The following is a 54981-nucleotide window of genomic DNA, read 5'->3' as shown; positions in this document are numbered from 1 at the left end:
TGGTGGTGGATGACATGGACAGCGGCATCACCGAGATAGTGCGCGGCGCCGACCTGCTGGAGCCCACGGTGCGCCAGATAGCCCTCTACCAGACCCTGGGAGCGCCGGTCCCCGCCTGGGTGCACCTGCCGCTGGCGGTGCTGGCGGATGGCAACAAGCTCTCCAAGCAGAACCACGCGCCGGCCCTGGCGCGCGACGAGCGCAGGCAGGCCCTGTGGCAGGCGCTGGCGTTTCTTGGCCAGTGCCCGCCTCCCGAGCTCAAGGCGGGGTCGGTGGACGAGATCATCGCCTGGGGTATCACCCACTGGCGGCTGGAGAGGGTCCCCCGCCAGCAGAAGATCCCGCAGGGGCAGGACTAGCCCCCGCTGCATTTCTTGCCCCAAAGGACCCAATCAAGGGGAAGCAGGCCACACCGTTTCTCATTTGGTTGGGGCTGAGCTATGATAGGCCGCTATTTTTTTGGCCTCCCGTCAATTTGAAGTCATAACGAGGTGTACCATTTTTTCCCAGATCGCAAACTTTTGCCGCAAAGTGCTCGGCAAGGAAGACGGCGAGCAGTCGGTGGAGTCCCCTATTCCGGCCCGAGTAGCCGGACAACGCCGTACCTTGAGCCGTGACCAGCACCCGATTTCGCGCAAAGAGATCAGCGAGAATGCCCTCAAGGTGCTCTATCGCCTGAACAAGGGGGGCTATGAGGCCTACCTGGTCGGCGGCGGCGTCCGTGACCTGCTGCTCGGGAAGACCCCCAAGGATTTCGACATCGCCACCGACGCGACGCCGGAACAGATCAAGGCGCTGTTCAGCAACTGCCGCCTCATCGGCCGCCGCTTCCGCCTGGCCCACATCGTCTTTGGTCGTGACGTGATCGAAGTGGCCACCTTCCGGGGTCACCACCATCAGGTCAATACCAGCAAGCACGTGTCGGCCCAGTCGGATGAAGGCATGCTGCTGCGCGACAACGTCTACGGCACCATAGAAGAAGACGCCGAGCGCCGCGACTTCACCGTCAACGCCCTCTACTACAGCGCCAAGGACTTCACCCTGCACGACTTCGAGGGCGGGCTGGAAGACTTGGCCGAGCGCAGACTGGAGCTCATCGGCGATCCCGAGACCCGTTACCGGGAAGACCCGGTGCGGATGCTGCGCGCCGTGCGTTTCGCCGCCAAGCTGGACATGACCATCAGCCCGCGCACCGCCGCCCCCATCCGGGAGCTGGCGCCGCTGCTGCAGGACATCCCGGCCGCCCGCCTGTTTGAGGAGACCCTCAAGCTGTTCCTGGCCGGCGACGGTCTCGCCACCTACAAGCTGCTGCGCGAATACGGGCTGTTCCAGCCCCTGTTCCCCCAGGTCGCGGCCCTGTTCACCCCGCACGGCAACTCGCCCTACGAGCAGTTCATCGAGCAGGCGCTGATGGACACCGACACCCGGGTCCGTGAAGAGAAACGCGTTACCCCCGCCTTCCTCTACGCCACCCTGCTGTGGGGTGCCGTCGAGGCCCGTGCACGGGTGCTGGAAAACGAGAGCGGCCTGCCCTGGTACGACGCCTTCATGCTGGCCATCAACGAGGTGCTGGACGCCCAGGTGCGGATCATCGCCGTGCCGCGCCGCTTCACCACGGACGTGCGCGACATCTGGGCCCTGCAACAGCGGCTGACCCGCCGCCAGGGCAAGCATCCCGAGCGCGCCATGGAGCACCCGAAATTCCGCGCGGCGTTCGACTTCCTGCTGCTGCGCAACCGGGTCGAGCGCGGCCTCGGCGAGCTGGCCAGCTGGTGGGAGCGCTATGTGGCCTCCAACCCGGATGTGCGCCCGCAGCTGCAGCGGGAGGCGACCCGCCGCCCTGCGAGCGGCGAACGCGCCGAATCCCGCAGCGGTGATGGCGAGAAGCGCAGCGGCAATGGCCGCAACCGTCGTCGCCCCCGCCGCCGCAAGCCGAAATCGGCAGAGTAAGGATCCGTCGATGATCGAGGTCTTCGTCGCCATCGGTTCCAACCTGGCCGAGCCCCTCGGCCAGGCTCGCCGCGCCATCGCCGCGCTGGCGACCCTGCCGGAGTCCGAACTGCTGCAGACCTCCCACCTTTACGGCAGCCGCCCCATGGGCCCTGCGGATCAGCCTGACTACGTCAATGCCGTGGCGCGGCTCCACACCCGGCTCGGCCCTCTGGCGCTGCTGGATGAGCTGCAGCGCATCGAGCTGGCGCAGGGACGGGTGCGCAAGGATGAGCGCTGGGGCCCGCGGACCCTGGATCTCGATCTGCTGCTGTACGGCGAAGAGATCATCCGGCATGAGCGCCTGACGGTGCCTCACTACGGCATGAAGGAGCGGGAGTTCGTGCTGCTGCCCCTGGCCGAAATAGCCCCCTCCCTGGTGCTGCCCTGCGGCACCCCGCTCACCGAACTGGTTGCCCGCTGCCCGCGCAATGGACTCGAGATCCTGGCCGGCGCGGCAGGCGAGTAGAGAAGAGTAGGAACAACGTCATGAGCAAAATCACCACCACCGGCCTGTTGAAAATGAAACAGGACGGCCAGAAAATCACCGCCATCACCGCCTATGATGCCACCTTTGCCAAGCTGTTTGACGACGAGGGCGCCCAGGTGCTGCTCATCGGTGACTCCCTCGGCATGGTACTGCAAGGGGGGGACGACACCCTGGCGGTGAGCATGGACGAGATGGTCTATCACACCCGCTGCGTGGCCCGCGGCACCAGCAAGGCCCTGGTCGTGGCTGACATGCCGTTCATGAGCTATGCCACCCCGGAGCAGACCTACCAGAACGCGGCGCGCCTGATGGCCGCCGGCGCCCGCATGGTGAAGATGGAAGGGGGCGACTGGCTGTGCGAGAGCATTCGCCACCTGACCCGCAACGGGGTGCCGGTGTGCGGTCACCTGGGACTGACGCCCCAGTCCGTCCATGTGTTCGGTGGCTTCAAGGTGCAGGGCCGTGACGAGTTCCACGCCCAGGAGATCTACCGCCAGGCCCTGGAGCTGCAGGCCGCCGGCATCCAGCTGCTGGTGCTGGAGTGCGTGCCCGTCGCCCTGGCCGAGCGCATCACCAAGGCGCTGCGCATTCCGGTGATCGGCATCGGCGCCGGTCCGGCTACCGACGGCCAGATCCTGGTGATGCACGACGCCTTCGGCATCACCTCCGGCTATGTGCCCAAGTTCACCAAGAACTTCCTGGCCGAGACCGGTGACATGCGTGCCGCCATTCGTCTCTATGTGCAGCAGGTGAGCGACGGGACCTTCCCGGGACCGGAGCACTGTTTCAACTGATGTGATGCCGTCATGCACGCGGGGGCCTGCGCCCCCGCGTCGCCCTCCCCTCTGACTGCATGACCCCTCTCTTTTTTGATTCCTCTGAAGGTGAACTGCCGATGTTGGTTGTGAACAATCCCGCCGCGCTGCGCGAACAGACAGGTCAATGGCATCGCGAAGGCCGTGCCATCGCATTCGTGCCCACCATGGGCAATCTGCACCAGGGCCATCTCACTCTGGTTGAAGAGGCCCGCCGCCATGGCGACAAGGTGGTGGTCAGCATCTTCGTGAACCCCTTGCAGTTCGACAAAGCCGAGGATCTCGCCAACTATCCGCGCACCCTGGAGCAGGACTGCGCCGCTCTGGAGGCCGCCGGGGTGGACATGGTCTTTACCCCGACCCCGGAAATCATGTATCCCCAGGGGCTCGCGAGCCAGACCTTCGTCGAGGTGCCCGGCCTCTCCAGCCTGCTGGAAGGGGCGCTGCGCCCGGGGCACTTCCGCGGGGTCAGCACCGTCGTCACCAAGCTCTTCAACCTGGTGCAGCCTGACGTGGCCTGCTTCGGCCAGAAGGACTACCAGCAGCTCGCACTCATTCGCAAGATGGTGGCCGACATGGCCATGCCCATCGAGATCGTGGGCGTGCCCACGGTGCGTGCCGAGGATGGCCTGGCGCTCTCCTCGCGCAACGGCTACCTGACCGCCGCCGAGCGCGCCCTGGCCCCCGAGCTCGCGCGCACCATGAACTGGATCGCCGAGCAGATCGAAGGGGGGGATCGTCACCTCCCCTCCCTGGTGGCCCGCGCCAGCCAGCGCCTAGACAACGCTGGCTTTCGGACCGATGCCATCGACATCGTCGATGCCGATACCCTGGAGTCCGCCAGCGCCGAGAGCCAGCGCCTGGTGATCCTGATGGCCGCGTATCTGGGCAAGGCCCGCCTTATCGACAACCGCGTGGTCACCCTCAGGGGCTGATCGCGGCAAGGAGAGAAGATGTCCAAGAAGGTTTATTGCATCGCCCAGTTCCAGCCCAAGCCGGGCCAGGAGCAGGCCCTGTTCCGGGTCCTGCAGGGGCTCGAGCCCAACACCCTGCGCGAGGATGGCTGTCTGCAGTACATCGTTACCCGCCACCTCCAGAGCCCCTTCGCCGAGGGGGAGAGTTTCCCCATCGTCTTCAACGAGATCTGGCGCGACATGGCGAGCTTCGAGGCCCACTGCCAGCGCAGCGAAATCAAGGGGTTCTTCGAGCGTTATTGCCTCGCCGATGACGGCCTGGCCGCCAAGTGGAACGTCTGCGTCTACAGCGACGAACCGGCAGACTATGACGCCCCGGCGATCTGACGCCGAACGTGCAAATAAAAAGGCGCCCGAGGGCGCCTTTTTGCTGGCCGGTTTGCGCCTCAGTGGCGCAGACCGGTGCCGCGGGAGATGAGCCACCAGGCCAGCCCGTACAGCACCAGGATGAAGCCGATGATGATGAGATAGGCGGTGCCGAGCGGCACGTCGGAGATGCCGAGGAAGCCGTAGCGGAACGCGTTCACCATGTAGATGATGGGGTTCACCTGGGAGACGCCCTGCCAGAACGGCGGCAGCAGGCTGATGGAGTAGAAGACGCCCCCCAGATAGGTCAGGGGTGTCAGGATGAAGGTCGGGATGATGCTGATGTCGTCGAACGACTTCGCGAACACCGCGTTGATGAGCCCCCCCAGGGAGAACAGGATGGAGGTCAGCAGCACGGTCACGCAGACGCTGAACAGATGGTGGATCTGCAGCGGCACGAAGAACAGCGACACCAGGGTGACGATGAGGCCGACGCAGAGGCCGCGTGCCACGCCACCGCCCACATAGCCGGCGATGATGATGTAGTTCGGCACCGGGGCCACCAGCAGCTCCTCCACGTTGCGCTGGAACTTGGCGCTGTAGAAGGAGGAGGCGACGTTGGAGTAGGAGTTGGTGATGACCGACATCATGATGAGGCCGGGCACGATGAACTCCATGTAGCTGAAACCCCCCATGTCACCGATGCGCGACCCGATGAGGTTGCCGAAGATGACGAAGTAGAGGCTCATGGTGATGGCCGGCGGCACCAGGGTCTGGATCCAGATCCGGGTGAAGCGGCTCACCTCCTTGGCCAGGATGCTCTTGAAGGCGATGTAATAGGTCATGGGGTTCATGCTTTGCGACCCTCCTCTACCAGATTGACGAACAGCTCTTCCAGCCGGTTTGCCTTGTTGCGCATGCTCAGCACCTGCACCCCCTGGGCGGAGAGCTGCTCGAACAGGCTGTTGAGGGACTGGCTCTTCTCCAGCTCCACTTCCAGGGTGTGCTCGTCCTGCATCCGGCCGTTGAACTCGGGCAGGTTCGGCGCCCGGCTGCCCGGCACCAGATCCAGCAGGAAGGTCTCGCGGCCCAGCTTGCCGAGCAGGCTCTTCATGCTGGTGTTCTCGATGAGGCGGCCCTTGTCGATGATGCCGATGTTGCGGCACAGCATCTCCGCCTCTTCCAGGTAGTGGGTGGTGAGGATGATGGTCACCCCCTGCTCGTTGAGCTCCTTGAGGAAGCTCCACATGGAGCGGCGGATCTCGATGTCGACCCCGGCGGTCGGCTCATCCAGGATCAGCAGCTTGGGTTCGTGCATCAGGGCACGGGCGATCATCAGCCGGCGCTTCATGCCGCCGGAGAGGGTACGGGCCGCCATGTCGCGCTTGTCCCAGAGATCGAGCTGGCGCAGGCACTTCTCGGCGCGCACCTTGGCCTCGGCCTTCGGCACACCGTAGAAGCCGGCCTGGTGAGTCACTATCTGGCTCACCTTCTCGAACATGCTGAAGTTGAACTCCTGGGGCACCAGGCCGAGCTGGGCCTTGGCCATCTCCAGATCGGTGTCGATGTCGTAGCCAAACACCTTCACCTTGCCCTGGGTCTTGTTGACCAGGGAGCTGATCACACCGATGGTGGTGGACTTGCCGGCCCCGTTCGGACCGAGCAGGGCGAAGAAATCCCCCTGCTTGACGGTGAGATCGATACCCTTGAGGGCTTCGACGCCCCCCTGATAGGTCTTCTTCAGACCGCTGATTTCCAATGCGTTCATTGCAACCCCTGTGATGGATGAGCCCATCCCGAGACAGAAAAGGCGGCCAAGGCCGCCTGCAAGCAGTCGATGGTGAAACGCCATCCTGCTTTCGCCACTGTGAGCCTGGCTTATTCCTGCGGAACGACCTTGCCGATGAACGGCAGATTACGATATTTCTGGGCGTAGTCGATACCACAGCCCACCACAAATTCGTCCGGAATGGAGAAACCTATCCAGTCTACCGGAACCTGCACCTCGCGGCGGGACGGTTTGTCCAGCAGGGTGCAGATGGCCAGGGACCTGGGTTCGCGCAGGGAGAGGATCTCGCGCACCTTGTTGAGGGTGTAGCCGGTGTCGATGATGTCCTCGACGATCACCACGTCCTTGCCTTTGATGTCGTCATCCAGATCCTTGAGGATGCGCACGTCGCGGGTGCTGTGCATGCCGGAGCCATAGCTGGAGGCGGTCATGAAGTCCAGGGTGATGGGCAACTGGCACTGGCGGCAGAGGTCGGCCAGGAAGACGCAGGAGCCGCGCAGGAGGCCGATCATGACCACTTCTTCGGAGCCCTGGTAACGGGCGGTGATCTCTTCACCCAGTTTGGCGATGCGGGCTGCGACTTCGGCCTCGGGGATCATCACCTCGACAATGTGTTTCATCACATACTCCAATAATGGCCAAAGGGTTATTGGCCGTTCATTAACACCAAAACCGAGGATTCTACCACTCCAACCGAGAGGCGTCAGGCATACGTGATGCTTTTATCGGCTTATTTTACTTGATAGAGTTAGCAAGCCTTCGGGCATTATCGGTGACAATACTATAAACACCATAATCAATAACTATTAGATGAAAATACTATGGAACCACGCGCAGAAATAAGACGTCGAACCCGGCTGTCGCCGGAGGCTCGTCGGGATCAATTGATGGAGTGTGCCGTCGAGGTATTTTCCCGCCGCGGCATCGGCCGTGCGGGGCATGCCGAGATTGCCGAACAGGCCAAGGTCTCCGTCGCCACTGTTTTCAACTATTTCAATACCCGTGAAGATCTGGTCGATGAAGTACTGACGGAGATCGAAGCCTACGTCCAGCAGATCCTTGATCAGGCCTACAACGGCCAGGGATCCGCCAGGGAGTGCATCCACCGCCATGTGAAACTCGCCGTCGATGCGGCCTATGACATGCCGGACCATGCCAGCATCTGGCTGGAATGGAGCTCCTCGGTGCGGGAAGAGGTGTGGCCCCGCTACACCCGGTTGCTGGACAAGATGATGGCCATGATCACCCCCCGTCTCCAGACCGCCATGGACAACGGCGAGATCAAGAGCGTGCTGTCGGCTCAGGATCTGGCCCGCTCCCTGACCGGCTTTGGCTACGTCATGATGCAGATGATCAATCAACCCCAGCGTCCGAACCGGGAAGAGGTGACCGATTTCCTGTTCAAGTATGTGACGGCCCCCATCCAGGCCTGATGTTCCCCCTAACAGAAGCGGCGCCGACCTTCGCAGGTCGGCGCCGCTTCTTTTTATCCGCCTCGCGCCCTATCAGGGCTGGGCATAGCCCCAGCGGTGGGTCAGCTCGTGGGCGATCCCGAGGTGATCCAGGATCCGCGCCACCATGAAGTCCACCAGATCCTCGATGCGCTTCGGCTCGTGATAGAAGCCGGGCGCCGCAGGCATGATGGTCACTCCAAGACGGGCGAGCTTGAGCATGTTTTCCAGGTGGATCGCCGAGAAGGGGCTCTCGCGGGGCACCAGGATGAGCTGGCCGCGCTCCTTGATCACCACGTCCGCCGCCCGCTCCAGCAGGTTGTCCGAGGCGCCGCTGGCGATCGCCGAGACAGTGCCCATGGAGCAGGGACAGACCACCATCTGTTTTGGCGCTGCCGAGCCAGAAGCGACCGGAGAGAACCACTCCGCCGATCCGCAGGCCACTATCTGTCCCTCCTTGGCGCCGTATTGACGACAGAGATAGGCAGACAACTCCTTGGGACCGCCCGGCCAATCCTGCTGCTGCTCGGTCTTGAGCACCACGCGGGCGGCGGAGGAGGCGAGCAGGTAGACCTTGTAGTCCGCCTGCACCAGACACTCCAGCAGGCGCAGGGCATAGGGAGCGCCGGAGGCGCCGGTCAGCGCCAGGGTAATGGCCTTGTTCATCATGCCCCTTGCCGTTCCTGGAGGCGGGCGATCAGCTTGCCATGGATGCCGCCGAAGCCGCCGTTGCTCATGATCAGAATATGATCCCCCGCGCGGCTCTCGGCCACCAGGGTGTCAATCAGCCCATCCAGCTCGTCGAAGACCCGGGCCGGACGGCGCATGTGGGCGGTCACCTCGCCGAGATCCCAGCCGATGTTGGGCGGCTGGAAGAAGAGCACCTCGTCGGCACCCTCGAAGCAGCCCGCCAGCTCCTCCTTGTGCACCCCCAGCTTCATGGTGTTGGAACGCGGCTCCAGCACCGCCAGGATGCGGGCCTTGCCTACCTTGGCGCGCAGGCCGCCGAGGGTAGTCTCGATGGCGGTGGGGTGGTGCGCGAAGTCGTCATAGACGCTGACACCCGCGACCTCGCCCTTGAGTTCCATCCGTCGCTTGGGGGACTTGAACCGGCACAGGGCCGCAATGCCGTGCTCCACCATGACGCCCGCATGACGTGCGGCGGCGATGGCCATCAGGCCGTTGTTGACGTTGTGCTCGCCGATGCACTCCCAGCGCACCTCCCCCTGCTTCTCGCCATCCAGCCACACCTCGAAGGCGGAGCCGTCGTCGGCCAGCTTGACCGCCTTCCACTTGGCGTCGTCCTGACCCACCAGCTCCACCTCGCTCCAGCAGCCCATCTCCCGCACGGCGGTGAGGTTGTCATCTGCCTGGGGGAACAGCACCCGGCCGTTGCTCGGCACGGTGCGCATCAGGTGGTGGAACTGGCGCTGGATGGCGGCGAGATCCGGGAAGATGTCCGCATGGTCGAACTCCAGGTTGTTCATCACCAGGGTGCGCGGATGGTAGTGGACGAACTTGGAGCGCTTGTCGAAGAAGGCGCAGTCGTACTCGTCCGCCTCGATGACGAAGAAGGGGGCAGAGCCCAGGCGCGCGGAGACCGGGAAGTTGCCCGGGACGCCGCCGATGAGGAAACCGGGTTCGAGCTTGGCGTACTCCAGCACCCAGGCCAGCATGCTGGCGGTGGTGGTCTTGCCATGGGTGCCCGCCACGGCCAGCACCCAGCGATCCTGCAGCACGTGCTCCAGCAGCCACTGGGGGCCGGAGATATAGGGCAGGTTGCGATCCAGCACATACTCCACGCAGGGGTTGCCACGGCTCATGGCATTGCCGATGACCACCAGATCCGGGGCCGGGTCGAGCTGGGAGGGATCATACCCTTCGGTCAGTTCGATGCCCTGCTGCTCGAGCTGGGTGCTCATGGGGGGGTAGACGTTGGCGTCCGAGCCGGTGACCCGATAGCCAAGCTGCTTTGCCAACACCGCCAAACCACCCATGAAGGTGCCGCAGATCCCGAGAATGTGAATGTGCATACCACTGCCTTTTCCAGTAAAGGGAGTGCGCATTCTAGGATCTGTTGACCTGATGGCACAAGCCGCGACCATGGCGAGAGGAGAGTCGGCCATGGCAAGACGACAGAAATCGGACAATGCCGGGAGAGATGGCATCCCTGTACCCGGCTCCCTGCCCTCGAAATATGGTCATTTCACGGGACATCGCTATAATGTCGGCCTGCAAACTTGACTCCAACACTCAAAGGAAACGTCATGAGCCTGAACCTGGTACCGGCCGGCAAGAGCCTGCCTGACGACATCTACGTCATCATCGAAATCCCGCAGAACGCCGACCCGATCAAATACGAAGTCGACAAGGACAGCGGCGCCATCTTCGTTGACCGCTTCATGTCCACCCCGATGTTCTACCCGTGCAACTACGGTTATGTGAACGCCACCCTGTCCCTGGACGGGGATCCGGTCGACGTGCTGGTTCCGACTCCCTACCCGCTGCTGGCCGGCTCCGTCATTCGCTGCCGCCCGGTCGGCGTGCTGAAGATGACCGACGAATCTGGTGAAGACGCCAAGATCGTGGCCGTACCGCACTCCAAGCTGACCAAGCAGTACGACCACATCCAGGATGTGAACGATCTGCCCGAGCTGCTGAAAGCCCAGATCCAGCACTTCTTCGAGCGCTACAAAGAGCTGGAAGCGGGCAAGTGGGTCAAGGTCGAAGGCTGGGGCGACAAGGCCGCTGCCGAAGCAGAGATCAAGACCTCTGCCGAGCGTTACGCTGCAAAATAAGCGTATCCTTCGTGAAAAAGGCGCCTCAGGGCGCCTTTTTTATTGGTCGTTGCGGGGACGGACCGGGAGGATCCCCCTGAATGTAGAGGTCGCGCCCGTTTTGCCGATAGGGGCGGTAATAGTCGTCACCACAGCGGTACTCCTGCCCGGCGCCCCCCACCACCTCGCAATTGACCGGCAGCACCTCCAGCCACTTGACGGCCTGCTGGAAGCGCAGCCACTCCTGCCACTCATGCTCCCGCGCCAGTTTATCCCGCAGCGCGAAGGTGTCCGCACTGGAGAGCCCCTGATTGACGATGACCTGCCCCGCCTGTGCCGACGACGTTCCCAACACCAGCAGAAGCACTGGAACCAGCTTCATGATCATTTCCCGCATGACTTATTTCCCAAATTAAATTTAAAACCAAATCAGACTATTACCAATATTCCCATCACCAGACCAATCCAAATGCCAGTCACTCACCTAGTTGTTTATTATCGACCCTGGCTGGACGCACACCATGAAACTGGCATTAGGGCTGCTATGGAGCCTGCTTCTCGGTTCCACTGCGGGGGCCAACGAGATCAATCTGAGCTGGCAGTGGCAATCCGCCGACGGGCAGCGCAAGCACCTGCAACTGACCAAGGATGAGCGCGTCTTCTCCGCCAGCCGCCACGAGATGACGCAACTCGATACCGCCCTCAACTTCCCGCTGGAGACGCTCTACTCCTACATCAGCCCGCGCCTCTACAACAGCATCAACCAGATCAACGAGCACAGCCCCGAGACCGCGACCAAGTTCCGCAACCTGGAGCAGGCCTTCACCCTGCACGACAGCAGCTTCGAATCCATCCAGTTCTGGCAGGCCTACCGGCAATATCAGGAGGATGCCTTCTACCAGATGCGCGTCCAGCCCTGCATCCACCCGGCCAATCAGAAACTGCCCTGCGTGCGTCCCAACTATTCCCAGCTGTTCTACCAGTTCAAGGGGGATCTCAAACCCCTGGCCCGGCAGTTTCTGGCCAAGGACCTCGCCACCAGCGTCGCCCTGGTGCAGGAGTGGCTGAGCGGCATCCCCACCCCACCCGAGCAGATGGACCACTTCGCGCCGCCCTTGCAAGCCTTGCAGGCCAACAAGGCCGACAGCGACGAGAAGGCGCTGCTGATGGCCAGCCTCCTGGCCGAGCTCGCGCCACAATACAGTCTCAGCATCATCTACCCGAACATCAGCATCGGCAGCGTCTCGCCGGCCTGGCTCGCCATCACGGCGGACAGCGGCCTGCAAGGGGATACCCTGGTGATCGGCAACCAGCGCCACGTGCTGCTGACCGGCTCCCCCCTGTTGGCCCAGCAGATGACCATGGCCCAGATCCCCCTGGTGAGTGAACCCCTCTACTGAACACCGCCATCAATATTTGATTTTCACCGGCATCGTGCCATCCTTGCCGCCCTCCTTCGGGGGTGGGAAAAATCACTGGCACAGCCACCACCCCACCCTCGAGGATTTAACACTTTTTAAACAGATCCGATCAGTTTAGGATGTCCAGGGTCCCATTCCCTCGATCCAAAAATCGTTATAACATCACAAAGGAGTGTCATACGGATGAAACATCTCGTGCTTACTCTGGCGCTGCTGCCAACCCTGGCCATGGCTCACAACTTCAAGGAGTCGGCCCAGGTGCCGCTGGTCAATATCAGCGACAGCGGGGAGCTGGTGCTCAAAGAGAAAGAGATCGGCTATCAACCCTGGCAGAGCAAGGTGTTGAACGGCAAGGTCTTCCTGATCCAGCACATCGCGGGTCGCTCCAGCGCCAAGGAGCTGAACGCCCCCATGATCGAGGCGATCAAGGCGGCCAAGCTGCCCCACGACAAGTACCAGACCGTGACCATCATCAACAGCAATGATGCCATCTGGGGCACGTCCGGCTTTGTGAAGAGCAGCGCCGAGGACAGCAAGAAGGAGTTCCCCTGGTCCTCCATGGTGCTGGATGCCAAGGGCATGGCCCGCAACGCCTGGGATCTCGCGCCGGAGAGTTCGGCCATCATACTGCTGGATAAAGAGGGCAAGGTGCTGTTTGCCAAAGATGGCCAGCTCGATGCCACCGAGATAACCAAGGTGATGGGGCTCATTCAGTCCCACATCTGAGTCAGAGAAGAGGGGCGCTGATGGCGCCCCTTTCATAGGGGTCTATGGGTCGTACCAAGCTGAAGATCTGGTTGTTGCTGCTGGGCTGGTTGTGGTTGCAACCGGTGCTGGCACAGCATCCGCTCGAAGCCGACCTGCCCGGTCACAGCCACGCCTGCATCCTCTGCGCCCTGCATCTGGATGGCAAGCTGGCGCTGACCCCGACCCTGCCCGCCCCGCTTTTGCAGATTACCGCCGGCCTGCTCGCCGATGCGCGTCTGCCCGCCATAGCGTCCACCCCGTCGACCCGCTGCCGCATTCGTGCCCCGCCACTGCTTCATCCCTTCTCCGGTTAAATCTATTTCTTCCAATTTTTTCAAAGGATTAACGATGAAAGCAGTCACCCTGTTGCTGGCCGCCGCCGCTTTTGGCGCCCAGGCTAACCACGATGAACACGACAGTCACGGCCACGGTGCCCACGAACACGGCCACGGCCACCTCAATCTGGTGCTCGACGGCAAGCAGCTGATGATCGAGTTGCAGGCCCCCGCCGCCGACCTGGTGGGTTTCGAACACGCTGCCAGAAGCGACGAGGAGAAGGCCCGCTATGCCGAGGCCATGACCCTGCTCAAGCAGCCCGACGCCCTCTTTCGCCTCGACCCGGCCGCCGGTTGCACCCTGACCCAGCAGGAGCTCAATGTCCCCAAGGAAGATCACGACCATGACCATGACCATGACCATGACCATGACCATGACCATGACCATGACAAGGCTGCCAGCGATCACGATGACCACCATCACGATGACGCCGGTCATGCCGATCTCGGGGCCATGTATACCTACACCTGCGAGACCCCGGCCAAGCTGACCGGCCTGGAGGCCACCCTGTTTGGCCGCTACCCGAGCCTGGAGAAGCTGAGCGTGCAGGGCATACTGCCCACCGGCCAGACTGCGGCCGAGCTCACCCCGTCCGCCAACAAGCTGAGCTGGTAACGCCATGAACAATGCCGTGGTTGAGATCCGCGATCTGGCCTTTGCCTGGCCGGGTCACGAGGCTGTCCTCGATCTGCCCGCCCTTCGTATCCAGGAGGGGGAGCGCGTCTTCATCAAGGGGCCGTCGGGCTGTGGCAAGTCCACCCTGCTCGGCCTGCTGGCCGGGATCCAGACCGCCGACCACGGCACCCTGGAGGTGCTGGGCCAGCCCCTGGCCCGGCTCTGTGGCCGTGCCCGCGACCAGTTCCGAGCGGCCAATCTGGGATACATCTTCCAGCAGTTCAACCTGCTGCCGTTTTTATCCGTGCAGGACAACGTGACCGCTGCCCTCACCTTCTCCCCCGCCAAGCGGGCTCGCCTCAAAGGGAGCCCGGAGCAGGAGGCCCGCCGCCTGCTGGGGGAACTGCAATTACCAGCCGAAGCGCTGCATCGCCCCGTCCATGCCCTCAGCATCGGCCAGCAGCAGCGGGTGGCCGCCGCCCGGGCGCTCATCGGCTCGCCGCCGCTGGTGATCGCCGACGAGCCCACCTCGGCCCTCGACACCGACAACCGGGCCGCCTTCATCAAGCTGTTGTTCGAGGAGTGCGACCGGCAGGGCTCGACCCTGATCTTCGTGAGCCACGACCCCTATCTGGAGCCGCTCTTCCCCCGGGTGGAGAACCTGCAACAGCTCAACCGGAGGGCCGCATGATGACCCGCACCTGTTTGTCCGCCTTCCCCCGCCACGCCTCGCCGCGGAGGTGCCTATGCTGACCCTCGCCCTCAAGAGCCTCTGGGCCCGCCGCCTCACCGCCGGGCTCACCCTGCTGGCGGTCGCCATCAGCGTCACCCTGCTGCTCGGGGTGGAGCGGGTGCGCAGCCAGGCGCGCGACAGCTTCGCCAATACGGTATCGGGGACCGATCTCATCGTCGGCGCCCGCTCCGGCCAGGTGAACCTGCTGCTCTACTCGGTGTTTCGCATCGGCAACCCCACCAACAACGTGGGGTGGGAGGCCTATCAGGCCATCAAGGCCAGGCCCGGCATCGCCTGGACCATTCCCCTCTCCCTTGGCGACTCCCACAAGGGGTTCCGGGTGCTCGGCACCAACGGGGACTACTTCACCCACCTGAAGTACGGCCAGCAGCAGTCCCTGCAGCTGCGCGAGGGGCGGCCGTTCGAGACGCCGTTCGAGGCGGTGCTCGGTGCCCAGGTGGCCGAAAAGCTCGGCTACAAGCTGGATCAAGCCATCGTCATCGCCCACGGCGCCGGCAGCACCTCGTTCAGCCAGCACGACAACCTGCCGTTCAAGGTGGTGGGGATACTGGCGCCGACCGGCACTCCCATCGATCGCACCATCCATGTGCCGCTGGCGGGGATAGAGGCGATCCATCTGGGCTGGGACACCGGCCGCCACAGCAAGAACGTCACCCCCGAGCAGGCGCTGGCGCAGGATCTGACCCCCAAGACCATCACCGCCTTTATGGTGGGCCTCAGCAACCGGATATTGGCGTTCCAGCTGCAACGCGGCATCAACACCTACCCGCAGGAGCCCCTGATGGCGATTTTGCCGGGGGCCGCCCTGCAGGAGCTCTGGGGGCTGATGAGCGTGGCGGAGACCGCGCTCTCGGTCATCGCGGGCTTTGTGGTGGTGGCGGGGCTCATCGGCATGTTGACCACCCTGCTCGCCGGCCTCAACGAGCGGCGCCGCGAGCTCGCCATCCTGCGTTCCCTGGGGGCTGGCCCCGGCCACCTCTTCCTGCTGCTGGCGCTGGAAGCCATGGCCCTCACCGCCGCAGGCATCGCCCTCGGGGTAGCCGCGCTCTATCTCGGCCAGGGGCTTGCCACCCCCTGGCTGCTCAGCCACTATGGCCTGCAACTGAGCCTGGGGTTGCCGAGCGCCTACGAATGGCAGCTGCTGGGGCTGGTCTGGCTGGCGGGCATGGTCATCGGCCTGCTCCCCGCCGCCCGCGCCTACCGCTACAGCCTGAGCGATGGCATGAGCATCCGGATATGACGATGACACGATGAACGGGGGCTGCACTGCCGCCCGCGTCCACTCTGCAATACAGCCCGCGCGATGGCATGAGCATCCGGATATGACGATGACACGATGGACGAGGGCAGCCCCCCCGCCCGCGTCCACTCTGCGATACCGCCCGCGCGATGGCATGCGCATCCGCGTCTGACCCTGGACGCACCCGACAAGAGAAAGAAGGACAGAAAAATGAAGTGGAACATAGTGGCGCTGCTGGCCAGCCTGCTGGTACTGCCCGCCATGGCAGCCGATTACAAGACCATCGACTGGGATGTGCTCATCCCGGAAGGGGAAAAACTGCTGCCCCCGCCCCAGGTGAGCCATGACGGCAACCTGGCCTCGGTGCCCCAGCCCGTGGGAGGCGTCAACAAGAAGCTCGACCAGCAGGAGGTGCGCATCCCCGGCTTCGTGGTGCCCCTGGAAGGGGATGCCAAGACGGTCACCGCCTTCCTGCTGGTGCCCTACTTCGGCGCCTGCATCCACGTGCCGCCGCCCCCCACCAACCAGGTGATCTACGTGAGCTACCCCAAGGGAGCGCCGGTGGATGACCTCTGGGACGCCATCTGGGTCAAGGGCAAGATGCGCACGGTCAGCTCCAGCCACGAGATGGCCACCGCCTCCTACTCCATGGAAGCGGTCGACGTCAGCGTCTACGAAGAGTAAGCCCCTGATGGCCTCCTGCAGGAGGCCATTTTCTTTGCCGTGGTCACCCCGCCAAGGGGATTGTCCGGGCGCACGGTTGGAGTAACATTCACTACCGGACCCCGCGATCACGGAGCCAGCATGGCTGACCTGCCCCCCAAGAAAGAGAGTTCCATCCTGAGCAGCCAGGAGCAGACCCTGCGCCTGGCCCGCAGCCGTGGCATCGATGGCATGCTCACCCGCAACAGCGACAGCACCTTCGAGCAGCGCGCCCAGTTTCGCCAGCTGGCGGAACAGGCCGCCCGCCAGCGCAACCTGGAAGCCATCATGGTGATGGCCACCCGCCACTGCGCAGAGACGGCCGCCGGCGGCGAGATGGACGGCGACTGGCTGACCCGCTTCCTGCAACTGGCGGAAGACATCAGCATGGTGCCCATGCAGCAGCTGTGGGGGCGGATCTTCGCCCTGGAGGTGGCGACCCCGGGTCGCTTCTCCATCCGGGCCCTCAATACCCTCAAGGAGATGACCCAGCGGGAGGCCCAGCTGTTCCAGCGGATCTGCGCCCTCTCCTGCCACTACGAGGGGAGCGACGAGCAGCGCCTGCTGCTCGGCATGCACAAGGGGGCGGGGCTGCTGAGCCGCGCCAAGGTCACCCGCATGGGGCTCGGCAAATACCGGGTGCCCTACAGCGCCCTGCTGCTGCTGTGCGATCTCGGCCTGCTGCACCGTGGCGAACTCGAATCCGGTCCCCTGCCCGCCGAGGGCGTCGAACTGGCCTTCGGCAACCAGCGCTGGCGCCTGCGCCTGCGCCAGAGCAACCTCACCCTGCTCTACTACCGGCTCACCCCCATCGGCAACGAGCTCGCCCTCTTGCTGGAGGAGCCGCCTCTCGAAGAGTACCTGCAGGATCTCAAGACCCTGCTCTCCACCCACCTCCAGATCGAGACCCAGATCCCCGCGAGCACGGCCGACACGCCCGCCTGATCTCTTCGGTACCCCGGGCGGCCCCTTGCCAAATTGCGAAACCGCCCCCGCCGTTGCCAAAATGGCTCTCAAAAAGCGAATCGATTCAACCCGCTACCGAGACCCTGCCGCCCCTTTTGGCTCTTTACGGACCTTGGTCGAACATTATTCGCCTTGAGCGCCTTTTGAGCGTTTTCGACCACTCTGGTGCACGACTTGCAACGGGACTCATCACCTCGTCACAGTCGGACACTGCCATGAGAATCAACCAACCCGTTACCCAGCGTGAGCGCCTCTACCCCGAGCACCAGAACCTCATCTCCACCACGGATCTGGATAGTCGCATCACCTATGCCAACGACGAGTTCTGCCAGATAGCCGGCTTCACCCTGGCGGAGCTGCAGGGCGCGCCGCACAACCTGGTACGCCACCCCGACATGCCGCCCCAGGCCTTCGCCGACATGTGGGCCCACCTGCGGCAGAGGAAGAGCTGGATGGGCCCGGTCAAGAACCGCTGCAAGAACGGGGATCACTACTGGGTCAATGCCTTCGTGACCCCCATTCAGGACGCGAGCGGCAAGGTGGTGGAGTACCAGTCCGTGCGCACGGCGCCGGACGAGGGGGTCAAGCAGCGGGCAGAACGCGTCTACGCCGCCCTGCGCGAGGGCAAGACCCCCCTGCCCCTGCGCCTGCCCCCTTTCTCCCACACCCTGGGGATCCTCCTCTGCCTGCTGTTGGGCCTCGCAGCCCTGCTTGCCTTCGGCTACCAACAGGGCATCGGTTGGCCCCTTGGCCTCGGCGCTCTGCCCCTGGTGCTGGCGCTCGTCATCAACCAGGTCCTCTCCCGCCGCCTCGCGCGACTCGACAACCTGGCCCGCAGCCGCTTCGACAATCCCTTGATGCAGCTGCTCTACACCGGCCGGGTCGATCGCCTGGCCGCCGTCGAGCTCGCCATGAAGATGAACCAGGCGGAGTTCAATGCGGTGCTGGCCCGCACCCAGCAGACCTGCCAGCAGATCCTGACTTCCGCCCAGACGGATCTGCACAACGCCGAGACCATCACTGGCAACCTGCAGCAACAGCAGGCCCAGACCAGCCAGGTGGCGACCGCCATCACCCAGATGGCGGAGTCCATCCGCGAGGTCTCCCACAGCTCGACCGCCGCCTCCGACCGGCTGGACGAGACCGCCGACCTGTTCCGGGAGGGCAATCGCAGCGTGCAGGCCACCATCGAAGAGGTGGAGGGGATGCACGGCGAGCTCATCACCTCCCGCGCCGTGATCGAGGCCCTGGCCGGCCAGTGCCGGGCCATCGACGGCATCCTGGACGTCATCAACAACATCGCCAACCAGACCAACCTGCTGGCCCTCAACGCCGCCATCGAGGCGGCCCGGGCCGGCGAGGCGGGCCGCGGCTTCTCGGTGGTGGCGGACGAGATCCGTTCCCTGGCCATCAAGACCCAGTCCTCCACCGGCGAGATCCAGAAGATGATAAGCCTCTTGCAGGCCAGTGCCGGGGATGCGGAGCAGGCCATGGCGCAAGGGGAGAAGCTCTCCGCCAGCTGCCGCCTCAAGGCCGCCGCCACCGGCGACGTGCTGCAACAGATCAGCGATCGCCTGCTGCAGGTGGCCGCCGGCAGCAACCAGATCGCCCAGGCGGTGCAGGAGCAATCCCAGGTCACGGCCGACATAGACCGCAGCGTGCTCAGCATCAAGACCCTGGCGGACGACTCCAGCCAGGGCAGCCGTCACGCCGTGCAGGGCATAGTCCAGCTGGTGCGCCAACTCGGCGAGCTGGAGCGGCTGGTGCGCCAGTTCCAGCCACACCCGGCCCCGCCCTCCCCTGCCGGCGGCCCCGAGCTGACCCTGAAAGCCCCCGCGGCCCTCGCCGCCCGCTGACCCGCTCCCGAGAAGACGAAGGGGCCCGGCATCATGACCGATACCGGGCCCCTTGCGCGAAAGTCCCCCTGATAGCGCCGACAGCAGCCCTTGTCCCAGCGCCCTGGCGTACCGGCCATGGCATAGCGCCCTCGCAGGGTCGAGGGGCGCATCACCGAGCACGTCGGCCCCCCATCAATGCCCGACCAGATTCTCACTCCAGGATTCTCACTCCAGATAGCAACCGCCCCATTCCCATGCACCCTGGGCGCGGGGACGCCCCATCACCCCACCATGTCACTCAATTTATTGATCTTGCCCGAGAAACGACCAATTTCCCCTTCCCTACCCGGCCCCGTTCGGTAACATTATCGTTTGGAAACCCTCTCGTCGGAGTCAGCCATGAGCCAGACCAGAGCTACACCGCAGGGAAAGCGCAGCAGGCTGGAGGCTGAGATTCAGGGGCGGTAGCCTTGCCGGTGCTTTCCTCGGCCCACTCCCTCACTGTTTCTTTTTTCGCTGGTAATGATTGTGCTCAAAGGGGAAATCAAGCGAATGCGTCAAGCTTCAGAGGCAGAAACATAACTCATTGATTTTTAATATTATATTTATTATCTGTATCTGGACGGAGCGGAGTTAGATGGCCATAGGGAATCGCATGGAAGTAGATAATATAAAGCTATACATAGATGGACGTTGGGAACTCACTGACCTGAATGTTCTTACGAGAGTCTATATTCAGCTCTACGGCTTGCTCTATTCCCTTGATGTGGCTGATGACTATCTAGATGACGAGATTCAGTACATTTATGGGAAATATCCTTGGCGTGGTGGGTTTAGCGCAGTTAACTTCTATCAAAACTTATTCGCCAAAATGCCACGTGAATACAAGCCTAGTATTAAATCAATTCAGTATGCTTCTCCCGGATTTATAGAGCTATCCCAGATAGTAGAAGTAGCGAAAGATGTTGCTCAAATTGTTGGGTATGTCTCGGCCGCTCTCCTTGCAGGAAACAAAACCTACAGTGTTATTCACAAAGGAATGAGCGAAAGAAAACTAATGAGACTTAATCTTCGAAGTGAAGAACTCAGTCTTTTAGAGAAGGAAAAGACATTTATTCATAATTCAGTTGTGGAAATATCTAATTTAATGGGTGTAAAAAAAGAAACTCTAGCTACACTTTATTTTCGCAATGAAAACAATGAACTTGCGGTTTTAAAAATACTTGCCTCAGTGTATCGGCGCGCACGAGAATTAGCGAAATTGCAAAATAAACAGAAACTAGACTTGCAGCAAGCGCATCGTGAGCGGTCGTCAACTAACAAGCAAAGGTAGTCGGACGCGTAAACGCGCCTCTGCTTTGAGCATTAGATTACTTGTTCTTTATCTATAGCAATTTAGGGCTTTTTATGGATCATGAGTTCGATGAGAAAAATCCCAAAATGGCCGTTGAGTTCTCGAACTCTAATCGTGAAAAAATGATTAGACTGTTCCCTTCCTCCCTGTCTAAAAAAGAAGAAGGCTTATATCTTAGAATAACAAAAAGCAAGACTAATTACCTAAATAAGTTATCTTCCTTGTTCTCAGAAATGAATGAGATTTATGCTTATGTAGATAAATTCACACCTTGCAAAAAAGGTTGCTCTCATTGTTGCCATATTCCAGTATCAGTTTCCGAGCTAGAAGCGGAGTACATAGAGAAATCCTTAAAGATCAAGAGAAAAGCATTCTCTGCATATGACATAACGCAGAATAAACCATGCCCCTTCCTAAAGGACAACGGTTGTAGCATATACAATGTGCGACCATTTGTTTGTAGAAGGCATGTTGTGTTAACAAAAACATCCTATTGGTGCGAACTTGAGCGTTGCAACCAAGAAACAATGCCACTATTAAATTTCACTGAAACCCAGAAAAGCTTTGAACATTTAATTTACGAGTCGGGTAAAAATATATTCTTTGATATACGAGAAATATTTTGACATCTTACAACACAACAAGTCATTGGTGTTAAACAGTCACGCAGCCTAAAAATTGAAACTTATACCTCAGCATGTGAGTCAAACCGTTACGCATGTATTACAACAATTGGATGTAGCCGATGAACTCTATAGCAAAAAAAGAACTGATCATTCTTATTATATCGATTATGGAAAATGCATTAAATAATTTAGCAAAAGATCCAGAGCTAATGGCGGATATTTTGGATAAAGCCAAGAGCATTGATGATTGGCTTCAGGAAAAGTTAGGTTGCATCAATAAACCAAATACTGAAGAAAGTATACAACTAGCAATTGAGACATCAATTGCTCGTGATAAAGAAACTATATGCTCTATTATTGCCGTCATTACTACACTTTATGCGACCAGAAGTGTTGTGAGAGGCGCGAATATTGGCGGAACCCTTCTTAAAGAATTTGGAGAGGACGTATTCCCCCACATCGCCGAACATGAGTTAAGATATGCAAAGCATGTAAACTCTCAGATTAAAGAGCATATCCAGATATCTGTACTGGACTCGTTCGATGAGACAATGTCAAAGTATGACTTTGATAAACATGTAGACTTTTCAAATTTAGGTATTCAGGCAGGATATAGTTATTGGGCGTCAGCATCTTGCGTTAGCGTTCATGGATTAACAAAAATCCTATTAAGTCATGGCCCACGAGCATTGAAGGCAATTAAGTCTTTGCTGCGGATGTCTGTTACATAAAAGTTTAAGAGTAACTCCAAACGCTTGGAATTTTTAGTTCATTCACTAAATTAGAGAGCAGCCTTTGGCCACCCCCTCTAATCAGCCGAGGGAAACCGCGCAGCGGTCGGATTGACGGGGGTTGTACTGCTCGATTGGCGACTTTTCTTTAGCCACGTAAAGATAAGTAGCCCACCACAGCCCGCTGTGATTGTAATGAGATCCATATGCCATGGGCTTGGCTCCTCATAGCGTAGAGAGGGGACAAACACCCCCTCCGATATAAATATTCAGTGCGGACAATCTACCTTAATCGATCAACCCCCGCTGCCTTAGAGCAGTAAGCAACTCATCTACCAGCGCTTCCACCGGCTTGCCGGCGTTCAGCAGATGGATTTCTGGCTGCTCGGGGGCCTCGTAGGCGGAGTCGATACCGGTAAAATTCGTGATCTCCCCTGCCCGTGCCTTCTTGTAGAGCCCCTTGGGGTCGCGCTCTTCACAGACGGCGAGCGGCGCATCCACAAATACCTCGACGAACTCCCCTTCACCCACGAGATTGCGCACCAGCTCCCGCTCGGCACGGAACGGCGAGATAAAGGCGGTGAGGACGATAAGTCCCGCATCCACCATCAGTTTCGCCACCTCGCCAACCCGGCGGATGTTCTCCTGACGGGCGGCGTCATCGAAGCCGAGATCCCCGCACAGGCCGTGGCGCACATTGTCCCCATCCAGCAGATAGGTGTGCTTGCCCGCAGCAGCCAGCGCCTGCTCCAGCGCCCCCGCCAGGGTGGACTTGCCCGCCCCCGAGAGCCCGGTGAACCAGATCACCAGGGGCTTTTGCCCTTTCAGTTCGGCCCTACGCTCTTTGACCACGGCATGGTCGTGCCACACGATATTGCTCATTTAACACTCCTTGTGACGCTCACGCCTTTACGCCAGCGCCTTGGCTTTCTGCCTTAACATAAGCGGCCTTAGCGACCTTAACACGGCCCCGATATCAGCCCTTAAAACGGAAACAGCAGGGGCACCATGACGATCACCCCGATGCTGTACGCCAGGGAGACCGGCAGGGCCAGCTTGAGGTAGTCCGGCATCTTGTAGTTGCCCGCCGCATAGACCATCAGATTGGTCTGGTAGCCGTAGGGCAAAATAAAACTGGAACTCGCCCCGAACAGCACCGCCAGAATGAACGGCATGGTAGAGACGTCCATGCTGAGCGCCAGCTGGTATCCCATGGGGAAGGCCAGGGCCGCCGCGGCGTTGTTGCTCATCAGCTCCGTCAACACCAGGGTGAACAGGTAGATGCCGATAAAGGCGACGAAGGGGCTGGCGCCGTTGAACTCCCCCATCAGCCAGTCGGCGATGAGCTTGGCCAGGCCGCTCTGCTCCAGCTGATCGGCGATGGCCAGCGCCCCGCCCACCACCAGCCAGATATCCAGCGGAAAGCGGCGGCGGATCTCGTCCAGGGTCAGGATGCGGGTAAACAACAGCACCACCAGCATCACCAGCAGCCCCTTGAAGAGCGGCACCAGCTCGAATACCGACAGCGCCAGCACCCCGAGGAAACCCAGCACCACGGCGGCGCTGCGCTTGCCATCGAGCCGTGTCGAGGCCTCCAGCCCGCTCACCACCACGAACTCCCGGGAGAGGGACTTGTTGCCCGCAAACTTGGGGCCGGGGGCCAGCAGCAAGGTGTCCCCTGCGTGCAGTTCAATCTGGCCGAGGCCGCCGGTGAGCTGGGTCTCGCCCCGGCGCACCGCCAGCACCACCGCATCGAAGTGGGTACGAAACTCGGCGTCCTTGATGGTCTGACCCACCAGGCGCGAGCTGTGGCTGACGATCACCTCCACCAGGTGCTGGCCGTTGAGGCGGTGCTGGCCGTAGAGATCCAGCCCCTTGAGCTCCTGCAGCACGCCGACGCTCTCCACATCGCCGCAAAACAGCAGCATGTCCCCCTCGTGCAACTCGTGCTCCGGCTGCACCGGGCAGATCACCTGATCGCCCCGGATGATCTCTGCCAGATAGAGGCTCTTCAGGCTGCGCAGGCCGTTCTCCTTGACGCTGCGCCCGGCCATGGGGGAGCCGGGGCCCACCTTGGCCTCGAGAAAGTAGCCGGATTCCCGGCTCATCTCGGTGTCCTGCTCCGGCAGGTGGCGGGCAAACAGCAGCACGGCGACCAGGCCGGTCAGCAAAGTCCCCGCCCCCACCATGAAGAAGTCGAACATGCCGAGCGGCTTGGCCCCCATCTTGATGAGGAAGCTGTTGACGATAAGGTTGGTGGAGGTGCCGATCAGGGTCAGCACGCCGCCAAAGGTCGCCGCGAAGCACATGGGCAAGAGCAGCCGGGAGGGCGCATGGTTGGGGTTGCGTTTGACCGCCCCCAGCATGGAAGCCACCACGGCGGTGTTGTTGACGAAGGCCGACAGGAAGGCGGTGGAGAACCACACCTTCACCAGCACCTTGTTGAAGGAGCCGGTGCCCACCAGGTTGGCGAACCAGCTCATGACCCGGGTCTTCTCCACCGCGAGCGACACCAGCAGGAGCAACACCAGGGTCAGCAGGGCACTGTTGGTGTAGCCCGCCACCACGGCGTTGATGTCCGCCAGGCCGCTCAGGTAGGTGATGAGCACGGCGCCCGAAAAGAGCAGCGCCGGGCGGAGTCGGCCCTGGATCAGCAGGGCGACGAGGGCAGCCAGCAGACCCAGCACCAGGGATTGTTGCCAGGTCATGGGCTTATTCCTTGCTTGCGTCGTTGCTGATGGTCAGCGCCTGCCAGTGGGGGAAGTGCTTGCGCACCAGGGCGTTGAGCTCGATTTCGAACTCGCTGTATTGCCCTGCCACGGCCTTGGCCGCCAGCCCTTCCACTATCATGCCCGCGCCCACGGTGACGTTGGTCAGCCGGTCGATCAGGATGAAGCTGCCGGTATCGCGGATCTCCTGGTAGGGGTCGAACGCCACCGGGTCGGTCAGGCTGAATTCGCACAGGCCGATCTCGTTGAGCTTGAGCTCGGAGGCCGGCAGCTCGTCGAGCTTGTTGATCTCGATACGGTGGCGGATGGCCTCCACCTGGCCACGGCTCTTCTTGGTGGCCAGCTTGACGTCATAGACCCGACCCGGTTGCAGGGACTCCTCCCCCATCCAGACGATGTGAGCCAGCACGTTCTGGGTCACCTGGGGCTTTTTCGCTGCGTCCACCAGCAGGTCGCCCCGGCTGATGTCAATTTCGTCCGCGAAGGTGACCGTGATGGCCTGACCCGGCAGGGCGTATTCCAGATCCCCGTCGAAGGTGACGATGCGGGTCACCGTGCTCTCCTTGCCGGAGGGCAGCACCGCCAGGCGGTCGCCAACCCGCAGGATGCCGGAGGCGAGCGTGCCCGCAAAGCCGCGGAAGTCCAGATTCGGGCGATTCACGTACTGCACCGGCAGGCGCACCGGATGGCGCTCCAGCTCGCGCTCCACCTCGGCAGACTCCAGCAGGGAGAGCAGGGTCTCCCCCTCGTACCAGGCCAGCTTGTCGCTTTGGTTCACCACGTTGTCACCGTCCAGCGCCGAGACCGGCACGATGTGGATGGTGTCGACGCTGAGCTTCTTGGCGAACTCGCGATACTCGGCGCTGATGCGCTCGAACACCTCCTGGCTGAACCCCACCAGGTCCATCTTGTTCACCGCCACCACAAACTGTTTTATCCCCAACAAACTGGCGATAAAGCTGTGGCGACGGGTCTGATCCAGCACCCCCTTGCGGGCGTCGATCAGGATGATGGCGAGATCGCAGGTGGAGGCACCGGTGGCCATGTTGCGGGTGTACTGCTCGTGGCCCGGGGTGTCCGAGATGATGAACTTGCGCTTGGCGGTGGAGAAGTAGCGGTAGGCCACGTCGATGGTGATGCCCTGCTCGCGCTCCGCCTGCAGGCCGTCTACCAGCAATGCCAGGTCCAGCTTCTCGCCGGTGGTGCCGAGCTTCTGGCTGTCGGACTCCAGCGCCTTCAACTGATCTTCATAGATCTGCTGGGAGTCGTGCAGCAGGCGACCGATGAGGGTGCTTTTGCCGTCGTCCACGCTGCCGCAGGTGAGAAAGCGCAGCAGGCTCTTGTGTTGCTGGGCGTGCAGGTAGGCTTCGATGCCCTGTTCGCTGATGGCGGTCTGAATATGGTTGTTCATGATGCGATTCCTTAGAACATTTTTTTAGAAATAGCCCTGACGCTTCTTCTGCTCCATGGAGCCGGCCTGATCGTGGTCGATGAGCCGCCCTTGCCGCTCGCTCGAGGTAGTCAGCAGCATCTCTTCGATGATCTCCGGCAAGGTGGTGGCATTGGACTCGATGGCCCCGGTCAGCGGGTAGCAGCCGAGGGTACGGAAGCGCACCAGCTCCTGTTTCACTTCGTCGTCCGGGCCGATGGGCATGCGATCGTCATCCACCATGATCTTGATGCCGCCGCGCTCCACCACGGGGCGCATGGCCGCGAAATAGAGCGGCACTATGTCGATGTTCTCGAGATAGATGTATTGCCAGATGTCCAGCTCGGTCCAGTTGGAGAGCGGGAAGACCCGGATGCTCTCACCCTTGTTGACCTGGCTGTTGTAGACGCGCCACAGCTCGGGGCGCTGGTTCTTGGGATCCCAGCGGTGGGACTTGTCGCGGAAGGAGTAGACCCGCTCCTTGGCCCGGGACTTCTCCTCGTCGCGGCGGGCACCGCCGAAGGCGGCATCGAAGCCGTATTTGTTCAGCGCCTGCTTGAGCCCCTCGGTCTTCATGATGTCGGTGTGCTTGCTGCTGCCGTGCACGAAGGGGTTGATGTCCATGGCGAGCCCGTCCGGGTTCTTGTGAACGATGAGATCCAGTCCGTACTTCCTGGCGGTCTCGTCGCGGAACTTGATCATCTCCTTGAACTTCCAGTTGGTGTCCACATGGAGCAGGGGGAAGGGGATCTTGCCCGGATAGAAGGCCTTGCGGGCCAGGTGCAGCATGACGGAGGAGTCCTTGCCGATGGAGTACATCATCACCGGGTTTTCAAATTCGGCAGCCACCTCGCGGATGATGTGGATGCTCTCGGCTTCCAGTTGCTGCAGATGGGTCAATCTTTCACGGTCCATGTCTGGGTCCTCGGTTCATTGCTATCGCACCTGCTCGGGGCGCGGTGTTGGTTCAGTTCGGTGCCGCCTTGGCCGCACCGTCAAATCGATTCGTGTCTCGGCCTCAGGCCAGGCTCACCAGCTTGAGCTCGTGGCCGCTCTCGGCCCCCTGCCCTTCTGCCGCCTCGCCAAACCAGGCCAGCTGTTTGCGCAGGGAAACCACCTCGCCGATAACGATAAGGGAGGGGCTCACCGCCTGGGCGGCCAGTTCGGCCAGATCCGCCAGGGTGCCGGTCAGCACGCGCTGACGGGCCGTGGTGCCCCGCTCTATGATGGCGATGAGGGTGGCGGCGCTTCGGCCATGGTTCACCAGCTGCTGCTGGATATGCTCGGAGCGCATCAGCCCCATGTAGATAACCAGGGTCTGGCTGGTGGCGGCGAGCTGCTGCCAGTCCGGCTCCTTGCCCTCCTTCTGGCAGTGACCGGTGATGAAGACGGCGCTCTGGGCATGGTCGCGGTGGGTGAGCGGAATGCCCGCATAGGCGGTGGCACCGGCGGCCGCCGTGATGCCGGGCACCACGGAGAAGGGGATGCCTTCGTCTGCCAGCACTTCCAGCTCCTCGCCGCCACGGCCGAACATGAAGGGATCCCCCCCCTTGAGCCGCACCACCCGGTTGCCCGCCCTGGCGTATTCCACCAGCAGGCGGTTGGTCTCTTCCTGGGGCACGCTGTGGGCCCCCGCCTTCTTGCCGACCGACACCAGGGTCGCATCGCGGCGCACCAGGTCCAGGATCTCGGCGGAGACCAGCTGGTCATAGAGCACCACCTCGGCCTGTTGGATCTGTTGCAGCGCCTTGAGGGTCAGCAGGCCCGGATCGCCGGGGCCCGCCCCCACCAGTACCACTTCCCCCACCTCGGTCCGGGCCTTGTCCAGTCCCTCGTTCAGCCAGCTCTCGGCCCCTTGCCAATCTTCTTTCTCAATCAGACCGGCCAGGGTGTTGGAGGCAAACGCCCGCTCCCAGAAACGGCGGCGATCGGAGAGGGAGGCCAGCACCTGCTTGGCCCGGCTGCGCACCCGACCGGAGAGCTCGGCCAGACCGCCGAGGTGGCGGGGCAGCAGGCTCTCGAGCCGCTCGCGCAGCAGGCGCACCAGCACGGGGGCCTTGCCACCGCTGGAGACGGCCACGACGATGGGGCTGCGATCGATGATGGAGGGGAAGATAAAGCTGGAGCGCTCGGGGTCATCCACCAGGTTCACGAAGAGGCCGCGCTCGGTGGCGCTCTGATAGACCAGGGCGTTGACCGCGAGATCGTCGGTCGCCGCCACCACCAGGATCTGGCCCGCCAGATGGGCAGGCTCGAAGCGCTCGGCCAGATGGGTGAAGCGACCGGCAAATTCGTGGAAACCGGGGTCGAGCGCGGGAGAGACCAGGGTCAGGCGGGCACCTGCCGCCAGCAGCAGGCGCGCCTTGCGCAGGGCAACCTCGCCCCCGCCCACCAGCAGTACCGGGCGGCCTTCCAACCTGGCAAACATAGGTAAATAATCCATCAGGGCCCACTCCTCGGCATCGCGACATCTGGGGCGACTATAGGCAGGAGCGCTTATCCCTCAAAATAATAAAAAATGCTCTTTAATGCGTTTTGGTAATTAGTAAAACCGTATTGCGGCAAAGGGATATGAATCCCTTGTGGTGGATGGCGCCAGACCCTAGGCTAGTGAAAGTGTTTCATAAGGAGCTTAATCATGAATGAGTCATTGATTGTATTGGGGATCTTCATATTCCTGGTACTCGCCACCCTGAGCGCAGGCATCAAGATAGTGCCACAGGGTTTCAACTGGACCGTTGAGCGCTTCGGCCGCTACACCCGCACCCTCTCGCCGGGCCTCAACCTGCTGATCCCCTACATCGACCGCATCGGCCACAAGATCATCATGATGGAGCAGGTGCTGGACATCCCGGCCCAGGAGGTGATCTCCCGGGACAACGCCAACGTCACCATAGACGCCATCAGCTTCGTGCAGGTGGTGGATGCCCGCAAGGCGGGCTACGAGGTCAACGATCTCACCAGCGCCATCCGCAACCTGACCATGACCAATATGCGGACCGTGCTCGGCGCCATGGAGCTGGACGAAATGCTCTCCCAGCGCGACACCATCAACGAGAAGCTGCTGCGCACCATGGATGCCGCCACCGCCCCCTGGGGCATCAAGGTGACCCGGATCGAGATCAAAGACGTGCGCCCACCGCTCGCCCTGGTTGAGGCCATGAATGCCCAGATGAAGGCCGAGCGCCAGAAACGGGCCGAGGTGCTGGAGGCCGAAGGGGTGCGCCAGTCCAAGATCCTGAAAGCGGAGGGGGAGAAGCAGTCCCAGATCCTCAAAGCCGAGGGCGAGCGTCAGGCCGCCTTCCTCGCCGCCGAAGCGCGGGAGCGGGCCGCCGAGGCGGAAGCCAAGGCGACCCACATGGTGTCAAAAGCCATCGCCGAAGGGGATCTGCAGGCCATCAACTACTTCGTGGCCCAGAAATACACCGAGGCGCTGGCCCGCATCGGTGAAGGCCCCAACAGCAAGGTGGTGATGATGCCGCTGGAGGCGGGCAGCCTGATCGGCGCCGTGGCCGGCATGGCCGAGCTGTTCAAGGATGGCAAGGGCGGCAAATCATGACAGCCCTGTTCGAGGGGCTGACCCACTGGCACTGGCTGGGGCTCGGCTTCGTGCTGCTGGCCATCGAGGTGCTGGGGTCGGTGGGCTTTCTGCTCTGGACCGGCATCGCCGCCCTGGAGGTGGGGCTCCTGCTGCTGGTCTGGCCCTTCGGCTGGCAGGCGCAGCTGCTGCTGTTTGCGGTGCAGTCCCTGATCACCACCTGGGCCTGGTGGCGCTGGCAGCACCGCCGGGATCGCTCCGGGCAGGACGCCGCCGCCCCCATCAACGATCGGATGCAGAGCTATCTGGGACGGGAGCTGACCCTGCTGGATGACGTCAGCCAGGGGATGAGCCGGGTCCACCTGGACGACACCGTCTGGACGGTGCGCTGCAACCAGCCGTTCCCTGCAGGCACCAGGGTCAGGGTGACGGGGCATGACTCCCATATTCTGCTGGTGGAACCGCTGCCCTGAGCGGGCCCGCCTCCCGGCCATAAAAAAACGGGCCCGGCGCTCTCGCGCCGGGCCCGTTTTTCAATGAGGTGCTGGCTTAGTTGGCCTTGGCATCGCTCACTGCGGCTTCAGCCTTCTCGGCTACGTCAGCAGCAGCCTTCTCGACAGTAGCGGTCGCTTCGGAAGCAGCCTTCTCGACGGTAGCAGACGCTTCGCTAGCGGCGTTCTCAACAGTGGCAGCAACTTCTGCAGCCGGAGTAGCGGCCGGCGCGGCGGCTTCTTCTTTCTGACCACAGGCGGTCAACATCAGACCCAGGATACCGGCTACCAGTACTTTGTTCATGTGCATACCCTCAAAAAAAGATGGAGAGATGGTGTGAATGACCATCACAGCGCCCCGGCTCCCGGCAGAAAAACCACCGGCATGAGCCCGAAGGCGCGCGAAATATATCTCCATACGCGCCCGATGAAAACGCGTATCACAATGATATTTTCTCGTTGCCTTGATAAGAGAAACTACTTTAACGACAAATATTAATATAAAGCACCCACAAACTCGCAAGACGAGACAACAAAACACCAACTTAGAGTCGAATGATACTCAAAAATTGTCATTTTACCTTCCGCCCGTCGAGCCGTTAAATCGCCTCAATCAGACAGCTTCTGACAAGGAAGACGCCGCCCCTGGCTGTCGCTCTCCCTGGCCAGATCCAGCAGCGCCATCACCGCCAGCGCCTCGGGGGCGGGCACAGGGTTGGCCCCTTCTCCCTTGATGGCGGCACAGACCGCGCGGTAGTAGGCGCCGTAGTCCCCCGCCTCACCGGCCAGGGTCTGCTGCTGGAGCTGACCGTCCCGGATCCGGCTGAGCTGGCCGGGCTGCGGATCCGCACCCCAGTCCGCCGCCGGAGGGCGCTTGCCCTGCTTGAGCTGCTCTTCCTGCACGTCCATGCCGAACTTGATGAAGGAGCCCTCGCTGCCGTGCACCACGAAACGGGGCATGGTGGCGGAAACCAGACAGCTGCCGTGCAGAATGACCCGTTTCTCGCCGTAGCCCAGCACCACGTGGAAGTAGTCGTCGCTCAGCGCCCCCGGGCGCTGCCGGGCGAGATCGGCCTGGATCCAGTCAGGCTGGCCGAACAGCTGCAGGGACTGATCCAAGATATGGGGGCCGAGATCGAACCAGAGGCCGGAGCCCGGGCCACCCGCCTCGCGCCAGCGCTGGCGCACTTCGGGGCGATAACGGTCGAAATGGGATTCGAACTGGGCTATCTGTCCCAGCGCCCCCTCCGCCAGCAGGCGGCGCACGGTGAGAAAGTCCCCGTCCCAGCGCCGGTTGTGGAAGATGCTGAGCAGGCGCTGCTGCTCCTCGGCCAGCACCACCAGCGCCTCGGCCTCTGCCAGATCCAGGGCGAACGGCTTGTCGATCACCACGTGCTTGCCCGCCAGCAGAGCCTGGCGGGCGATGGGAGCATGGGTGTCGTTCGGCGTGGCGATCACCACCAGATCCACGGTCTCGTCCGCCAGCACCTCGTCAAGGGAACCGACGAGGCAACCGGGCAACTCGGCCTGCACCTTGGCGGCATCCCGGCTCACCACCCAACGCAGGGCGAGACCGGGGGTGGTAGTCAGAAAGGGGGCGTGAAAGGTCTGCCCTGCGAAGCCATAACCCACCAGGGCGGCGTTGATTGTGTGGCTCATGCGGTTGTCTCCACGGGTAGCGATGTCATGGGGAGCAGGCGAGCCATCGCCTGCATAATAGAGAAGGGGGCTCAAGGCCCCCTGAGTGTGCTCATCAGAGCACAGGATTTATTGCAAACACAAGCGCCGCCCCTGACGTGTCATCAGTACCAGCAAGGGGGGCAGCAACAGCCACATGTGCAGGGCCAGCTGGCTCAGGGGATCCGGCATCAAGGCACCGGTGAGCCCCACCAGGGCGCCAGAGCCGCTCATCTGGAACAGACCGAGCAGGGCCGCCGCCGTGCCAGCGCAGTGGCCGAAAGGAGCCAGGGCCATGCCGGCTGCGGCGCCCAGGATCATGGCGAAGCCGATGCTGGAGAGGAACACCGGCCCCATCATGGCCAGCGGATGCGGGATGTGCATGGCCAGCGTCAGGGAGATGGCGGAGATCAGCAGCACCAGCAGGCCGAGGCGCAGGGTCCGTCTCGGCCCCACCCTGGCGATGAAGCGCGGAGCCAGGAAGCAGGCCAGGATGTTGAGGACAGCGTTGGCGGTGAACCAGTAGCTGAACCCGTTCATGTCCAGACCCAGCTTCACCATCAGCTGCACCGGCGCCGCGGTGACATAGGCCAGGATCACCGCCATCGCCAGCATGCACAGCGCCGCGTTGAACAGGAAGCTCGGGGAGCGCAGCACCGGGCTGTAGCGGGACCAGCTGATGAGCGGGCCGCTGCTGCTGGTCTCTTCCGGGCGAGTCTCCGGCATCCGCCACAGCAGCCAGCTGCCGACCACGACGGCGTACCCGGCCATAAACCAGAAGTTCGCCGACCAGCCGGCCTTGGCGGTGAGCCAGCCACCCAGCAGAGGGGCCAGCGCCGGAATGAAGCAGATGGCGCCGTTCAGGTAGGAGATCATCTGGCCACTCTTCTTGGGGCCATAGCTGTCACGTACCACGGAGAAAGCGGCAACCGAGGTGGCACAGGCCCCCAGGCCTTGCAGCACCCGCGCCAGCATCAGCTCACCTAGGCTGGCGGCAAAACCGGCGCCCAGCGCGCTCAGGCCATAGAGCAGCACGCCGCCCAGGGCCACGGGCTTGCGGCCATAGCGATCGGCGAGCGGGCCCACCAGCAACTGTCCCATCCCCATGCTGAACAGGAACCAGGTAATGGTGCCCTGCATCAGGGTCACTTCGGCCCCCAGTTGCTCGGCCATCTGCGGGATGGCGGGCAGGTAGATGTCGATGGCCAGCGGGCTGAACAACACCAGGAGTACAAGCAGAAGAATCAATGGCATCAGTCACCTCAAGCCCTAGGAATATCGATTGGTGCGCGAGTCTACTGACTCACAGTAATGAATTGAAATGGTATTTAATCACTTCGGTTATTCCCTACAGGAAAGATGTATTTTATCTGCTTGTCACGCCGGACAGATTGTAGCCCGAACGGAACCCAACATCGGACAATTGCGCTTTTACTCGGCCCCGCCCCCGCATAGAATGCGCAGATTATTTTTGCGGAGGTGTGTGATGAACAAGCTTGTCCTGGCAACAGGGAACCAGAAAAAGGTGAAGGAATTGGCCGCCATGCTGGCCGATATGAAGATCCAGGTGATCCCGCAGAGCGAGTTTTCAGTCTCCGATGCCGATGAGACCGGCACCACCTTCGTCGAGAATGCCATCATCAAGGCCCGTCACGCCGCCCGCGTCACCGGCCTGCCCGCCGTGGCCGACGACTCCGGCCTGGAAGTGGACCTGCTGCACGGCCGTCCCGGCGTCTACTCCGCCCGCTTTGCCGGCGTTGGTGCCAGCGACAAGGAGAACATCGACAAGTTGCTGGCCGAGCTCAAGGGCGCCCCGGATTACCTGAAAAGCGCCCGCTTCTGGTGCGTGCTGGTCTACATGCGCCACGCCGACGACCCCACCCCCCTCATCTGCCAGGCGAGCTGGGAGGGGATGATCATCGACGAGCCCCGCGGTCAGCACGGCTTTGGCTATGATCCCGTGTTCTTCGTCCCCGACCACGACTGCACCTCGGCCCAGATGCCGGCCGAGCTGAAGAACCAGCTCAGCCACCGCGGCCAGGCCCTGGCCAAACTCAAAGCAGCCCTGGCGGCGGTCAACTAAAGCGCTGTCTCCCGCCGCGTTGTCATCTACAATGGGGGCCGTCGGCCCCCGTTTCGTTGGCGGCGCCTAGCCCGTTGTCATCGGCAACACAGGCCACCCGACCCCTTTTGATTGTTGAATACTGGAAACCCCATGCTGCAACTGCCGCCCCTCTCCCTCTATATCCACGTGCCCTGGTGTGTCCAGAAGTGCCCCTATTGCGACTTCAACTCCCACGCCCAGAAGGGGGAACTGCCCCACCTCGAGTACGTGACGGCCCTGCTGGAGGATCTGGAGCAGGATCTGCACTGGGCCCAGGGACGGCCGCTCTCCTCCATCTTTATCGGTGGCGGCACGCCGAGCCTGCTCTCCGTGGCGGCCATGCAGGCCCTGCTGGACGGGGTGCGCGCACGCATTCCCCTGACGGCGGACTGCGAGATCACCATGGAGGCCAACCCGGGCACGGTGGAGGCGGACAAGTTCGCCGGCTTCCAGCGGGCCGGCATCAACCGCATCTCCATCGGGGTGCAGAGCTTCCAGCAAGAGAAGCTGACCCGCCTCGGCCGCATCCACGGCCCCGAGGAGGCGCGCAAGGCCGCCGAACTGGCCCACGCCATCGCGCTTCCCACCTTCAACCTGGATCTGATGCACGGCCTGCCGGATCAGAGCCTGGACGATGCCCTCTACGATCTGCAGCAGGCCATCGACTGCGCGCCGCCGCACCTCTCCTGGTATCAGCTCACCATAGAGCCGAACACGGCGTTTGCCTCCAAGCCGCCCAAGCTGCCGGAAGATGACACCCTGTGGGACATCTACGAGCAGGGGCACGCCATGCTGACCGCCCAGGGCTATCAGCAGTACGAGATCTCGGCCTATGCCAAGGCGGGATATCAGTGCCGCCACAACCTCAACTACTGGCGCTTCGGCGACTACCTGGGGATCGGCTGCGGCGCCCACGGCAAGGTGACCGATCTGGCCAACGGCCAGATCCTGCGCACCGCCAAGGTGAAACACCCCAAGGGGTATCTGGACCCGAGCCGCCCCTATCTGGATGAGCAGTGGCAGGTGAGCGCGGACGATCTGCCGCTCGAGTACTTCATGAACCGGTTCAGATTGTTTGAACCGGCCCCCAAGGCGGAGTTCGAGGCCTATACCGGCCTGGCGCTGGAGCGGGTGGAGACGGTGCTGGACATTGCCCAGAGCAAGGAGCTGATCGAGGATCTCGGCGACAGCTGGCAGCTCACTCCCCTCGGCCATCGCTATCTGAACGTGCTGCTCGAACTCTTTATGGATGAATGAGGTAACCGCCTTTAACCAGATGGAACACAAGCGGGGCGCCATGAGCGCCCCGCTTGTTTTGGTTCCAAGAACCTGTTCACGGTCTGTCGCGAGAGGCTGTCAGCAAGGTGAAGAGCAGCGCAGGAACCGGAGTGTGTAAGTACACATGAGGATTCCGAGCAGCACATGAGCCTTGATCACGGCCTCGCAGCAAGATCGTGGACAGGCTCCAAAGCAGAAACCCGCTCAGCAGCAGACGCATACCATCTGCTGTTGGCCGGGCTCCCACCGCTTGCCGTGCTTGGCCTTGCGCTGATAGCTGCCCTTGCCCTTCTTGCTCGGTTCGACCCGGGCCTGGAACAGGGGCGAAGTGACCAATGCCTTGAGGTGATTGTCCTGGATGATGCCACGCTGGTGGGCGTGGGTGAGTTCTGCGGTGACGGCGGTCACCTTCTTCTTGGCCATATCGGCTCCTTGATGGGGTTGTCGTGTTTGCCATCGCCCCTGCCACCACAGGCCTGGAGCAGGCGGCGAAAAACGCGCCGATTGTGCGCCTCTCTCGGCCCGCCTGCAAGAGTGCTGGCGGGATCCTCAGGCCGGTTGATAGACGACCCGCACCAGCCCGCTCGGCAGCACGGTACTGGACACAGGCCTCAGCGCGCCGGGCAGGGATCCAGCAAAGAGCGGCACCCCGCGTCCCAGACTGACCGGCACCCAGAACAGGGTCAGCTCGTCGACGACCCCGGCCTGCAGCCCCTGCCTCACCACCTCGCCACCATCCAGATAGAGGTGACGGCTGCCCACCAGCCACAGATCCTCAAGTACCTGGGGCAGCGCCCCCTGCCGGAAGGTGACGTGGGTGCGGGGATCGGCCGCCCTGTGGGTCAGCACCACCAGCGGCTTGTCCCCGTAGGGCCACTCGGGAAACCCGAGCACGGTGTCGTAGCTGTTGCGTCCCATCAGCAGGGTATCCGCGCTCGCCATCAGGCCCGCATAACCGGTCTCCTCCTGAGAGTCACCGCCAAAGGGGGTGAGCCACGCCAGATCGCCCCCCTCCCCCGCGATAAAGCCGTCGAGGGAGAGGGCGAGAAAGGCGCTGACCCGGGGGCGCTGCAGCTCAGTGCTCATGGTCATGATGCTCGTGGCGGGAGGGGGCGCCGGACTCCAGGGTCTCCAGGATGGCGCAGTGCTCTGCCGAACGCGGACCGCCGCAGCAGATGTCAGAGAGCTCCCTCAGGTTCTCGCGAAAACGGGTCAGCTCGACGATTTTCTGCTCCACCTGTTCGAGCTTGGCGTCGGCCACCGCCTTCACCTCCTGGCAGGTAACCTTGGCCTTGTTGGTGTCGAGGGCGAGCAACTCGCCGATGTCCGCCAGGGAGAAGCCCACCGACTTGGCACGGATGATGAACTCCAGCCGCCGCCTGTCCTGCTCCCCGTAGAGGCGATAGCCCGATTCGTTGCGAAGGCCAGGCGAGATGAGGCCGTTCTTCTCGTAAAAGCGCAGGGTGTCCGCCTTCACCCCGCACGCCCTGGCCAGTTCCCCGATCCGATACATGGTCCTCTCCCCCTGCATGACATCCCCGACATGGTACTCAATATAAACCGGCCTCCACTATCGCCCCTTTGCCCGGCGATTGCCAGCCAAAGGCAGGAAAGGGGCAGCTAACCCGGTCCATCCCGGTCCTTTACCCCCAAAACACTGAAAAGACAAACGTTTCACAAAAAATCACCGGAAAACGTTTAACGCCGCATCCCACAAGGCTTTGTCTCTTTAAAAAATCCACCACGGCTCACATTTTTTGTGTAGAATACGCGCCCACAAGAGAGCGTCGCGTCAAGCGGGCATTTCCTAAAACGCTTTTGCCAACGGCCAGCCTTCTGGCGAGAGTGGTTTGCGAAATCCCCCACTTCCATTTATTTGGGGACTCTCTGTGTGTTGAGCCTCGCCTCCCATGGAACGGTCCCCGTTATGCTGAGGACGATAGAGTGATGGAACAAGCTCGACCCATTCGCCGCGCACTGCTGAGTGTGTCTGACAAGACTGGCATCCTGGAATTTGCCAAGGCACTCGACGCGCGGGGTGTGGCCCTGCTCTCCACCGGTGGTACCGCCAAGCTGCTGGCCGATGCCGGCCTGCCGGTCACCGAGGTCTCCGACTACACCGGCTTCCCCGAGATGATGGACGGTCGGGTCAAGACCCTGCATCCCAAGGTGCACGGTGGCATCCTCGGCCGCCGCGACCGGGATGACGCCATCATGGCCCAGCACGCCATCTCCCCCATCGACATGGTCGTCGTCAACCTCTATCCCTTCGCCGCCACCGTGGCCAAAGCCGGCTGCACCCTGGAAGACGCCGTCGAGAACATCGACATCGGCGGTCCGACCATGGTCCGCTCCGCTGCCAAGAACCACAAGGACGTCACCATCGTCGTCAAGGCCTCCGACTATGACCGCGTCATCGCCGAGATGGATGGCAACGGCAACAGCCTGACCCTGACTACCCGCTTCGATCTGGCCATCGCGGCCTTCGAGCACACCGCCGCCTACGACGGCATGATCGCCAACTACTTCGGCACCCTGGTGCCCTCCTACGGCGAGAACAAGGAAGGGGATGAAGAGTCCCGCTTCCCGCGCACCTTCAACGCCCAGTTCATCAAGAAACAGGACATGCGCTACGGCGAGAACAGCCACCAGGCTGCCGCCTTCTACGCCGAAGAGCAGGCCGCACCGGGCTCGGTGGCGAGCGCCACCCAACTGCAGGGCAAGGCCCTCTCCTACAACAACATCGCCGACACCGACGCGGCGCTGGAGTGCGTGAAGGAGTTCAGCGAGCCGGCCTGCGTCATCGTCAAGCATGCCAACCCCTGTGGCGTCGCCATCGGTGACGACCTGCTGACCGCCTACGATCGCGCCTACCAGACCGACCCCACCTCGGCCTTTGGCGGCATCATCGCCTTCAACCGCGAACTGGACGGCGACACCGCTGCGGCCATCGTGGCCCGCCAGTTCGTGGAAGTGATCATCGCCCCCAGCATCAGCCAGGCAGCCCGCGACGCGGTCGCCGCCAAGCAGAACGTGCGTCTGCTGGAGTGCGGTCAGTGGACTGCCCCGGCGCAAGGGTTTGACCTCAAGCGCGTCAACGGCGGCCTGCTGGTGCAGGAGCGCGATCTCGGCATGGTGACCCTGGGGGATCTGACCGTGGTCAGCCAGCGCCAGCCGACCGAGGCTGAACTGAAAGACCTGCTGTTCTGCTGGAAGGTCGCCAAGTTCGTCAAGTCCAACGCCATCGTCTATGCCAAAGACGGCCAGACCATTGGCGTGGGCGCCGGCCAGATGAGCCGGGTCTACTCCGCCAAGATCGCCGGCATCAAGGCCGAGGATGAAGGGCTGACCGTGGCGGGCTCCGTCATGGCGTCAGACGCCTTCTTCCCGTTCCGCGACGGCATCGACGCCGCTGCTGCTGCGGGTATCTCCTGCGTCATCCAGCCCGGTGGCTCGATGCGCGACCAGGAGGTGATCGACGCCGCCAACGAACACGGCATGTGCATGGTGTTCACCAACATGCGCCATTTCCGTCACTGATGGATCAGGGCCGCCGCCGGCGGCCCTTTTGTTGTCTCTTTTCACCTGGCTATTTTTCACCGGCGCAGGCTGTTGGCCCGCCAGTGACCCCGAATAGAAGCGAGCGATACGATGAAAGTACTGATCATTGGCAACGGCGGCCGTGAACACGCCCTGGCCTGGAAGGCCAAGCAATCTCCCCTGGTGACCCGGGTCTTCGTCGCCCCCGGCAATGCCGGCACCGCCCATGAAGGGAGCATCGAGAACGTGGCCATCTCGGCCACCGACATCCCGGCCCTGCTGGCGTTTGCCAAGGAGCAGCACATCGGTCTGACCATCGTCGGGCCGGAAGCGCCGCTGGTGAAAGGGGTGGTCGATGCGTTCCGCGCCGAGGGGCTGGCCATCTTCGGCCCGACCGCCGCCTCTGCCCAGCTGGAAGGCTCCAAGGCGTTTGCCAAGGATTTTCTGGCCCGCCACGCCATCCCGACCGCCGAGTACCAGAACTTCACCGAGGTGGAGCCGGCCCTGGCCTACCTGCGCGAGAAAGGCGCCCCCATCGTGATCAAGGCTGACGGCCTGGCCGCTGGCAAGGGGGTGATCGTCGCCATGACCCTCACCGAAGCGGAAGAGGCGGTGCGCGACATGCTCTCCGGCAATGCCTTCGGCGATGCCGGCGCCCGGGTGGTGATCGAGGAGTTCCTGGACGGGGAAGAGGCGAGCTTCATCGTCATGGTGGACGGCGAGCATGTGCTGCCCATGGCCACCAGCCAGGATCACAAACGGGTCGGTGATGGCGATACCGGCCTCAACACCGGCGGCATGGGCGCCTACTCCCCCGCGCCCGTGGTCACCCCCGAGGTGCACCAGCGCGTGATGGAGCGGGTGATCATGCCGACCGTGCGCGGCATGGCGGCCGAGGGCAACGTCTATACCGGTTTCCTCTACGCCGGCCTGATGATCGACGCCGAGGGCAACCCCAAGGTGATCGAGTTCAACTGCCGCTTCGGCGACCCCGAGACCCAGCCCATCATGCTGCGCATGCGCTCCGATCTGGTGGAGCTCTGCCTGGCAGCCTGCGCCGGCAAGCTGGATCAGGTCGAAGCCATCTATGACCCCCGCGTCGCCATCGGCGTGGTGCTGGCCGCCGGCGGTTACCCCGGCGACTACCAGCAGGGCAAGCCCATCAGCGGCCTGCCGGTGGAAGAAGCGAGCGGCGAGAAGGTATTCCACGCCGGCTCCCGCATGGAAGGCGATACCGTAGTCACCGCCGGGGGGCGCGTGCTGTGCGCCACGGCCCTCGGCCACACGGTCGCTGAGGCGCAGCAACGGGCCTATCAGCTGGCAGGGCGCATCAAGTGGGACGGCGTCTTCTACCGCAACGACATCGGCTGGCGCGCCATCGAGCGCGAGCTGGTCAAATAAGCCGTCACTTGCTACCTCGCAGACAAGGGCCCCCGGGCCCTTTTTTGTTGCCGGGGTGCTGCCCCCCACTGCATTCGGACTCCCCGCATGCTGCTGCCAGGCCGCCTTGGTGGACTTCAGCCTCCCGTTTCGCCCGCTTGGCATCCGATGTCTGACACACTCCGTTCGGTTACATTCGTACAGCAGGATGCACACATTTCGTCACAATCAGTCGCACTTTCCCCATACAATTGGCCAGCTTTCGTGGCATCATGCTGCCGATAGCGCACTCATATGAGTGTCATAAGAACCTGCAATTTCGTCGTCTCATAAGGAAATCCCATGCTGAAAACTGTGCGTCCCCTGCTGCTGCCCCTGATGTTCGGCCTGATGACCCTGCCCGCCGTGGCCGGCGATCTGGAGCAACCGATGAAGAAGATCGGTTTCAACTACAAGCAGGCCGTGAAGGCCGACGATGCGGCCACCATGGAGAAACACATCAAGGAGATGAAGGCCCAGCTGGATGTGGCCAAGGAGAGGAACATGCCGGCCGCCAAGAAGGAGAAATTCCTCGAAGGCATGAACAAGGTACAAAATGAGCTGGACGCCAGCCTGGCGGCCCTGCAGGCCGGAGACCAGGAGAAGGCCCAGGCTCACCTGGCCAAGGTCAACGACCTGAAGAAGGAGTACCACAACTATGCCAAGCAGAAAGGCTGATCCCTTCCACTGGGATGGTCTGGTCCGCCTCACCCACTGGGGGGTGGCGGCCATCTGTATCGGCAATCTCTGGCTCAACGAAGCGGGAGAGGAGTGGCACGAGCGGATGGGATACGCCGTCATGGTGCTGATCGGACTGCGCCTGCTGTGGGGGCTCACCTTCGCACGCGGCCCCGCCCGCCTGCGTGCCCTCATCCCGAGCAGGGAGGACTTCCGGCAGCAGGCCGATGCCCTGCGCGAGCGGACCCCGCCCACGCCCGGCCACCACGGCAGCGGCAAGCTGGCTGTCTGGGCACTCTGGCTGCTCGTCCTGGCGACGGCCGGTACCGGCTGGTTCCAGAACACCGAGACCGGCTTCGAGCTCGGGGCCGATGACTGGCACGAGTGGTGTACCTGGGCGCTGCAGGGCATGATCGCCCTGCACCTGAGCGCCGTCGTCTACACCTCCTGGCGCCAGCGCAGCAACCTGGTGACCCGCATGCTGCCAAGGCGCAGACGCGATGCCCGGGTTCAGCAACAGGAACCCAACACCTGACTCTCCCGGGGCCCTGGCGGGCCCCGTTCTTGTCTCTTCCCCGCCCTTCTCCCGGCCCGTGCAGCGACCTGCACAGGCGCTGTCGCGTCCTCTTCCGACAGGGACGCATGAAAGCATTTTCATTCACATTTCTTAATTAATTCAGGCTGTTCAATGTTCAACCAGCAGATTTTCATGAATGCTACTGAGCTGAACGAGGAAGTTTGTTGTCCGTTCGATTCATAGACAGTGATACGTCAATAACAAGATCGAAGGGAAAATCGTCATGCACACCACACTGTTTCGAACCGCCCTGCTGGCGGCAGCACTCGGCTCTTTCAGCCACACTGCCAGCGCCGAAGGGGTCATGGTTCACCTGTTCCAATGGAAGTTCAACGACATCGCCAACGAGTGCGAGACCGTGCTCGGGCCCAAGGGGTTCGGCGGCGTCCAGATAACCCCCCCCGCCGAACACAAGCAGGGCAGCCAGGTCTGGTGGACCGTCTATCAACCGGTCAGCTTCAGCAACTTCAACAGCTTCGGCGGTAGCGAGGCGGAGCTCAGAAGCATGATCGCCCGCTGCAACGCGGCCGGGGTCAAGGTCTACGCCGACGCCGTCTTCAACCAGCTGGCCTCGGGCACCGGCACCGCCACCGGCGGTGGCAGCTACAACTCGGGGCAATTCCAGTATCCCCAGTTCGGCTACAACGACTTCCACCACAGCGGCGACATCACCAACTACGGCGACAGCAACAACGTCTGGAACGGCGCCCTCTACGGCATGCCGGACCTCAACACAGGCTCCGCCTACGTGCAGGATCAGATCGCCACCTACATGAAGACCCTGCTCGGCTGGGGAGTGGCGGGCTTTCGCATCGATGCGGCCAAGCACATGGCCCCGGCCGACGTGAAGGCCATCCTCGACAAGGCGGGCAGCCCCAGAGCCTACCTCGAGGTGATCGGCGCAGGCGGGGAATCCGCCGACATCCAGCCCCCTCGCTACACCTACATAGACACCGTCACCGACTTCAAATACGGCACGGATCTCGCCGCCAACTTCAACGGCCAGATCAAGAACCTCAAGACCCTGGGCGAGAGCTGGGGCCTGCTCCCCTCGAACAAGGCATTCGTCTTCGTGGTCAACCACGACCGCGAGCGGGGCCATGGTGGCGGTGGCATGCTCACCTTCATGAACGGCGCCCGCTATGAGCTGGCCAACACCTTCATGATGGCCTGGCCCTATGGCTGGAAGCAGGTGATGTCGGGTTACCGCTTCGAAAACATGGGCACCTATGAAACCGACAAGGGGGCACCGGGCAGCACGCCCTGCTCCGACAGCCAGTGGAACTGCGAGCAGCGGCGCCCGACCATCATGAACATGGCCCTGTTCCACAACAGAACCGAGGGCCAGCCCGTCAGCCACTGGTGGGACAACGGCAACAACCAGATCGCCTTCGGCCGCGGTGACAAGGGCTTCGTCGCCATCAACAACGAGAGCGGCAGCCTGGTGGCCTCGGTGCAGACCGGCCTGCCGGCCGGCGAGTACTGCAACCTCCTGGGGGGCACTGATTACTGCAGCGGCGGCTATGTCACCGTCGATGGCAGCGGCAAGGCCAGCCTGAACGTACCCGGCATGAAGGCAACAGCCATCCTCGCCGGTTGCACCAAAGCCAGCCCCTGCGGAGGTTCCGTCCTGCCGGGCAACAAGTTCAGCAGCATGAACCTGCGCGGTACCCACAACGCCTGGGGCAACACCCCCATGACCGTCGATGCTAACCGTGTCTGGTCCGCCACCCTCACCCTGACCGGCAACGGTGACGCCACCGGTGCCCAGCGCTTCAAGTTCGACGTCTTCGGCAACTGGACCGAAAACTACGGCGACAACGAGGGGGATGGCATCGCCGACAAGGGCAGCAGCAAGGATATCCTGGTCAGCGGGGCGGGCACCTACCGCATCACCCTGAGCGAGAGCGATCTGCGATACACGGTCACCCCCCTCACCAGCAACCAGGCACCGGTGGCCGCCCTCTCCCCCAAGACCCTCAGCGTCAAGACGGGCGAGAGCGTGGTGTTTGACGCTTCCGCCTCCAGCGATGACGGCGGCGTGGTGAGCTACCGCTGGTCCAGCGGGGGCACCGCCGCCACGGAGACAGTCCGGTTCGATACCCCGGGTACCCATACCGTGACGGTCACCGTGACCGATGCGGAAGGGTTGACCGCCAGTGCCAGCGCCACCGTGACCGTCACCGACGACAACGGCACCTATGCCAGCGTGCTGCCGACCCTGAACTTCCGCGGTACCCCCAATGCCTGGGGATCCCTTGCCATGACGCTGGTCGCCGACAACCAGTGGGAAGCCCTGGTCACCTTCGACGGGCAGACCAACCAGCGCTTCAAGTTCGACGTCAAGGGGGACTGGACCCAGAACTATGGCGACAGCAACAAGGACGGCGTTGCGGATCTGACCGGCAGCGACATCTACACCACGGTCACCGGCCAGTACCGGGTACGCTTCAACGATCAGACCCTGCAATACAGCCTGACCCCGGTGAGCGTCACCTATGCCAAGAATGTCGCCAGCCTCAACATTCGCGGCACCACCAACAGCTGGGGCACCACCCCCATGTCACTGGTGGGGGATCACCTCTGGCAGGCCAGCGTCACCTTCACCGGTAGCGGGGATGGCAACGGCGGCCAGCGCTTCAAGTTCGACGTCAAGGGGGACTGGACCCAGAACTACGGCGACACCAACAAGGATGGCGTGGCCGAGCTGGCCGGGGCAGACATCGCCACCGCAGTGGTCGGCGTCTATGTGGTGCGTTTCAATGACCAGACCCTGGCCTACAGCCTGAGCGCCCAGTAAGGCTGGACACACGCCCAATGCATTGCAACCAGGCCTCCCGCCATCGGCGGGAGGCCTTTTTCATAGCCCCATGGCACGTTCCCCGCCACCCCATCGACAGGCATACTGATCCTTCATCCCCATGCAGGAGCGCATATGAAACAGTTGAATACTCTCAAGGCCGAGGGACGGCTCGAGGAAGCCCGCCAGCACGGCCTGTTGCAACTCATCGAACACCCGGCCCACGCCGAGCTGCATTACGAAGTGGCCAGCCTGCACGACATGCTCGGGCGAGAGGCCCAGGCCATCCCGCTCTACCGCAAGGCCATCGAACTGGGGCTGGGCAATGCATCCTTGCGCGGTGCCTGGCTCGGCCTCGGCAGCTCCTATCGCACCACGGGGCACTATGCCGAGGCCCTGGCCACCTTCGATGAGGCGCTGGCCCGCTTCCCCGATGCCGTGGAGTTCAAGGTGAATCGCCCCGGCTTCTCTAGACACTTTTGAGCCGTTCGAAATATTGCTTTTCACACTCTACTGGCGATAGCCCGTTGTTGAAACTGTGCCGACGCTTGGGGTTGTAAAACATTTCAATGTAATCGAACACATCCCGCCGGGCCTCCTCGCGATCCGCATAGGTTTTACGTCGGATCCGCTCGCGTTTTAGGAGCTGGAAGAAACTCTCCGCCACCGCGTTATCATGACAGTTACCACGTCTGCTCATGCTGGCCTTGAGCCGGTGCTCCCGCAAAAAATCCTGCCAGTCATAGCTGCTAAACTGGCTACCTTGGTCGGAATGAACCAACACTTCCTGCTCAGGTCGCCGTCGCCACACCGCCATCAGTAACGCGCTGATGGCTAGCTCTCGGTCGATCCTTGGCCTCATTGACCAACCAATGACTTGTCGTGAAAACAAATCCAATACTGCGGCCAGATAGAGCCAGCCTTCATGGGTTCGGATATAAGTGATGTCCGTTACCCAGACCTTATTTGGCTCAGTCACATCGAACTGGCGCTCAAGATGATTCGGTGCAACCACTGCCGGCTGGCCACCATAATGACCGGGACGGCGACGATAACCGGTTTGTGAACGTAAACCCTCATGACGCATTAATCGCGCCACCCGGTGTTTCCCGCAGGTCTCTCCCATCTCTCGCAGGTCATCCCGGATCTTACGATAACCATAGACGCCCCCGCTTTCTAGCCAACATTGCTTGATCTGGCCCAGGAGGCGTTGGTCTTCCAGGGCTCGGGCAGATAAAGGCTGGAGCTGCCAGGCGTAATAACCGCTCGGGTGGACATTCATCATTCGACACAGTCTGCGGATGGGATATGTGGACGCGTGCTCCCGGATGAAGGCGTACCTTACCCTGACAGCTTGGCAAAGTACGCGGCGGCCTTTTTTAAGATATCTCGCTCATCGGTGACGCGGCGCAGTTCAGCCTTGAGGCGCCTAATTTCGGCTTGCTGGCTGGAGTCATGCTGTTGCTGCACGTCGGGTTGGCTGTAGCGCCTGATCCAGGCGTAAAGACTATGGCTGGAAACACCAAGCCGCTCAGCAACCTCTGCCACTGGGTAATTCCGCTCAGTCACTTGCTTGACGGCGGCCAATTTGAATTCTTCCGTGTAACGTTGCTGTTTGCTCATAACACCTCCTGAATGACCTCAGTTTGAGGCTCTTGGGGTGTCTAGGAAAGTAGGGGCGATTCAACCATCGCTGAGCTGGTCATGCATAAAGTCCATCGACCAGCAGTGATTCGGTTGGTCAGGGACTGCCAACGGCTCCGGCTTGGCCCGCACTAGCCGCTTCTTGGGTTTTATCCGCAGATTGAGCTCTAGCGCCCGATAGATCCGGTAGACCCGCTTGTGGTTCCAGCCAAAGCCTTTGACGTTACGCAGGTACAGGAAGCACAGTCCGAAACCCCAGTTGCGCTGGTTGGCGGTGAGGCGCAGCAGCCAGTCGGCAATCTCCTGGTTTTCATCAGCCAGCACGGGCTGATAACGGTAGCATGCTCATCCCTTTTCCCAGCAATACAGATGCCAGAGGGATAACGGCTTCTGCCCGGATATAGAGCGGAATACCCACAATTGCACTGAAGGGGATCGCCAGCGGGTTGTCAGCCCCTGCGTGGGCCGCTATCCACTCGGCAGGAATGAAACCGTAGATAAATGACCCTATCAATACCCCCAGCAACAAGTAAGGCAGCACCTCTTTGAATTGTTGCCAGGCATCGATACGCGCTTTGGCGAAGGCCGTAGGAATGACTGGATCCTGAGTCCGTGCCGCAGTGCCATCTGCGCAACAAGAGATGGTTGACGCAGCCTCAGGCAGTGAGGTACAGCAGGATACTTGAGCCTTTAGCGGTTTGACTGACTTGATAGCGTTGCTTGAGCAGCAAGTGGTTGCATTAACACTGGCAGGTTCACTTGCTGTGGCGCCACAACCTGTGCCACAGCTGGCCTCTTTGGAGTCAATGATATGACGCTCAAACCCCAGCATGTCCAACAACATACTCGCCAGTACGGAAACTCCCGCTGCAATCAAGGCATACAACATCGTCACTTTCCAGCCGAAGGTGGCCCACATCAAACCTACGATGATCGGGTTGAGCAGCGGCGAGACAAACAGGAAGGTCAGGGTCGGCCCAAAACCGGCTTTGGCAGACAAGAGCCCACGCAGCATGGAGATGGTTGAGCAACTGCAAAAAGGAGTCAATGCCCCAGTACCTTGTTCATTTTCAAACATCTGGTCAAAGCGGGAGAGCAGGGCCTGCCTGTTGGAGACTTGCAAAAGCAGCTCGCCATTCCCGCATCGACCCTGAGCCACCACATTGCCGCGCTGGTCTCGGTTGGCCTGGTCAAGCAGAATCGGGAAAGTCGTAGCCTGCTTTGCGTCTCTCAATACGAAGTGCTGGAAGAGATCATCGTATTTCTCCGCGAAGAGTGCTGCATGAACCGAATCTCTATCTGAGCAGGCCAAAAAATAGGGTATGTCCTGATCCAGTCATCCAGCTTTCCCCAAACGCTCTTCAATAGGTTTATTACTAATTTGTAATTTTTGTGACAGCTTCATGTAATGACTCAGAGTATATAGTTAGTCACGTAACTTGAGTCATAATTAAATGAGGTGGTTTATGAATATTAAAACTGGTGCATTCATGGCATGTACGCTGGTCGTCGGAAGCTTCTCCGCATTTGCTCAGGCTCCGGTGCCTTATAACGTTCGTGCTGGGCATAACATTATATATATGGATTGGAGTGCCAACGCACTTAGTACCGACACTGTGAGTGTATCTACCCTGGATGACACTAAACTGGGTACTGTAATGGCTACTCCTGGGAAGACAAAGCAACTGCAACTCCCCATGGACAAAAGTATCAACACAGTCAAAGTCAGCTACAACGGTGATGTCCATGTGATTGAACTTCAGCATGGAATGGGTAGTGGGCGAAACAGATAAAGCAAATAAAATCATTCGCTTAACGTAAGTTTGGCGCATTTTTTTCTACGCATTGAGAAAAATGACAGTATTGTAATTGTACATTGATTTCTATAATGAGCATCATCACACATCACAGCTGTGATGAAATGGAGGCGCTTATGAATGATGTTCATAGTAAAAATGGATTTAATCCTTCTATCTCAAGAAGAAAGTTTGTTAAAGGGATTGCTGCTGGCGGAGTTGTGGCATCGATTCCTATGTCAATTAACGCTAAAGAAGAACTGCCGCAAAAGGTTTACAGCTCAGTTTTAAGTGGAACAGTAATCGATCTGGTAGTTGAAGAAGTTGTTGTCAACTTTACTGGAAGTACAAGAATTGCCACGGTTGTCAATCGCTCCATACCTGCACCGACATTACGCTTAAAGGAAGGCGATGAGGTTACTCTTCGTGTTACCAATAAGCTCAGTGAGCCTACCTCTATTCATTGGCATGGTATAATACTTCCATTTGAAATGGATGGCGTGCCTGGTATTAGTTTCAATGGTATTAAACCAGGAGAGACATTCACATATAAATTCACGTTGGAACAGTCCGGTACATATTGGTATCACTCTCACTCTGGTTCTCAAGAACAGACGGGAATGTATGGCGCTTTAATTATAGAGCCAAAAGAAGGCGAGATTATATCAGCCGATAGAGATTATGTTGTTCTCTTGTCAGACTGGACAGATGAGCACCCGATGCGAATTTTATCAAAATTGAAATCGCAAAGTGATTACTATAATTTTAATCAGCCTACAGCTATCGACTTCATTAACGATGTCAGCAACAGTGGATTAAAAGTTGCCTTCACCAAACGCCAGATGTGGAATGAAATGAGAATGAATTCTACAGATTTGGCTGACTTATCCTCCGCAACTTTAACCTATCTAATGAATGGGACAACCCCTAATGGAAATTGGACTGGTGTCTTTAATAAAGGTGAGAAGATCAGACTTAGATTTATAAATGGTGCTGGAGGGTCTTTTTACGATGTCAGAATTCCAGGCATAAAAATGACGGTTGTACAAACCGATGGTGTTGATATTGAACCTATAGACGTAGATGAGTTTCGTTTCGGCCCTGGTGAAACTTACGATGTCATTGTTCAACCCATCGATAACGCCCATACGATTTTCGCACAGTCGATGGATCGTACTGGTTTTGCCCGAGGTACGTTGTCGACGGCGATTGGCCTTTCAGCTCCGATTCCTACTGTAGACAAACCTGAGCCTCTTTCAATGGAAGATATGATGGGCTCCATGGACGGAATGGATCACGGCTCCATGGCAGGTATGGATCATGGCTCAATGCCTGGTATGGCATCAGGTGCAATGCCAGCGATGGATCATAGCTCTATGGCAGGTATGGATCATGGCTCAATGCCTGGCATGGCATCGGGGGCAATGCCAGCGATGGATCATAGCTCTATGGCAGGTATGGATCATGGCTCAATGCCTGGCATGGCATCGGGGGCAATGCCAACGATGGATCATAGCTCCATGGCTGGTATGGATCATGGTTCTATGGCTGGTATGAGTAATGCTACACCGCCAAGCAAGGTTAGGCATGCCAGTACAGAGTTTGGGCCCAGTGTTGATGCGAGGGTAGATACACCAAGACGCAATCTGAATGACCCTGGTGTAGGGCTACGTAATAATGGGAGAAGAGTGCTTACGTTAGCAGACCTGAAAACTAAAGGTGGGCCCATAGATCCAAGACCAGCAGAACGCGAAATTGAACTTCATTTGACTGGAAATATGGAACGCTATACATGGTCGTTTGATGGCGTTGAGTTCGGTAAATCAACACCAATTCATTTTAATTATGGAGAAAGAGTTAGAATTACTCTCCACAATGACACCATGATGACCCATCCCATGCATTTACATGGTATGTGGAGTGAACTTGAGAATGAAGATGGCTCCTTTTTGGCAAGAAAGCACACAATACCTGTGCAGCCAGCACAACGAATTAGTTTTCTTGTGACCGCTGATGCCATTGGCCGTTGGGCTTGGCACTGTCATATTATGTTCCATATGGATGCTGGAATGTTCCGTGAAGTAGTGGTTTCTTGAGGAAATAAATAATGCTAATTCAAAGTATAGTAAAAAATGGAATATGGTTGATCAGCCTTGGGTTATTTGCTTCTCTTTCTTTTTCTGAGGAGTCAAAAGATGCTGTTAGCGGCTATCACCCTGATTTAACTGCATCTGAGGATAGCGAACAAAGAAGCCCTGATGAATATTCTGATGGACTCACACTTAGTTCAGGCCCAAGCCTTTTTGAAGGCAGAGAGCAGCTTTCCTTAGCAGATGAACATACCTTTTCTTCTCTGTTAATTGACAGGCTTGAATATTCAAATGGACGAGAGGAAAATTATGCTTCCTACAAAGCCCTTGCTTGGGTAGGGAAAGACTATCAAAAAATATGGTTTAAATCTGAAGGTGAATATAAAAATTCATTACAGGATACAGAAAACCAAGTTCTTTATGGGTATGCTACATCTGCATACTGGGACATCCTTTTTGGAGCAAGATATGATACATATCAATCTAGAAGCGATAAAGGATGGCTTGCCCTTGGCCTACAAGGATTAGCGCCATATTGGTTTGAGGTTGACTCCTCTTTATTTGTAGATCAGCATGGTCTAATGCTTTTAAGCCTAGAGGCGGAATATGACCTCTTACTTACTCAGAAATTGATACTACAGCCCCAAGCTGCAATGAATATTTACAGTAAAGATAATGATGATATGTCTGTTGGGCGAGGTATCTCAGACATCAGCACTGGCTTGCGGTTACGTTATGAAATAAGTAGGCAGTTTGCTCCTTACATAGGCGTTGAATGGAAAACTCTCGCTGGCAATACATACGATCTAGCAAAAGATCATGGGGAGAGTACATCTGATACGAGATTTATTGCAGGTGCCAGATTCTGGTTCTGATTACATAAGGAAGGTAATGTATGAAATTCAAAATGATTACTGCTGCTGTGATAGTAATTTCTACGGGTGTGATGGCTTCTGAGCAAGGTCATGACATGAACTCAATGAAGAATGGCATGAACCATGACATGAGTTCAATGAAGGGGAATCCAGCTCCTATGGGGCATGACATGGGGAGTATGGCTGGTTCCCCAGGTGTTGCCAAAGATGTGTCTAGAACCATTGACGTATCTATGGATGACACCATGCGGTTTACACCGAAAACGATATCGGTCAAACAAGGTGAAACAATCCGATTCTTTATAAAGAATAATGGAAAACTACCACATGAGTTCGTTCTCGGAACAACCTCAGAGCTCAAAGAGCATGCGGGAATGATGCAACAAATGCAAGGTATGCAGATGAAACATAGCATGCCAAACATGATCTCTCTTGCACCCAGTCAGAAGAGTGCAGTGCTATGGAAATTTGATAAAGCAGGTACAGTATCATTTGCTTGTCTTGTACCTGGGCATATGGAGGCTGGAATGCTTGGTGAAGTGGTAGTGAAATAATCCACTTTTCAAACAAAAAAAGAGGGGGCTCCCCTCTTTTTTTATTTGATTTTTTTGTGTTTTTAGTTAAAAAGTTTTGCCAATATCACAGTTTGATGATCTGCTGACACAAAAAGATCTAAATACCAATTAATGCTCGGCAGTATAACTATACTTAATATTAAGTAAAAAATACCGCATCACTCAGATAGTGTGACTTATTGGGTGAGTGAGTACAGGACGTGGTGCTGAGAGAAAATGAGTTGTCTACAGCATCTAATATTAATTGGAGGGATGTCAATGAATTCACATCACGAGCATAACCAATCTGATGAACCAGGTTTCTGGCGTTCTAGAACTGGGGTTGCTTTTATCATCATTGGTAGCGTTGCTGGTTACTTTTTGGTCACAGAACACTGGGCCCATTTCATGGGAGCCTTACCATATCTGCTTCTTCTCGCTTGCCCACTTATGCATGTATTCATGCATGGTGGACATGGTGGACATGGTGATAACCATGAAAACGGCGATCATGGTAGTGATGAAAAAAAACAAAATATACAAAAGAGCTCACCCGACCAAAATGATAAATCTGATAAAGGAGAATCCTTATGAGTAACGATTTTTCATCCTATGGATTATGGTCGCTTGTGGTACTTAATTCAGTAGTGTTTATAATGTTTATATTTAGCTTTTTCAAACCTAAGTCGGCTAGGGATTGGCGTACATTTGGATCTATATCTGCATTTATTATTGCTTTGTTTACAGAGATGTATGGATTTCCATTGACAATATATTTCCTGTCTGGCTGGTTACAAAAAAAATATCCAGAGGTTGATCTGCTCTCTCATAACTCAGGGCATCTGTGGTACACGTTTATAGGGGGTAATGGTGACCCACATTTTAATATCTTGCATATCCTAAGCTATTTTGTAATTGGTGCCGGATTTTACTTGCTTTCTAGTGCTTGGCATGTGCTCTTTTTTTCTCAAAAAATGAATAAACTCGCTATAACTGGCCCCTATTCAAAGATTCGTCATCCGCAATATGTCGCGTTTGCTATGATTATGTTTGGCTTTCTATTGCAATGGCCAACTATATTGACCCTTCTCATGTTTCCTATTCTCTTGATTATGTATAAGTACCTCGCGATCACAGAAGAGCGCGAGGTTAGGTCTATATTTGGAAAAGCATATGATGATTATGCAAATAAAACCCCGCGTTTTATACCTTCATGGAAAGTAAGGAGCTGAGTGATGAGAATTAAGAAAATTTATCCATCAGCAGTAAACGATGACTTTCATCGCCATGATGATATAGAGGAACCAACAGAATTAGGCTCGCAATACCACACCGATCCTGTTTGTGGTATGAAAATACATCAAACTGAAAAATATGTTAAATATGATGGTGGGCTATATTATTTTTGTAGTGATAAGTGTTTTATTGCCTTTAATAAAAATCCAGAAACTTATGTAAGAACGGATGCGAAGCCTTCCGTATCTACCAGTGAATCTACTGCGCACCAAGCCCAGAAAGGCAGTGACAAAGAAGTCATATATATATGCCCAATGCATCCTGAAGTCAGAGTTAACAAGCCTGGTAATTGTCCTAAATGTGGTATGGCTCTTGAACCTGAAAAGCCTCAGTTTGAAGATGAGGATAAAAGTGATTCTGAACTTTATATTTTCCAGTATCGGTTTTGGTTAACCTTGCCATTAACTATTGTTGTAACACTATTAGCAATGCTTGGTCATAAATTAGCATTTTTTAGCATGAATACTCAGAGTTGGGTTGAGCTGGTGCTATCCTTACCCGTAGTATTATGGGCTGCATCACCATTCTTTGAACGATGGTGGCAATCTATAGTAACTTTCAATCCTAATATGTGGACATTAATCGGAACTGGAACTGGTGCTGCATTTATTTATAGTATCATTGCCACAATATTACCAGATATATTCCCTGTGTCGTTTCAGTCAATGGGACGGGTTGCTGTCTATTTTGAAGCGGCAGATGTCATCATCTCACTGACGCTGCTAGGTCAAATCATGGAGTTAAAAGCTCGCTCAAAAACCTCTGAGGCGATTCGGTTGTTAATAGGACTAGCTCCAAAAACTGCCCGTATAATATATCCAGATAGAAGCGAACGAGATATTCCACTTTCCCAAGTTCAGGTGGGAGACATTTTACGTATCCGACCTGGTGAAAAAGTTCCTGTGGATGGGGTCGTTGTTGATGGTATCAGTACAATTGACGAGTCAATGCTGACAGGAGAGCCTATTCCGGTAAGTAAAAAACGAGGTGATAAAGTAATCGGAGCAACGTTGAATACAACAGGATCTCTTACCATGAGTTCAGAAAAAGTGGGTTCACAAACCATGCTGGCTCAAATCGTTAATATGGTTGTGCAAGCACAGCGTTCCAAGGCCCCAATGCAGGGAATGGCTGATAAAATAGCAGGTAATTTTGTTGTTGTTGTTGTACTCATTGCCATAACCACGTTCTTCACTTGGGGTTTTTTGGGGGCCACAACAGGCTGGCAGTATGGTTTACTGAATGCGGTTGCTGTATTAATAATTGCTTGTCCTTGTGCATTAGGCTTGGCAACACCGATGTCAATTATGGTAGCGACTGGTAAAGGTGCAACACAAGGAATATTATTTAGAGATGCAGCTGCGATAGAAAATTTCAGGAAGGTCGATATATTGATTGTCGATAAAACTGGTACGCTTACCGCAGGTCATCCTATATTTGAACAAGCCATATCAGTAAACGGCTTAGAAAATGATGAAATACTGAGATTAGCTGCCAGTTTAGATCAAGGAAGTGAGCACCCATTAGCACAAGCAATTGTCACAGCAGCGAAAGATAGATTCTTGACTCTGCATCATGTCAGCGATTTTGAAACCATTCCAGGGAATGGTGTAAAAGGTATCGTAGCTGAAAAGTTCCTTTTACTGGGTAATGCATCTTTGATGGAGCAAGAGGGAATAAGTACACAGGCAGTGAAGGATGATGCAGATCGATTACGTCACGAAGGTGCTAGTGTGATGTTCCTGGCAGTAAATCTTACCATCGTTGGCTTGCTAGTCATAAGTGACCCAATAAAATCATCCACACAGGAAGCTTTGGATGCATTGAAAAAAAGTGGGGTAACTGTAATTATGGCTACTGGCGATAGTCTATCTACAGCTAGGGCTGTGGGGGGTAAGCTCGGTATTAGCGAAATATATGGCGATGTTAAACCTTCAGAGAAATTGGCTCTAGTCACCAAGTTTCAACAGATGGGGCATATTGTGGCGATGGCGGGAGATGGTATTAACGATGCCCCTGCATTAGCAAGATCTGATGTTGGTGTCGCTATGGGAACAGGTACTGATGTGGCAATTAGTAGCGCCTCCGTTACTTTAGTCAAAGGTGATTTACGAGGGATTGCATTAGCCAGAACATTATCAAACATAACGATAAAAAATATGAAACAAAATCTAGCGTTCGCTTTCATATATAATGTTTTTGGTATACCGCTTGCCGCAGGTGTATTCTATGCGTCTACGGGATTCCTGTTATCACCAATGGTCGCGGCGTTAGCTATGAGCTTAAGTTCAGTCTCGGTAATTTTGAACGCGCTGAGACTCCGTGGTATGAAGGTCACGAATGCTTGATCCTATCTGCGGAGGTTATATGTCCGCAGATGAGTCTAAATGTCACCTATCGACATTCCACGACCAAGTGGCCTTGCTAGTTAATTTTAAAACAAGGCTGCTTGCTCCCTGATCGTTTTCCTTACCCAACTGACTTACTGCCAAACGGGCATACTTAAGCCCATTATCCTGTTCATGACCTTTACCCCTGCTAGGAT

56 protein-coding genes and 3 pseudogenes (2 of these 59 running past the window's edge) are annotated in these 54981 nt (G+C 59.0%); 38 read left to right on the top strand and 21 right to left on the bottom strand.

The features are described 5' to 3' along the window. The 6 genes from gluQRS to I6L45_RS10135 all read left to right on the top strand — a co-directional run. Positions 1-359 carry the end of a tRNA glutamyl-Q(34) synthetase GluQRS gene (gene gluQRS / locus I6L45_RS10160; RefSeq protein WP_216984121.1) on the top strand. The gene continues 544 nt to the left of window position 1, outside the view, so only the last 359 of its 903 coding nucleotides appear in the window; its start codon lies off the left edge, out of view; the stop codon is at positions 357-359. 100 nt (positions 360-459) lie between these two features. Then, the gene (pcnB, locus tag I6L45_RS10155) at positions 460-1950 is read left to right on the top strand and encodes a polynucleotide adenylyltransferase PcnB (protein WP_043764198.1); all 1491 of its coding nucleotides are present in this window, start codon (positions 460-462) and stop codon (positions 1948-1950) included. A 10-nt stretch (positions 1951-1960) separates the two neighbouring features. Continuing rightward, the gene (folK, locus tag I6L45_RS10150) at positions 1961-2458 is read left to right on the top strand and encodes a 2-amino-4-hydroxy-6-hydroxymethyldihydropteridine diphosphokinase (protein WP_134697006.1); all 498 of its coding nucleotides are present in this window, start codon (positions 1961-1963) and stop codon (positions 2456-2458) included. A 20-nt stretch (positions 2459-2478) separates the two neighbouring features. Then, entirely contained in the window at positions 2479-3273 is a 795-nt protein-coding gene (gene panB / locus I6L45_RS10145) for a 3-methyl-2-oxobutanoate hydroxymethyltransferase (protein ID WP_134697007.1), read from the top strand. Positions 3274-3374: 101 nt separating this feature from the next. Next, the gene (gene panC, locus I6L45_RS10140; RefSeq protein ID WP_134697008.1) at positions 3375-4229 is read left to right on the top strand and encodes a pantoate--beta-alanine ligase; all 855 of its coding nucleotides are present in this window, start codon (positions 3375-3377) and stop codon (positions 4227-4229) included. Positions 4230-4247: 18 nt separating this feature from the next. Next, on the top strand, positions 4248-4595 hold the full coding sequence (locus I6L45_RS10135) for a putative quinol monooxygenase (protein ID WP_216984120.1): 348 nt from the start codon (positions 4248-4250) through the stop codon (positions 4593-4595). A gap of 59 nt (positions 4596-4654) precedes the next feature. Here the strand turns inward: I6L45_RS10135 and I6L45_RS10130 are convergent, their stop codons facing one another. The 3 genes from I6L45_RS10130 to hpt form a co-directional block, all read right to left on the bottom strand. Further along, entirely contained in the window at positions 4655-5428 is a 774-nt protein-coding gene (locus I6L45_RS10130) for an ABC transporter permease (RefSeq protein ID WP_043764194.1), read from the bottom strand. Further along, positions 5425-6342: an ABC transporter ATP-binding protein gene (locus I6L45_RS10125; RefSeq protein ID WP_216984119.1), complete on the bottom strand. Its 918-nt coding sequence runs from the start codon at positions 6340-6342 to the stop codon at positions 5425-5427. Before I6L45_RS10125 ends, I6L45_RS10130 begins: the two co-directional genes overlap by 4 nt. Before the next feature lie 110 nt (positions 6343-6452). Beyond that, on the bottom strand, positions 6453-6983 hold the full coding sequence (gene hpt, locus I6L45_RS10120; RefSeq protein ID WP_043764192.1) for a hypoxanthine phosphoribosyltransferase: 531 nt from the start codon (positions 6981-6983) through the stop codon (positions 6453-6455). A 201-nt stretch (positions 6984-7184) separates the two neighbouring features. Between hpt and I6L45_RS10115 the strand changes: the two genes are divergently transcribed. Further along, on the top strand, positions 7185-7796 hold the full coding sequence (locus I6L45_RS10115) for a TetR/AcrR family transcriptional regulator (RefSeq protein WP_043764191.1): 612 nt from the start codon (positions 7185-7187) through the stop codon (positions 7794-7796). 72 nt (positions 7797-7868) lie between these two features. On the opposite strand, the gene I6L45_RS10110 is transcribed toward I6L45_RS10115, so the two are convergent. Continuing rightward, positions 7869-8480 carry a flavin prenyltransferase UbiX gene (locus tag I6L45_RS10110; RefSeq protein WP_043764215.1) on the bottom strand — a complete coding sequence of 204 codons (612 nt, stop codon included), beginning with the start codon at positions 8478-8480 and terminating at the stop codon, positions 7869-7871. Next, positions 8480-9847: a UDP-N-acetylmuramate:L-alanyl-gamma-D-glutamyl-meso-diaminopimelate ligase gene (gene mpl, locus I6L45_RS10105; RefSeq protein ID WP_216984118.1), complete on the bottom strand. Its 1368-nt coding sequence runs from the start codon at positions 9845-9847 to the stop codon at positions 8480-8482. The genes I6L45_RS10110 and mpl overlap by 1 nt, the downstream gene beginning before the upstream one ends. A gap of 234 nt (positions 9848-10081) precedes the next feature. Between mpl and ppa the strand changes: the two genes are divergently transcribed. Beyond that, positions 10082-10612, top strand: coding sequence for an inorganic diphosphatase (gene ppa / locus I6L45_RS10100; RefSeq protein WP_005335667.1), 531 nt, complete (start codon positions 10082-10084; stop codon positions 10610-10612). 25 nt (positions 10613-10637) lie between these two features. Here the strand turns inward: ppa and I6L45_RS10095 are convergent, their stop codons facing one another. Continuing rightward, a complete protein-coding gene (locus I6L45_RS10095) occupies positions 10638-10988 on the bottom strand; it encodes a hypothetical protein (protein ID WP_210547819.1) in 351 nt (116 codons plus the stop codon). 124 nt (positions 10989-11112) lie between these two features. On the opposite strand from I6L45_RS10095, the gene I6L45_RS10090 reads away from it, so the two are divergent. The 12 genes from I6L45_RS10090 (at position 11113) to I6L45_RS10035 (ending at position 21921) form a co-directional block, all read left to right on the top strand. Beyond that, positions 11113-11991, top strand: coding sequence for a hypothetical protein (locus I6L45_RS10090; protein WP_210547820.1), 879 nt, complete (start codon positions 11113-11115; stop codon positions 11989-11991). Positions 11992-12195: 204 nt separating this feature from the next. Further along, complete coding sequence (locus I6L45_RS10085) at positions 12196-12738, top strand: YtfJ family protein (RefSeq protein WP_043764188.1); 543 nt, start codon at positions 12196-12198, stop codon at positions 12736-12738. A 44-nt stretch (positions 12739-12782) separates the two neighbouring features. Continuing rightward, the gene (locus I6L45_RS10080) at positions 12783-13073 is read left to right on the top strand and encodes a hypothetical protein (RefSeq protein ID WP_216984117.1); all 291 of its coding nucleotides are present in this window, start codon (positions 12783-12785) and stop codon (positions 13071-13073) included. Positions 13074-13107: 34 nt separating this feature from the next. Beyond that, positions 13108-13710, top strand: coding sequence for a DUF2796 domain-containing protein (locus tag I6L45_RS10075; RefSeq protein ID WP_216984116.1), 603 nt, complete (start codon positions 13108-13110; stop codon positions 13708-13710). A 4-nt stretch (positions 13711-13714) separates the two neighbouring features. After that, complete coding sequence (locus I6L45_RS10070; protein ID WP_216984115.1) at positions 13715-14401, top strand: ABC transporter ATP-binding protein; 687 nt, start codon at positions 13715-13717, stop codon at positions 14399-14401. Between the two features lie 55 nt (positions 14402-14456). After that, positions 14457-15704 carry an ABC transporter permease gene (locus I6L45_RS10065; protein WP_216984114.1) on the top strand — a complete coding sequence of 416 codons (1248 nt, stop codon included), beginning with the start codon at positions 14457-14459 and terminating at the stop codon, positions 15702-15704. Positions 15705-15914: 210 nt separating this feature from the next. Then, positions 15915-16388, top strand: coding sequence for a DUF3299 domain-containing protein (locus I6L45_RS10060; protein ID WP_216984113.1), 474 nt, complete (start codon positions 15915-15917; stop codon positions 16386-16388). 120 nt (positions 16389-16508) lie between these two features. Continuing rightward, positions 16509-17351: a TIGR03899 family protein gene (locus I6L45_RS10055; RefSeq protein ID WP_216984112.1), complete on the top strand. Its 843-nt coding sequence runs from the start codon at positions 16509-16511 to the stop codon at positions 17349-17351. A 236-nt stretch (positions 17352-17587) separates the two neighbouring features. Continuing rightward, positions 17588-19228 carry a PAS domain-containing methyl-accepting chemotaxis protein gene (locus tag I6L45_RS10050; protein ID WP_216984111.1) on the top strand — a complete coding sequence of 547 codons (1641 nt, stop codon included), beginning with the start codon at positions 17588-17590 and terminating at the stop codon, positions 19226-19228. Between the two features lie 637 nt (positions 19229-19865). Further along, positions 19866-20543: a hypothetical protein gene (locus I6L45_RS10045; protein ID WP_216984110.1), complete on the top strand. Its 678-nt coding sequence runs from the start codon at positions 19866-19868 to the stop codon at positions 20541-20543. A gap of 74 nt (positions 20544-20617) precedes the next feature. After that, entirely contained in the window at positions 20618-21190 is a 573-nt protein-coding gene (locus I6L45_RS10040; RefSeq protein WP_134694691.1) for a YkgJ family cysteine cluster protein, read from the top strand. A gap of 119 nt (positions 21191-21309) precedes the next feature. Continuing rightward, the gene (locus tag I6L45_RS10035; protein ID WP_157005398.1) at positions 21310-21921 is read left to right on the top strand and encodes a hypothetical protein; all 612 of its coding nucleotides are present in this window, start codon (positions 21310-21312) and stop codon (positions 21919-21921) included. A gap of 288 nt (positions 21922-22209) precedes the next feature. Here the strand turns inward: I6L45_RS10035 and cysC are convergent, their stop codons facing one another. The 5 genes from cysC to cysG all read right to left on the bottom strand — a co-directional run bounded on the left by cysC (position 22210) and on the right by cysG (position 28522). Beyond that, complete coding sequence (cysC, locus tag I6L45_RS10030) at positions 22210-22803, bottom strand: adenylyl-sulfate kinase (protein WP_216984109.1); 594 nt, start codon at positions 22801-22803, stop codon at positions 22210-22212. Between the two features lie 101 nt (positions 22804-22904). Continuing rightward, positions 22905-24629 carry an SLC13 family permease gene (locus tag I6L45_RS10025; RefSeq protein ID WP_210547831.1) on the bottom strand — a complete coding sequence of 575 codons (1725 nt, stop codon included), beginning with the start codon at positions 24627-24629 and terminating at the stop codon, positions 22905-22907. A gap of 4 nt (positions 24630-24633) precedes the next feature. Next, positions 24634-26061, bottom strand: a complete 1428-nt coding sequence (gene cysN / locus I6L45_RS10020; protein ID WP_134694687.1) for a sulfate adenylyltransferase subunit CysN — start codon at positions 26059-26061, stop codon at positions 24634-24636. 24 nt (positions 26062-26085) lie between these two features. Beyond that, a complete protein-coding gene (cysD, locus tag I6L45_RS10015) occupies positions 26086-26994 on the bottom strand; it encodes a sulfate adenylyltransferase subunit CysD (protein ID WP_210547833.1) in 909 nt (302 codons plus the stop codon). 103 nt (positions 26995-27097) lie between these two features. Continuing rightward, positions 27098-28522, bottom strand: a complete 1425-nt coding sequence (gene cysG / locus I6L45_RS10010) for a siroheme synthase CysG (RefSeq protein WP_216984108.1) — start codon at positions 28520-28522, stop codon at positions 27098-27100. A 195-nt stretch (positions 28523-28717) separates the two neighbouring features. Between cysG and I6L45_RS10005 the strand changes: the two genes are divergently transcribed. Together I6L45_RS10005 and I6L45_RS10000 are read left to right on the top strand one after the other, a co-directional pair. Beyond that, the gene (locus tag I6L45_RS10005; protein WP_134694684.1) at positions 28718-29638 is read left to right on the top strand and encodes an SPFH domain-containing protein; all 921 of its coding nucleotides are present in this window, start codon (positions 28718-28720) and stop codon (positions 29636-29638) included. Beyond that, the gene (locus I6L45_RS10000) at positions 29635-30090 is read left to right on the top strand and encodes an NfeD family protein (protein WP_216984107.1); all 456 of its coding nucleotides are present in this window, start codon (positions 29635-29637) and stop codon (positions 30088-30090) included. The genes I6L45_RS10005 and I6L45_RS10000 overlap by 4 nt, the downstream gene beginning before the upstream one ends. A gap of 76 nt (positions 30091-30166) precedes the next feature. On the opposite strand, the gene I6L45_RS09995 is transcribed toward I6L45_RS10000, so the two are convergent. From I6L45_RS09995 to I6L45_RS09985, 3 genes are all read right to left on the bottom strand, one after another. After that, positions 30167-30412 (bottom strand): hypothetical protein, encoded by a 246-nt coding sequence (locus I6L45_RS09995; RefSeq protein ID WP_043764213.1) that lies wholly within the window; start codon positions 30410-30412, stop codon positions 30167-30169. Between the two features lie 305 nt (positions 30413-30717). Then, on the bottom strand, positions 30718-31767 hold the full coding sequence (locus tag I6L45_RS09990) for an oxidoreductase (RefSeq protein ID WP_216984106.1): 1050 nt from the start codon (positions 31765-31767) through the stop codon (positions 30718-30720). A 108-nt stretch (positions 31768-31875) separates the two neighbouring features. Continuing rightward, positions 31876-33039: a multidrug effflux MFS transporter gene (locus tag I6L45_RS09985; protein WP_043808509.1), complete on the bottom strand. Its 1164-nt coding sequence runs from the start codon at positions 33037-33039 to the stop codon at positions 31876-31878. Between the two features lie 232 nt (positions 33040-33271). On the opposite strand from I6L45_RS09985, the gene rdgB reads away from it, so the two are divergent. Both rdgB and hemW read left to right on the top strand, forming a co-directional pair. Further along, positions 33272-33868, top strand: coding sequence for an RdgB/HAM1 family non-canonical purine NTP pyrophosphatase (gene rdgB / locus I6L45_RS09980; RefSeq protein ID WP_043764171.1), 597 nt, complete (start codon positions 33272-33274; stop codon positions 33866-33868). A 132-nt stretch (positions 33869-34000) separates the two neighbouring features. Beyond that, positions 34001-35146 carry a radical SAM family heme chaperone HemW gene (gene hemW, locus I6L45_RS09975; protein ID WP_216984105.1) on the top strand — a complete coding sequence of 382 codons (1146 nt, stop codon included), beginning with the start codon at positions 34001-34003 and terminating at the stop codon, positions 35144-35146. A gap of 225 nt (positions 35147-35371) precedes the next feature. On the opposite strand, the gene I6L45_RS09970 is transcribed toward hemW, so the two are convergent. The 3 genes from I6L45_RS09970 to zntR form a co-directional block, all read right to left on the bottom strand. Next, complete coding sequence (locus I6L45_RS09970) at positions 35372-35590, bottom strand: alternative ribosome-rescue factor A (RefSeq protein WP_216984104.1); 219 nt, start codon at positions 35588-35590, stop codon at positions 35372-35374. A 126-nt stretch (positions 35591-35716) separates the two neighbouring features. Then, positions 35717-36253: a dihydrofolate reductase family protein gene (locus tag I6L45_RS09965; RefSeq protein ID WP_216984196.1), complete on the bottom strand. Its 537-nt coding sequence runs from the start codon at positions 36251-36253 to the stop codon at positions 35717-35719. Further along, positions 36243-36680: a Zn(2+)-responsive transcriptional regulator gene (gene zntR, locus I6L45_RS09960; RefSeq protein ID WP_043764212.1), complete on the bottom strand. Its 438-nt coding sequence runs from the start codon at positions 36678-36680 to the stop codon at positions 36243-36245. Before zntR ends, I6L45_RS09965 begins: the two co-directional genes overlap by 11 nt. Before the next feature lie 434 nt (positions 36681-37114). On the opposite strand from zntR, the gene purH reads away from it, so the two are divergent. The 6 genes from purH to I6L45_RS09930 all read left to right on the top strand — a co-directional run bounded on the left by purH (position 37115) and on the right by I6L45_RS09930 (position 44664). Next, a complete protein-coding gene (gene purH, locus I6L45_RS09955) occupies positions 37115-38707 on the top strand; it encodes a bifunctional phosphoribosylaminoimidazolecarboxamide formyltransferase/IMP cyclohydrolase (RefSeq protein WP_216984103.1) in 1593 nt (530 codons plus the stop codon). Between the two features lie 111 nt (positions 38708-38818). Then, the gene (gene purD / locus I6L45_RS09950; RefSeq protein WP_216984102.1) at positions 38819-40108 is read left to right on the top strand and encodes a phosphoribosylamine--glycine ligase; all 1290 of its coding nucleotides are present in this window, start codon (positions 38819-38821) and stop codon (positions 40106-40108) included. A gap of 321 nt (positions 40109-40429) precedes the next feature. Then, positions 40430-40804: a cytochrome b562 gene (locus I6L45_RS09945; protein WP_043764163.1), complete on the top strand. Its 375-nt coding sequence runs from the start codon at positions 40430-40432 to the stop codon at positions 40802-40804. Next, positions 40785-41339: a cytochrome b/b6 domain-containing protein gene (locus I6L45_RS09940; protein ID WP_043764162.1), complete on the top strand. Its 555-nt coding sequence runs from the start codon at positions 40785-40787 to the stop codon at positions 41337-41339. Before I6L45_RS09945 ends, I6L45_RS09940 begins: the two co-directional genes overlap by 20 nt. A gap of 265 nt (positions 41340-41604) precedes the next feature. Continuing rightward, a complete protein-coding gene (locus tag I6L45_RS09935; RefSeq protein WP_216984101.1) occupies positions 41605-44181 on the top strand; it encodes an alpha amylase C-terminal domain-containing protein in 2577 nt (858 codons plus the stop codon). A gap of 135 nt (positions 44182-44316) precedes the next feature. Further along, positions 44317-44664 (top strand): tetratricopeptide repeat protein, encoded by a 348-nt coding sequence (locus tag I6L45_RS09930; protein ID WP_216984100.1) that lies wholly within the window; start codon positions 44317-44319, stop codon positions 44662-44664. Here the strand turns inward: I6L45_RS09930 and I6L45_RS09925 are convergent. The 3 genes and pseudogenes from I6L45_RS09925 to I6L45_RS09915 all read right to left on the bottom strand — a co-directional run. After that, a protein-coding gene (locus I6L45_RS09925) for an IS3 family transposase (RefSeq protein WP_216982260.1) occupies positions 44651-45804 on the bottom strand; the annotation gives its coding sequence in 2 pieces (ribosomal slippage) (positions 44651-45567 and positions 45567-45804; 1155 coding nt in all). The two genes, I6L45_RS09930 and I6L45_RS09925, sit on opposite strands and share 14 nt — an antisense overlap. A gap of 63 nt (positions 45805-45867) precedes the next feature. Further along, positions 45868-46167: pseudogene (locus I6L45_RS09920) on the bottom strand (IS3 family transposase); the annotation flags it as partial. Continuing rightward, positions 46139-46879, bottom strand: a pseudogene (locus I6L45_RS09915) (permease); the annotation flags it as partial. The pseudogenes I6L45_RS09920 and I6L45_RS09915, both read right to left, overlap by 29 nt. A 6-nt stretch (positions 46880-46885) precedes the next feature. Here I6L45_RS09915 and I6L45_RS09910 point away from each other — a divergent pair. The 8 genes from I6L45_RS09910 (at position 46886) to I6L45_RS09875 (ending at position 54784) form a co-directional block, all read left to right on the top strand. Then, positions 46886-47128 (top strand): helix-turn-helix transcriptional regulator, encoded by a 243-nt coding sequence (locus I6L45_RS09910; RefSeq protein ID WP_201896806.1) that lies wholly within the window; start codon positions 46886-46888, stop codon positions 47126-47128. Positions 47129-47291: 163 nt separating this feature from the next. Further along, on the top strand, positions 47292-47618 hold the full coding sequence (locus I6L45_RS09905; protein ID WP_158197851.1) for a hypothetical protein: 327 nt from the start codon (positions 47292-47294) through the stop codon (positions 47616-47618). A gap of 140 nt (positions 47619-47758) precedes the next feature. Further along, on the top strand, positions 47759-49717 hold the full coding sequence (locus I6L45_RS09900; protein WP_080989874.1) for a copper resistance system multicopper oxidase: 1959 nt from the start codon (positions 47759-47761) through the stop codon (positions 49715-49717). A gap of 11 nt (positions 49718-49728) precedes the next feature. Next, positions 49729-50586 (top strand): copper resistance protein B, encoded by an 858-nt coding sequence (locus I6L45_RS09895; protein ID WP_005303868.1) that lies wholly within the window; start codon positions 49729-49731, stop codon positions 50584-50586. A 20-nt stretch (positions 50587-50606) separates the two neighbouring features. Then, entirely contained in the window at positions 50607-51140 is a 534-nt protein-coding gene (locus tag I6L45_RS09890; RefSeq protein ID WP_005303871.1) for a cupredoxin family protein, read from the top strand. A gap of 279 nt (positions 51141-51419) precedes the next feature. Beyond that, positions 51420-51734 carry a DUF2933 domain-containing protein gene (locus tag I6L45_RS09885; protein ID WP_111589464.1) on the top strand — a complete coding sequence of 105 codons (315 nt, stop codon included), beginning with the start codon at positions 51420-51422 and terminating at the stop codon, positions 51732-51734. Next, positions 51731-52372, top strand: a complete 642-nt coding sequence (locus I6L45_RS09880; RefSeq protein WP_216984099.1) for an isoprenylcysteine carboxylmethyltransferase family protein — start codon at positions 51731-51733, stop codon at positions 52370-52372. Before I6L45_RS09885 ends, I6L45_RS09880 begins: the two co-directional genes overlap by 4 nt. Positions 52373-52375: 3 nt before the next feature. Then, positions 52376-54784: a heavy metal translocating P-type ATPase gene (locus tag I6L45_RS09875; protein WP_080937942.1), complete on the top strand. Its 2409-nt coding sequence runs from the start codon at positions 52376-52378 to the stop codon at positions 54782-54784. Positions 54785-54918: 134 nt separating this feature from the next. Here the strand turns inward: I6L45_RS09875 and I6L45_RS09870 are convergent. Then, a pseudogene (locus tag I6L45_RS09870) lies at positions 54919-54981 on the bottom strand (IS5/IS1182 family transposase); its annotated part runs 36 nt beyond the window's last position; the annotation flags it as partial.

Source organism: Aeromonas sp. FDAARGOS 1415 (assembly GCF_019048365.1).
GTDB classification, from domain to species: Bacteria; Pseudomonadota; Gammaproteobacteria; order Enterobacterales; family Aeromonadaceae; genus Aeromonas; species Aeromonas taiwanensis.
This window is presented reverse-complemented; position numbering and strand designations above follow the sequence as displayed.

What these genes read in the sequence shown, in the direction of transcription:
- folK (WP_134697006.1), top strand. Translation starts at nt 1,961, where the DNA reads ATGATCGAGGTCTTCGTCGCCATCGGTTCCAACCTGGCCGAGCCCCTC.
- panB (WP_134697007.1), top strand. Translation starts at nt 2,479, where the DNA reads ATGAGCAAAATCACCACCACCGGCCTGTTGAAAATGAAACAGGACGGC.
- panC (WP_134697008.1), top strand. Translation starts at nt 3,375, where the DNA reads ATGTTGGTTGTGAACAATCCCGCCGCGCTGCGCGAACAGACAGGTCAA.
- I6L45_RS10135 (WP_216984120.1), top strand. Translation starts at nt 4,248, where the DNA reads ATGTCCAAGAAGGTTTATTGCATCGCCCAGTTCCAGCCCAAGCCGGGC.
- I6L45_RS10130 (WP_043764194.1), bottom strand. Translation starts at nt 5,428, where the DNA reads ATGAACCCCATGACCTATTACATCGCCTTCAAGAGCATCCTGGCCAAG.
- I6L45_RS10125 (WP_216984119.1), bottom strand. Translation starts at nt 6,342, where the DNA reads ATGAACGCATTGGAAATCAGCGGTCTGAAGAAGACCTATCAGGGGGGC.
- hpt (WP_043764192.1), bottom strand. Translation starts at nt 6,983, where the DNA reads ATGAAACACATTGTCGAGGTGATGATCCCCGAGGCCGAAGTCGCAGCC.
- I6L45_RS10115 (WP_043764191.1), top strand. Translation starts at nt 7,185, where the DNA reads ATGGAACCACGCGCAGAAATAAGACGTCGAACCCGGCTGTCGCCGGAG.
- I6L45_RS10110 (WP_043764215.1), bottom strand. Translation starts at nt 8,480, where the DNA reads ATGAACAAGGCCATTACCCTGGCGCTGACCGGCGCCTCCGGCGCTCCC.
- mpl (WP_216984118.1), bottom strand. Translation starts at nt 9,847, where the DNA reads ATGCACATTCACATTCTCGGGATCTGCGGCACCTTCATGGGTGGTTTG.
- ppa (WP_005335667.1), top strand. Translation starts at nt 10,082, where the DNA reads ATGAGCCTGAACCTGGTACCGGCCGGCAAGAGCCTGCCTGACGACATC.
- I6L45_RS10095 (WP_210547819.1), bottom strand. Translation starts at nt 10,988, where the DNA reads ATGCGGGAAATGATCATGAAGCTGGTTCCAGTGCTTCTGCTGGTGTTG.
- I6L45_RS10090 (WP_210547820.1), top strand. Translation starts at nt 11,113, where the DNA reads ATGAAACTGGCATTAGGGCTGCTATGGAGCCTGCTTCTCGGTTCCACT.
- I6L45_RS10085 (WP_043764188.1), top strand. Translation starts at nt 12,196, where the DNA reads ATGAAACATCTCGTGCTTACTCTGGCGCTGCTGCCAACCCTGGCCATG.
- I6L45_RS10080 (WP_216984117.1), top strand. Translation starts at nt 12,783, where the DNA reads ATGGGTCGTACCAAGCTGAAGATCTGGTTGTTGCTGCTGGGCTGGTTG.
- I6L45_RS10075 (WP_216984116.1), top strand. Translation starts at nt 13,108, where the DNA reads ATGAAAGCAGTCACCCTGTTGCTGGCCGCCGCCGCTTTTGGCGCCCAG.
- I6L45_RS10070 (WP_216984115.1), top strand. Translation starts at nt 13,715, where the DNA reads ATGAACAATGCCGTGGTTGAGATCCGCGATCTGGCCTTTGCCTGGCCG.
- I6L45_RS10065 (WP_216984114.1), top strand. Translation starts at nt 14,457, where the DNA reads ATGCTGACCCTCGCCCTCAAGAGCCTCTGGGCCCGCCGCCTCACCGCC.
- I6L45_RS10060 (WP_216984113.1), top strand. Translation starts at nt 15,915, where the DNA reads ATGAAGTGGAACATAGTGGCGCTGCTGGCCAGCCTGCTGGTACTGCCC.
- I6L45_RS10055 (WP_216984112.1), top strand. Translation starts at nt 16,509, where the DNA reads ATGGCTGACCTGCCCCCCAAGAAAGAGAGTTCCATCCTGAGCAGCCAG.
- I6L45_RS10050 (WP_216984111.1), top strand. Translation starts at nt 17,588, where the DNA reads ATGAGAATCAACCAACCCGTTACCCAGCGTGAGCGCCTCTACCCCGAG.
- I6L45_RS10045 (WP_216984110.1), top strand. Translation starts at nt 19,866, where the DNA reads ATGGAAGTAGATAATATAAAGCTATACATAGATGGACGTTGGGAACTC.
- I6L45_RS10040 (WP_134694691.1), top strand. Translation starts at nt 20,618, where the DNA reads ATGGATCATGAGTTCGATGAGAAAAATCCCAAAATGGCCGTTGAGTTC.
- I6L45_RS10035 (WP_157005398.1), top strand. Translation starts at nt 21,310, where the DNA reads ATGAACTCTATAGCAAAAAAAGAACTGATCATTCTTATTATATCGATT.
- cysC (WP_216984109.1), bottom strand. Translation starts at nt 22,803, where the DNA reads ATGAGCAATATCGTGTGGCACGACCATGCCGTGGTCAAAGAGCGTAGG.
- I6L45_RS10025 (WP_210547831.1), bottom strand. Translation starts at nt 24,629, where the DNA reads ATGACCTGGCAACAATCCCTGGTGCTGGGTCTGCTGGCTGCCCTCGTC.
- cysN (WP_134694687.1), bottom strand. Translation starts at nt 26,061, where the DNA reads ATGAACAACCATATTCAGACCGCCATCAGCGAACAGGGCATCGAAGCC.
- cysD (WP_210547833.1), bottom strand. Translation starts at nt 26,994, where the DNA reads ATGGACCGTGAAAGATTGACCCATCTGCAGCAACTGGAAGCCGAGAGC.
- cysG (WP_216984108.1), bottom strand. Translation starts at nt 28,522, where the DNA reads ATGGATTATTTACCTATGTTTGCCAGGTTGGAAGGCCGCCCGGTACTG.
- I6L45_RS10005 (WP_134694684.1), top strand. Translation starts at nt 28,718, where the DNA reads ATGAATGAGTCATTGATTGTATTGGGGATCTTCATATTCCTGGTACTC.
- I6L45_RS10000 (WP_216984107.1), top strand. Translation starts at nt 29,635, where the DNA reads ATGACAGCCCTGTTCGAGGGGCTGACCCACTGGCACTGGCTGGGGCTC.
- I6L45_RS09995 (WP_043764213.1), bottom strand. Translation starts at nt 30,412, where the DNA reads ATGAACAAAGTACTGGTAGCCGGTATCCTGGGTCTGATGTTGACCGCC.
- I6L45_RS09990 (WP_216984106.1), bottom strand. Translation starts at nt 31,767, where the DNA reads ATGAGCCACACAATCAACGCCGCCCTGGTGGGTTATGGCTTCGCAGGG.
- I6L45_RS09985 (WP_043808509.1), bottom strand. Translation starts at nt 33,039, where the DNA reads ATGCCATTGATTCTTCTGCTTGTACTCCTGGTGTTGTTCAGCCCGCTG.
- rdgB (WP_043764171.1), top strand. Translation starts at nt 33,272, where the DNA reads ATGAACAAGCTTGTCCTGGCAACAGGGAACCAGAAAAAGGTGAAGGAA.
- hemW (WP_216984105.1), top strand. Translation starts at nt 34,001, where the DNA reads ATGCTGCAACTGCCGCCCCTCTCCCTCTATATCCACGTGCCCTGGTGT.
- I6L45_RS09970 (WP_216984104.1), bottom strand. Translation starts at nt 35,590, where the DNA reads ATGGCCAAGAAGAAGGTGACCGCCGTCACCGCAGAACTCACCCACGCC.
- I6L45_RS09965 (WP_216984196.1), bottom strand. Translation starts at nt 36,253, where the DNA reads ATGAGCACTGAGCTGCAGCGCCCCCGGGTCAGCGCCTTTCTCGCCCTC.
- zntR (WP_043764212.1), bottom strand. Translation starts at nt 36,680, where the DNA reads ATGTATCGGATCGGGGAACTGGCCAGGGCGTGCGGGGTGAAGGCGGAC.
- purH (WP_216984103.1), top strand. Translation starts at nt 37,115, where the DNA reads ATGGAACAAGCTCGACCCATTCGCCGCGCACTGCTGAGTGTGTCTGAC.
- purD (WP_216984102.1), top strand. Translation starts at nt 38,819, where the DNA reads ATGAAAGTACTGATCATTGGCAACGGCGGCCGTGAACACGCCCTGGCC.
- I6L45_RS09945 (WP_043764163.1), top strand. Translation starts at nt 40,430, where the DNA reads ATGCTGAAAACTGTGCGTCCCCTGCTGCTGCCCCTGATGTTCGGCCTG.
- I6L45_RS09940 (WP_043764162.1), top strand. Translation starts at nt 40,785, where the DNA reads ATGCCAAGCAGAAAGGCTGATCCCTTCCACTGGGATGGTCTGGTCCGC.
- I6L45_RS09935 (WP_216984101.1), top strand. Translation starts at nt 41,605, where the DNA reads ATGCACACCACACTGTTTCGAACCGCCCTGCTGGCGGCAGCACTCGGC.
- I6L45_RS09930 (WP_216984100.1), top strand. Translation starts at nt 44,317, where the DNA reads ATGAAACAGTTGAATACTCTCAAGGCCGAGGGACGGCTCGAGGAAGCC.
- I6L45_RS09905 (WP_158197851.1), top strand. Translation starts at nt 47,292, where the DNA reads ATGAATATTAAAACTGGTGCATTCATGGCATGTACGCTGGTCGTCGGA.
- I6L45_RS09900 (WP_080989874.1), top strand. Translation starts at nt 47,759, where the DNA reads ATGAATGATGTTCATAGTAAAAATGGATTTAATCCTTCTATCTCAAGA.
- I6L45_RS09895 (WP_005303868.1), top strand. Translation starts at nt 49,729, where the DNA reads ATGCTAATTCAAAGTATAGTAAAAAATGGAATATGGTTGATCAGCCTT.
- I6L45_RS09890 (WP_005303871.1), top strand. Translation starts at nt 50,607, where the DNA reads ATGAAATTCAAAATGATTACTGCTGCTGTGATAGTAATTTCTACGGGT.
- I6L45_RS09885 (WP_111589464.1), top strand. Translation starts at nt 51,420, where the DNA reads ATGAATTCACATCACGAGCATAACCAATCTGATGAACCAGGTTTCTGG.
- I6L45_RS09880 (WP_216984099.1), top strand. Translation starts at nt 51,731, where the DNA reads ATGAGTAACGATTTTTCATCCTATGGATTATGGTCGCTTGTGGTACTT.
- I6L45_RS09875 (WP_080937942.1), top strand. Translation starts at nt 52,376, where the DNA reads ATGAGAATTAAGAAAATTTATCCATCAGCAGTAAACGATGACTTTCAT.